The sequence below is a fragment of the Geomonas diazotrophica genome, from assembly GCF_018919385.1.
Lineage (GTDB): Bacteria > Desulfobacterota > Desulfuromonadia > Geobacterales > Geobacteraceae > Geomonas > Geomonas diazotrophica.
Map to the genome: position 1 here is coordinate 1 of NZ_JAHLMF010000023.1, position 42,659 is coordinate 42,659.

Here is a 42,659-nt window from a genome sequence, read left to right on the forward strand (position 1 = left end):
TGGCCTATCTTCGCAATAGAGGACACGTTAGAAACCCTTATGCTGCCATCTTCAACTCCTGCTGCTCGAACTCTTCTGGGGAGCAATAGCCAATGGCAGAGTGTAGCCTCTTGCGATTGTAAAAACCTTCGATGTAACAAAAGATCCGGCTTTGCGCCTCCTGCCGGGTTTTGAAGGAGCAGTGGTAAACCAGCTCTCTCTTTAGTGTCGAGAAGAATGTCTCCGTCACAGCGTTATCGTAGCAGCATCCGGTGCCGCTCATACTTTGCATGCCGCCAGCTTTGCTGATCGTGGTACCGAAGCGCTTACTGCAGTACTGCGAACCGCGATCGCTGTGGAAGATGAAGCCTGCTCCTGGCCGCCGCTTAACCGCTGCATTGGCAAAAGCCGTTACAACAAGGTCGTCTGTCATTCGGTCGCTCATGCTCCAGCCAACGATTCGGCGGGAGAACAGATCCAGCACGATTGCCAGGTACAACCAGCCCTGAGCAGTCTCGATATACGTTATGTCACCAGTCCAGACCCGATTAGGGGCTGGAGCCGAGAAGTCCCGCTGTAAAAGGTTTGGCGCCACAGGCCGTTTGTGATCCGAGTTCGTGGTGACTTTGAATCGCCGCTTAGTCTTCACTCGCAGATCATTTTCACGCATCAGGCGCCAGACGCGGTTCTTTCCGACGTACTGTTGTTGCTTTCGCAGCTCTTTGACTACTCGTACTGCACCGTACGTCTTGTCGCTGTCATGAAAGGCTTTTTTGATAGCTGGCAGCAGTGCCTGGTCTTCACGCTGCCGCTTGGTTACCCGGCCGGCTGCGTGGGCGTAATACCAACTCCGAGTCACTCCAAGAACTCGGCACATCTCCTGAACTCCGAATTCGGAGCGGTGCTCGGTTATGAACCCGAATATCGATTCGGATCCGTCGAGAAGATGGCCACTGCTTTTTTTAGGATTTCACGCTCGCGGAGTAGCCTCTCGTTCTCTTTACGCAGGTGCTTCAGCTCGGCTTCAACTGATGCATGGTGAACTTTTACAGGATCTTGTTGGTCCCGATGTTTCTGGACCCACCCTTTGAGTACCCCATGGGTGATCCCTAGGCTGCTCTCTACCTCACGGATGGTTCGGCCTTCATCAATGACTAACTTGATCGCTTCTTGCTTGAACTCTGAATCGTACTTGCGATTCGATCTCATGACACACCCTCCTGGCTCGTTAGGATATATGGTGTGTCCTCAAAAGTGAAGATAGCTCAGACATTGCAGCCGCAAGTGACTCCCTCACCCGGCCTTTGGCCACCCTCTCCCGGAAGGAGAGGGGAGAGGGGAGAGGGGAGAGGGACGGGGGGGGAGGGTTGGAGGGTTAAGCCAGCTCGAAGTTGTTCTGGTAGGCGGCCAGCGTGTTGATCATCAGCGCGGCCACGGTCATGCGGCCGACGCCGCCCGGAACCGGGGTGATCCACTCGCACTTGGGGGCGACCGCGTCGAAAGCCACGTCGCCGACGATCTTGCCGCTTTCCAGGCGGTTGATGCCGACGTCGATCAGGGTGACGCCGTCCCTCACCATGTCAGGGGTTATGAACCCGGGGATCCCGACGGCGACGATGACGATGTCGGCTCGGCGGGTTTCCTCGAGCAGCAGCTCGCGCGGCGTTTCGATGTGGGTGAGCGTAACCGTGGCGTTTCCGATGTCGAAGTCGTTGGAGAGCATGATGGAGATGGGCTTGCCGACGATGTTGGAACGCCCGATGACGACGCAGTGCCTCCCTGCTACCGGCACCTGGTAGAACTGCAGCAGCTTGCAGATGCCGTAGGCGGTCGCCGGACGGAACGCCTTCTGCCCCAGGGTCATCCGCCCGAAGTTGGTGGGGTGGAAACCGTCGATGTCCTTCTCCGGCGAGATCGCGTTGATGACACGCTGGGCGTTGATCTGCTTGGGGAGCGGCAGCTGCACGATGACGCCGTCGGTAGAATTGTCCTCATTGATCTCTGCGATCAAGGCGAGAAGCTCCTTCTCCGAGACCGTTTCGGGGAGGCGGATCAGGTTGCTGTCGAAGCCCGAAAGCGAGCATGTGGTGATCTTCGATTTTACGTAGGACTCGCTGGGGGCATGGTTGCCGACGAGGATCACGGTCATGTGCGGTTTCCTGAGACCCGCATCTACGTGGCGCGCAACCTGCTTGGCGATCCCTGCAATCAGGCTGTCGGCGCATTTCTTGCCATCTAATAGGTTCATGCTGGTTCCTCTGAAGTTTGCCTCGGCGCAGGAGAGAGGAGGGTGTGCCGATCAACGAGTAGTAGCATAAAAAAAGTCACGGCTCAACAGCTAGTTAGCGTGAACCGGTATACGCTAAGGTGGCTTCGGTGGCTGGGGCGGGAGATCATGTCCGGGCTTTTCAGCGCAGGCTGTCGAGCTGTCAGTATACGGCTTAATCTGCCCCCGCTATGCCGTAAACCGGCGCCATTTCAGGCGCTTGCCTGATTTGTAAAATTAATGAACTTTAAATGTTAAACAGGAAGTATACCATTACTAAACTTTTTGTTGACAAAATCCGGGCAACGCAATACATTGCCAAAATACAAAAGGTTTACTGTTACTAAACCGGGGAGGACACTTGAAAATCGGTGAGAGGTTGAAGAGGCTCAGGATGGCCAATTCGCTGACTCAGGAAGAGCTGGCCAGCCGCGCCGATCTGACCAAGGGCTTCATTTCGCAGCTGGAGAACGATGCGACGTCACCGTCCATCGCGACGCTGAAGGACATCGTCGACGTCCTCGGCATCAGCATGCAGGAGTTCTTCAGCGAGGAAGTCGACCAGGACATCGTCTTCGGTAAAGATGCCCGGGTGCAGGCGACGGACGACGGCGACAACGTCAAGGTGGAACTCCTGGTGCCGGGCGCGCAGAACCGTGAGATGGACCCGGTGCTGGTGACGCTCGATCCCGGCGGCGAGATGGACGAACAGCCCATCCACGAGGGCGAGGAGTTCGGTTTCGTCATCTCCGGGAAGGTGCAGTTACGGTTGGATGACAAGCTGTACACGGTGGACAAGGGGGAATGCTTCTACTTCTCCTCGGACCGCAAACATGCAGTCAAGAATGTAGGAAAGAGCGCGGCGAAGCTGCTCTGGGTTGTGACACCCCCAACGTTTTACTATTGATAAGAAGGAGAGCTAGTCAAATGAGCAAAGTATTGATTATCGGGGCAGGCGGCGTAGGCGGGGTTGTTACCCATAAGTGTGCCCAGGCAACCGGCGTGATCACCGCCATTACCCTCGCTTCCCGCACCGAATCCAAGTGCCGCGCCATCGCGGACCAGATAGAGTTCCCGATCGGTACCGCCCAGGTGGACGCCGACAACGTGCCGGAGCTGATCGAGCTGATCAAGCGCGAGCAGCCCAAGCTCGTCATCAACGTGGCGCTGCCGTACCAGGACCTGACCATCATGGACGCCTGCCTGGCCACCGGCGTGGACTACCTGGATACCGCCAACTACGAGCCGCTGGACACCGCAAAGTTCGAATACAGCTGGCAGTGGGCCTACCAGGAGCGCTTCAAGGAGAAGGGGCTCATGGCCCTGCTCGGCTCCGGCTTCGACCCGGGCGTCACCAACGTCTACACCGCCCTCGCGGCCAAGAAGTACCTGGACGAGGTGCACGAGATCGACATCATCGACGCCAACGCGGGCAACCACGGCCAGCCCTTCGCCACCAACTTCAACCCGGAGATCAACATCCGCGAGGTGACCGCTGCCTGCCGTCACTGGGAGAACGGCGACTGGGTCGAGACCTCGCCGCTGGCAACCAAGCGCGTCTTCGACTTCCCGGACGGTATCGGCCCGATGAACATCTACCGCATGTACCACGAGGAGATGGAGTCGCTGGTGAAGCATATCCCGACCATCAAGAAGGCGCAGTTCTGGATGACTTTCTCGGATAACTACTTGAAGCACCTCGAAGTGCTGCAGAACGTAGGCATGACCCGCATCGACGAAGTGGAGTTCAACGGCCAGAAGATCGTTCCGCTGCAGTTCCTGAAGGCGGTACTGCCTGATCCCGGCAGCCTCGGTCCGCTCACCAAGGGGCGCACCTGCATCGGCGTCATCGCCCGCGGCATCAAGGACGGCAAGCGCAAGCAGGTCTACATCTACAACATCTGCGACCACGAGGCGTGCTACCGCGAGGTGAAGAGCCAGGCCATCAGCTACACCACCGGCGTGCCCGCGGTCGTGGGCGCCGTCATGATGCTTACCGGCAAGTGGCGCGGCGAAGGCGTGTTCAACATGGAGCAGTTCGATCCGGAGCCGTTCATCGAGAAACTGGGCCCCATGGGCCTCCCCACCGTGGTAGTCGACGGTGGCGACTGGGCGGAACTGTAAGTGACCAGACTGCACGTGCAAGAGATGACGCGGCTCGCCCCGTCCCCGGCCTTCGTGGTCGACCTGGGGCGGCTGCGCCACAATTTGGCCATACTTGACGAGGTGCAAAAGCGCAGCGGCGCCAAGATCCTTTTGGCACTGAAGGCGTTCTCCATGTGGAGCGTCTTCCCGATCATCGCGCAGACGCTGCACGGGATCTGCGCCAGCTCCCCCTGGGAGGCGCGCCTTGGTCGCGAGGAATTCGGCGGCGAGGTGCACAGCTTCTCCGCGGCCTTCAAGGAAAACGACGTGGCGGAGCTCCTCACCACCTCGAACCACCTGGTGTTTAACTCCTTCAACCAGTTGGAGCGCTTCCGCCCCATGTGGGAGAAGTACGCCGGCCGCGTCTCCATCGGCCTCCGGGTGAATCCGGGGCACTCCGAGGGGCACACGCCGATCTACGACCCCGCGGCCCCCAAGTCGCGCCTGGGCATCCTGCGCTCCGAGTTCGAGGGCAAATCGCTCGCCGGCGTGGAGGGACTGCACTTCCACACCCTGTGCGAGCAGCTTTTCGAGCCCCTGGAGCGGACCTCCAAGGTGTTCGAGGAGACGTTCGGAGAGTTCCTGCCCCAGATGAAATGGCTGAACCTTGGGGGAGGGCACCACATCACCCGCGAGGGGTACGACATCGACGCCCTGGTCGAGCTGGTGCGCTACTACCGGGAGAAGTACGACCTCGAGGTCTACCTGGAGCCGGGCGAGGCGATCGCCATCGGCACCGGCATCCTGGTCTCCGAGGTGCTCGACGTGGTGCACAACGAGGCGGACATCGCCATCCTGGACGTCTCGGCCACCTGCCACATGCCCGACATCCTGGAGATGCCCTACCGTCCCGAGATCCAGGACGGCTTCCTCCCGGGAGAGAAGGGGCACGACTACCGGCTGGGCGGCCCCTCCTGCCTTGCGGGCGACGTCATCGGCGACTGGTCCTTCGACCATGAGCTGGTGCCGGGGGAGAAACTGGCGTTTCTGGACATGTCGCACTACACCATGGTCAAGACGACCACCTTCAACGGCATCCAGTTGCCGCACATCTGTACCTACGAACCCGAGACCGGTGAACTGCGCGTCGTGCGCAGCTTCGGCTATGAAGATTTCAAGAACCGTTTGTCGTGATGACTGTCAACATCCCACTTTGCTGAACATGGTGAACTGAAAATGGCTAAATGGACCATCAACGATTCCTCCAAGATCTACAACATCGATAACTGGGGCGCCGAACTCTTCTCGGTCAACAAGAAGGGTAACGTCTGCGTGCACCCGACCCCCAATTCAAAATACTCGATAGATCTCAAGGTGCTGGTCGACGACCTGATCAAGAGAAAGATCAAGCCGCCGATCCTTCTGCGTTTCATGAACATCCTGGAGGGGCGTATCGCCTCGATCAGCCGCGTCTTCAAGAACGCGATTCACGACAACAACTACCCGGCCAAGTACCAGACCTTCTACCCGATCAAGGTGAACCAGCAGCGCCAGGTGGTCGAGGCTATCGCCAACTTCGGCAAGAAGTACAACATCGGCCTCGAGGTCGGCTCCAAGCCCGAGCTGGTGGCGGCCATCTCCATGGTGACCGGCAGCAACCTCCCCATCATCTGCAACGGCTACAAGGACACCGAGTTCATCGAAACCGTGCTCTTCGCAACCCGCGTCGGCTACGACATCACCATCGTGGTGGAGAAGCTCTTCGAACTTGAGAAGATCGTCGAGGTGGCCAAGCGCACCGGGATTACCCCGAAACTCGGCATCCGCGTGAAGCTCTCCTCCAAGGGGATCGGCAAGTGGTCCACCTCCGGGGGCGAGGACGCCAAGTTCGGCCTGCGCATCTCGGAGATCATCGCCGCCATCGACATGCTCCGCGAAAACGGCATGCTGAACACGGTGAAGCTGCTGCACTTCCACGTGGGGAGCCAGATCACCAAGATCGATAAGATCAAGAACGCCCTGATCGAGGGGACCAGGATCTATGCCGAGATGAGGAAGCTCGGCGTCGACCTCGAGTTCCTGGACATCGGCGGCGGCCTCGGCGTCGACTACGACGGCTCCAAGTCGAGTTACTTCTCCAGCGTCAACTACTCGCTCGAGGAGTACGCCAACGACGTCATCTACCAGGTGAAGAACATCTGCGACGACGCCGGCGTCCCGTGCCCGAACATCATCTCCGAGTCCGGCCGCGCCACGGTCGCGCATTACTCGGTACTGATCACCGACGTCTTGAACAACAACACCCAGACGCTCATGCCGGACTTCGAGTTCATCCTCACCGAGACGGAGAAGCTCTCCCCGACGGTCAAGAAGCTCGTGGACATCTACAAGAGCATCGACAAGCACTCCCTGCGCGAGGACTACCACGACACCATCCAGCTGATCCAGGAGTCGGTGAGCCTCTTCAACCTGGGCTACCTGAACATGGCCGAGCGCGCCAACGCGGAGTGGATCTACTCGAAGATCATCAGGAAGATCAACTCCATCGTGGATAAGATGAAGCCGATCCCGGACGAGCTGCAGAACTTCCAGCTGAGCCTCCGGCAGACCTACTTCGCCAACTTCTCGCTGTTCCAGTCAATCCCGGACTCCTGGGCCATCGACCAGCTCTTCCCTATCGTCCCGATCCAGCGCCTGGACGAGAAGCCGGACGTGCTGGCCTCCATCGCCGACATCACCTGCGACTCCGACGGCGAGATCACCAGCTTCGTGGGGGAGAACGGCAGGACCAAGGCGCTGCCGCTGCACAAGATCAAGGGGGACGAGCAGTACTACATCGGCTTCTTCCTGATCGGCGCCTACCAGGAGATCCTGGGCGACATGCACAACCTCTTCGGCGACACCAACGCGGTGCACATAACCTTCAACAAGAAGACCAACTACAAGATCGATACGGTGATCACCGGCGATGCCACCTGGGAGAGCCTGAAGTACGTGCAGTACGACGCCCAGGAGATACTGAAGCGCGTCAGGAACAACCTGGAGAAGGATGTCTCGCTGCAGAAGGTGTCCATCGAGGAGAGCAGCCACTTCCTGGAGCTGCTGGACAAGACGCTGCAGTCCTACACCTACCTCGGCGAGTAACCTCACTCTTTTTTAAAGTTCTTTTTTTTGCTGTCGATACAGTACAGGGGAAAGCCAAGCGGTTTTCCCCTGTTGCTGTTTCAGCAATGCCGTTTGTCTTGTACGTTGGTTTCGAAAAGCGGCTTATAATTTGGACTTTCTCAGTAGCCTGTGTTAAACTTTGCTGCCGATAGGGTCAGGTAGCGCCTCGTTTCAAAGAAACATCGCGGCATCCATCTCGAGGTGTGGAGGACGTAATGCTTATTCAGGTGAGCTACGACGACAACAAGTATGACTACGTCAAAGACTTCATGCTGGACAAACTGATCCAGTCCGGCACGATCTCCAGTTTCAGGCGCAGGTCGGGCTGGGTCCGTGTCGGTGTCGATCCGGTTCGCACCCCGCGTCGCGAGCCGTACAACGGTGTCGAGAGAAGGGGCGCCAACGCCTGATCCGACCCTGGCCTCCTGCTCCGGCGGGAGGTTTGCCGCCGCCTGACCACACCATCTTCACCGGTTCCCCTCACCGCATCCTTCCGAACCCCCTCCTACTCCTGACGCGGCTGCCGCCGTCTTCCGAGCACGCAAAGCGCCATTCTTATTGTCGACAAACAGGACCCTAATGGTATCATTGTCGTGTTGCGTGACATCACAGCGTCGTCTGGCTTCGCCAAGCGACACAGAGGAGGGTAACGATGATCAGATTAACAGCGGCCCGGGTCGCCGGTTTGTTCACGGCAGCGTTTTTGTTTGCAGCACCTGTGCTCGCCTCGGCTGCCACCTGGAACATAGACCCCGATCACAGCAGCATAGGTTTCAAGGTCCGGCACCTGATGGTCTCCAACGTCAAGGGAGTATTCGGGAAGGTTTCGGGTGTGGTCAACATCGATGACCGCGACCTCACCAGGTCCTCGGTCACGGCGACCATCGATACGACATCCATCGATACCGGTGTCGCCAAGCGAGATGCCCATCTCAAAAGTCCGGACTTTCTGGATGTGGCCAAGTATCCAACCATGACCTTCGTCTCCACGGGGCTGACCAGGGGGAGCGGCGGCAGCTTCAAAGTCCTGGGCAACCTCACCCTGCACGGGGTGACCAGGCCGGTGGTACTCGACGTGGAGGGGCTTTCACCCGAGGTCAAGGACCCGATGGGGACCATCCGGCGCGGCGCCGCGGCCAGCACTGCCATCAACAGGAAGGATTTCGGTCTGACCTGGAACAAGATGCTGGAAGCGGGCGGTGTCGCGGTCGGCGACGAGGTAACGATCAGCATCGAGGTCGAGATGACCAAGGCCAGATGATCACCGAGTGTCTTTGAGCTGGAACAGGGGGGGCGTTCTCCAGGTGGAGGACGCCCTCTTCGTTTGAAAGGTTGAACAGCTCCCCGGCGGCCGCATGTGGCGGTTATACACCCCCTGAAGAAGCGATAATTCCTGTATTATCAGATTGTTGTCTTTGAGGGGGAAGGCGCGGGGCTGGAAACGGGGTGCCGGGGTGTATGAAAAAAACATACTATCGTGACGGCCCTTCGTTGCGACCTGTATGGTCCATCTTTAAAAACAGCTTTTATTTCAGGTTGTTGCGCGGTAATTGGGGTGCTGGTCGATATCTGGCACGCTTGATGCTCTTCATGAGTCCAGCAGGCTAACGACCGATCCTAAAAGGAGGATGTCATGAAAGCGAGAGCACCTATTACCTCGATCATCGCAACAGTCGCATCGGCAACATCGGCTTTTGCAGCCAACGGTGCGCAGGCGGACGAGCCTGGCATCCTTGTCTGGGCTTTCATGGGCTTTGCCGCCGTCATCGTGGCGGGACAGATGGTTCCCGCGGCCATGCTGGTCATCGGCGCGGTGAAGGCGCTGTTGAGCAAACCGGAGGCTGCCAAGTTGAAGGCGTAACAAGGATGGTGTAGTCCGCTGTAACGAGAAAAGCCGCTCTTTCGAGCGGCTTTTCCATTTTCACCTGTGTGCGCCGAACGTTACCCCTTGAGCCGGTCGGCGAGCAGTTCGGCCGTGTGCTTCACCCGTACCGGGGCGCCGTCCTGGTCAAACCCGCCGCTGATCTGCAGCACGCAGCCGGGGCAGTCCATCGCCACGAGGGAGGCGCCGGTATCCTTGATGTTCTTCAGTTTTCTCTTCAGGATGGGAGCCGAGATCTCGGGGAGCTTCATGGAGTAGGATCCCCCCATGCCGCAGCACATGTCACACTCGAACATCTCCTCCAGCTCATACCCCGCCTGCTGCAGCAGTTCGCGCGGCTGTTCCGACACCTTCAGCGTCCTCTTCAGGTGGCAGGAGTCGTGGTAGGTGATCTTGCCCAACTGTTCCCCTTCCTGGAAGCTCAGGCGACCCTCGTCCACCAGGCGCTTCACCAGCGTCGAGAGGTCGACGGTCTTCTCCGCCAGTTTCCTCGCCTTGTCCAGCCACTCGGTCCGCCCGACCGCCTCGAGCGTCTTGGCGAATTCGTGGGCGAGCGCAACGGTACAGGTTGGGCAGGCGGACACCACGTACTGTGCGTCCTGTTGCAAGAGTGCCTCGATGTTGTCGGCTGCGTTCTGGGCGGCCACCTCGTAGGCGCCGCTGTAGAGGGCAGGCGCACCGCAGCAGGTCTGCTCCTCGGGGAAGGCCACCTCGATCCCCGCCTTGTTGAGCAGCTTCACGAGGGCGACCCCTGTTTCGGGGTAGGCGAAGTCGATCAGGCACCCGGCGTAGAAGACCGCCTTTTCCTTCCCCTTGGGCTGCTCGATCCCCGCGTAGATGTCGCGGAAAGGCTTATCGGCTATGGCCGGGAGGCTGCGCCCGTCGGTGAGATCAGAAAGAAAGAGCGGCAGGTGGCGGATGAACTTCCCTGAGGTGAACGGCTTGCCGACGACCGAGGCGGCGCGGAGCATGCCGTGGAAGAGCTTCCTGTTGTTCACCACGCTGAAGATGGCCTTCTGCACCAGCGGCTGCCCCTTTTCCAGCACCAGACGGCGCCGGATCTCCATGATCATCTCGGGAATGTCCAGCTTGCCGGGGCAGACCTGGGTGCAGTTGCCGCACTGGATGCACAGACCCTGGATATCCTCGGACTTCTTCAGCTCGTCGAACCAGGCGGTGAGGATGGTGCCGATGCCGCCGGTGTAGACCTTCCCGAAGACGTGCCCCCCCACCAGGCGGAAGATGGGACAGACGTTCAGGCAGGAGCCGCAGCGGATGCACTGCAGGGCCTGCTTGAACTTCGGGTCCTTGGCCATCTCGCTGCGCTGGTTGTCCATCAGGATGATGTGCAGCTCCTTCATGGAGCCGTCGTCGTTGGGGGTAGGGCCCGTGATGATGGAGACGTAGCTGGTGAGGAGCTGCGCGGTGGCGCTCCTGGGGAGCGCGTCCAGGATGGGGACCACGGTCTCGAACTTCTCCACCAGTTTCTCGACGCCGATCAGTGCCACGTGGACGCGGGGGAGGGTGGTCACGAGGCGCGCGTTACCCTCATTGGTCACCAGCACGATGCTGCCGGTTTCGGCGACGGCGATGTTGGCCCCGGAGATCCCCATGTCGGCGGCCAGGAACTTGGGGCGCAGCTCGTTTCTGGCCACCTTCACCAGGCGCGGGATGTCGGTGTCGAGGCGCTCGTTCACTTCCTTGCTGAAGATGTCGGCGACCTCCTCCTTGGTCATGTGGATGGCGGGCATCACCATGTGGGACGGGGTCTGGCCGGCGAGCTGGATGATCCATTCCCCGAGGTCGGTCTCCGCAACCGAGATCCCTTCCTTCAGCAGGGCCTGGTTCAGGTGGATCTCCTCGGTGGCCATCGACTTCGACTTCACCACGTTGTTCACGCCGTTGTCGCGCGCCACCTTGAGGATGTACTGTTTCACCTCTTCGGGGTCGCGGGTGCGGAACACCTTGGCCCCGAGGGCCTCGGCATTCTTTCGGAAGGTCTCCGCCACCTCGTCCAGATGGCAGGCCGCGGCGGACTTCGCCTCGGCGATGCGGCCGCGCAGCTCCTCGAAGTCGATCCCCTCGTAGGCCTTGGTGCGGTTCACCTTGTAGGCTTCGGAGAACTTGCCGAGCGCGCCGGTAAGGTTGGCGTCGTTCAGCGCCCGGTTGATGGATGCCTTGAATTCCTGTTTCATTTCTTCTCCCCTCCCAGCTCGTCAACGAACAGTACGATCAGCCGCTCCGGCCCGTGCACGCCGATGGTCAGTACGCGCTCGATGTCGGCGGTGCGGCTGGGGCCGGTGATGAAGGCAATGTAGCGGCTGTTCTTGGGGGTGATCCGGGTGAAGAGGGCGCCCTTGTCGGCCACGATGTTGCCTGAAGGTACGAGCGCGATGTGGATCGCGGTAAGTGCCGAGGCGAGGCGCTGGTCCGGCGCAGCCTGGTCCTGCACCAGGGAGCCGGTGTCGGCCACCGCGAAGGACATGTCGCTGATGCCGACCTTGGCCTGTGCCGCGCGCTCCCTGGTCACCTCAAAGCCGAGCCCCGGAACCCCGGCGAGAGGCCCCTGGCCTACCGCATCCAGAAACGGCCCCTTGGCCCAGACCGCGTAGCTGCCGGGACGTTCGCAGACCCCTTCCTGCTTCAAGAAGGAGAGGACGAATTCTACAGCGTCACTGCAGGTGGCGACGCGATGCACTTCCGCCCCGACCCCGACTGCCCTGGCCTTGAATTGCTCGTACATGCTGTTCTTCCTCCATCGTTTGGGTCTTTACCGCTGCGCACATTGCGGCCCGTTTTGCATCGGCCGTTTTTGACGAGGGTAAAGCTGTTTTAAATTCCCCGGAACCTGCTACTCATTCCTCTCATACGTTCGTTCGGCGAGTGGCAGGCAGGGTATATGATAAAAGAGATATTACCATATGGCCAAATAATTCTAGTCGAAAAACTCGCATGAGTAAAGCTATTTATATAGCGTATGCAAAATAACTTGACACCGTTTTGAAAAGGTGGTTAATTGGCCTTACCAAAATGTATAACCTAGTTTGATTGCCCAGTTCTCCGATGTGCCAGCAGTGGGCGTCAGTTAAGTGCAGGTTCGGTCCGAGCCTTTCATTCAATTCATTGTAGATAGTCATTTCTTTTGCCGCCCATACCAGCATCACGAACCAAAGGAGAACTACAGTCATGCCATGGATTCAGAGCTACACCCCCGTTGCGGGAAGCCTCGCGATGTCCGCGCTGGTTGCCGCCATCCCCCTCGTCGTCATCTTCGTCTGTCTGGCCGTGTTCAAGATGAAGGCCCACAAGGCAGGCCCCCTGGCCGTCGCCTCCGCCCTCGCGATCGCAATCTTCGTATGGCAGATGCCGGCGAAACTGGCCGGACTCGCCACACTGCACGGCGCCGCATTCGGTCTCTTCCCCGTCTTCTATATCGTGGTCACCACCATCCTCCTCTACAACATCACGGTCAAGGGGGGACAGTTCGAGATCATCCGCGCCTCGCTGGCGGGACTGACCGGTGACCGCCGCCTGCAGGCACTATTGATCGCCTTCTGTTTCGGCGCCTTCATCGAGGGGGCCGCGGGCTTCGGCACCCCGGTTGCGATCGCGGGCGCTACCCTGGTCGGCCTCGGTTTTCGTCCCTTCTACGCGGCCGGCGTCTGTCTGATCGCCAACACCGCTCCGGTGGCCTTCGGCGCGATCGGCATCCCCGTCGTAGCCCTTGCCGGTGTCATGGGGTACGACGACGCCGGGCTCATGAAGCTCTCCACCATGGTGGGGCGCCAGCTCCCCTTCATCTCCATCTTCATCCCGTTCTACGTCATCATGATCATGGCAGGCTGGAAAAAGACCATCGAGGTGCTGCCGGCGATCGTCGTCTGCGGCGTCACCTTCGCCCTGGCCCAGTGGGGCACCGCGAGCTACCTCGGTCCTTACCTCCCCGATGTGACCGCTTCGCTGCTCACCCTGGCCGCCCTGGTCACACTGCTCAAGTTCTGGCAGCCGGCGACGGTCTGGACTTTCGACCACGAGCCGGAGTTCAGCGGCAAGGAGAGCCACGACTACACCGGAGCCGAAGTGTTCCGTGCCTGGGCTCCCTACCTCGTTCTCACCATCATGGTCCTCGTTTGGGGTATTCCTTCCGTGAAGACCTCTCTCGACAAGAGCAAGCTCGTGATTCCCGTCGCCGGCTTGGATAACGCCATCGTGAAGAAAGTTTCCAAGCCCGAAGACGGCGCCAAGAAGGTCGCCGCGGTCAAGGCCGAAGCGGCCAAACAGGCCGCGCTTCTCTCCCCGGCGGATCCCAAGCAGGGGACCCTGGCCGCCGGCCTCACCGAACTGCAGGCGCTCGAGGATAAGGTGCTGGTTGTCGAGCAGAGCCTCCCGGCCGGCAAGCCGGTGGTCACCGCCGAGCGGCTGGCCGCCTACGACGCGGTAGACAAGAAGCAGAAGGATCTGCAAAAGATCCAGAAGGAACTGGTGGAAGCGAAGGCCGTGGACAAGGCGCAGTTCAAGGCGCTGGACAAGGCCCTCACCGACCAGCTCCCGGCCAAGGTGCCCGCCAAGTTCACCTTCAACTTCATGTCCGCAGCCGGCACCGCCATCCTGATCGCGGCCATCATCTCCGCTCTCATCTGCGGCGTGGGCGTCGGCCAGTTCTTCCAGGTGCTGGGTAAGACCCTGTACGACATGCGCTGGCCCGCGGTCACCGTCGCCTCCGTGGTCGGTCTCGCCTTCGTAATGAACGCATCGGGCATGACCACCAGCATGGGGATATCCTTCACCAAGGCGGGCGCCATGTTCCCGTTCCTCTCCCCGTTCCTGGGCATGCTGGGCGTTTTCCTGACCGGTTCCGACACCTCCAGTAACGTCCTCTTCGGCGGCCTGCAGAAGGTGACCGCGGAGCAGCTCGGCATGAACCCGCTCCTGACCGGTGCCGCCAACACAAGCGGCGGCGTCATGGGCAAGATGATCTCCCCGCAATCCATCGCCGTAGCTTGCGCCGCCACCGGCCTCGTCGGCGAGGAAGGGAACCTGTTCCGCTTCACCTTAAAGCACGCCCTGTTCCTCACCACCATGATGGGCATCATCGTGGCGCTGCAGGCCTACGTCTTCCCCTGGATGATCCCCTGACAGACGGCAGCAATCCCCGGGAGGGTGCACCTCCCGGGGATATTCCTGCGCCCAGGGGGGCGGCTGGAACCGGTCCTTGCACGTGCAACTCCCCGCTTCCGATTCCCGGCGCCGGGACCACCTGAAAACCGCGAAGGGCCCATGGCATGGCGACAAACCTCATCAAGATAACCTGGCAGACCGTACTCCTTTGGCTGGTGTTTCGCCTGGGGGGGTACCTGGTTGGCGCCCTGCATCTCTCCCTCCCCGGCAACGTGGCCGGGATGCTGCTCATGTTCGCCCTGCTGACGAGCGGCCTGGTGAAACCGGCCTTGATCGAGGCGGCGAGCGGTTTTCTTCTTAAGCACTTCGCCTTCTTCTTCATCCCGATCTCGGTGGGGCTCATGTCCTTCGGTCCCCTGGTGCGCCAAAGCGGTCTGGCGCTGCTGGCCATCCTGCTGGTGAGCGCGCTGGCAGGTGCCGCGGTGACAGGGGTGTCGGTGCAAATGCTGCAACGCAGGAGGGAGCCGTGAAACTGCTCCTCTTCACCCTTTTCGTGCTGCTCACCCTGGGGACCTACCTGGCCACCCGCTGGCTCTTCCTCACCTACCGGAACCCGCTGTTGAACCCGGTCTTTCTGAGCACGGTGGCCATCATTGCGCTGCTGCAGGCGACCGGACTCACGCTGGAGGATTACCGACCCGCGAAGGACGCCATGACCTTCCTGCTGGGGCCGGCCACGGTGGCGCTGGCGCTGCCGCTCTACCACAACCGCCAGGTGCTGAAGAAGTACGCGCTTCCGGTCCTCTCCGGTGTCGCCGCCGGCTCCCTTACCACCATGGCGGCGGCGCTCGTTGGCGGACGGTTGCTGCACCTCGATGACGGCGTGCTCCTCTCGCTGGGACCCAAGTCGGTAACGGTGCCGATCGCGGTGGAAATCTCCCGCCTCACCGGAGGCGACGCGAGTCTCACCGCCGCCTTCGTGGTGGCCACCGGGATGATCGGTTCCATCGCGGGGCCCCTCCTGCTCACCCTGTGCCGGGTGCAGAGCCCGGTTGCGCGCGGGCTTGCCCTGGGGACCGTGTCGCACGGGCAGGGGACCGCGGTGGCGCTGCTGGAAAACGAGACCGCCGGCGCCATGGGCGGGGTCGCCATGGCCATCGCGGCGGTGTTCACCGCGCTGGTGGCCCCTTACTATCTGCCTCTTTTCCTGCGCTAGCGGCGACAGCGGCTAACGGTTCAACCTCACATGAAAGAAAGGAAGAAACGCCATGGAACATAGCTTCATAAAGGCCCTCAGCGAGATAGTGGGGGCGCAGTACACCCTTTCGGATCCGGAATCCCTCGCCTGCTACGGCTACGACTCGACCCCCGAGCTGCAGAGCCGCCCCGGGGTGGTCGTGCTTCCGGGTACTTCCGAGGAGATAGCCAAGGTGATGGCACTTTGTGACGGCGCCGGCGTGCGTGTCACCCCGCGCGGCTCAGGGACGAACCTCTCGGGCGGGTCCATCTCCTTCGACTCCGGCGTCGTGCTGCAGACCAGCAGGATGAACCGGATCATCGAGATCGACGAGGAAAACCTCACCGCCACCGTCGAGACCGGCGTGATCACCTCCACCCTGCACCGTGAGGTTGAGGCGAAGGGGCTCTTCTATCCTCCCGACCCCGGTAGCATGAACATCTCCACCATGGGGGGGAACGTCGCCGAGAACTCCGGGGGGCTGAGGGGGCTCAAGTACGGGGTCACCGACGACTACGTCATGGGGCTGAAGACCATTCTCGCCGACGGCGAGGTGCTGAAGACCGGCGGCAAGGTGGTAAAGGACGTGGCGGGGTACAACCTGAACCAGCTCCTCGTCTCCTCGGAAGGGACCCTCGGCGTCTTCTCCGAGATCACCGTGAAGCTGATCCCGAAGCCGCAGACCAAGAAGACCATGCTGGTGCATTTCCCGCAACTCGAGCAGGCAGCGCTCACCGTCTCGCACATCATCGCGGCGCGCATCATCCCGGCCACCCTGGAGTTCCTGGACCGCACCACCATCAAGTGCGTCGAGGAGTACGCCCACGTCGGGCTCCCCCTGGACGTGGACGCCGTGCTCCTCATCGAGGTGGACGGGCACCCCGCCCAGGTCGAGGAGGATGCCGCCGGCATCCGTGACATCTGCGAGCGGCACCACTGCTCCTTCTTCCAGACCGCGGCCACCCCCGAGGAGGCGCTGAAGCTCGCCACCGCGCGCCGCGTCGCGCTCTCCGCCCTGGCCCGGGTCCGTCCCACCACCATCCTTGAGGACGCCACCGTGCCGAGGAGCTGCATCGCCCCCATGGTGAAGCTGATCCAGGACACGGCGAAGAAGTACGACCTCCTGATCGGCACCTTCGGTCATGCCGGCGACGGCAACCTGCACCCCACCTGTCTCACCGACGAGAGAAACCCCGACGAGATCGCCCGCGCCCACAGGGCCTTCGGGGAGATCTTCGAGGCGACCATCGCCATGGGGGGGACCATCACCGGTGAGCACGGCGTGGGCGTGGCCAAGAAGAAGTATCTCCCCAAGCTGGTCGGAGAATCCGGCCTCAAGGTGATGCGCGGCATCAAGGGGGCCTTCGACCCCCGGGGCATCCTCAATCCGGGGAAAATATTTTAAACAGGTTGAGGTTAAGGTTGAGGTTGAGCAAAGACCTTCGGGCCTACCGCCTTCGGCATTGCCTCTCCTTGACCTCAACCTCAACCTTAACCCGAGGTTCTCATGGATTACGTCAAACTGATCAACTGCATGCGCTGCGGCATGTGTCTGCCGCACTGCCCGACCTACAAGGAGTCCTTCCTGGAAACCGCCTCGCCGCGCGGCCGTGTGGCGCTGGTGCGCAAGTTCCAGGAGGGGGAACTGGTGGAGAGCGAGAAATTCCTGGAATACGTCTCCCTCTGCCTGGACTGCCAGGCCTGCGCCTCCGCCTGTCCCTGCGGCGTCAACGCGGGGGAGCTGGTGGCCGAGTTCCGCTGCGAGAGAAAGCAGGAAAAGGGGCTCTCCGTCATGGAGGATCTGGTCCTGAGAAAGCTGGTGCCGCACCCGGACCGCCTGGAGGCGGCGACGGCGCCGCTTAGGGTTTACCAGCGCACCGGGCTGCAGAAGGTGGTCCGTTCGCTGGGGCTTTTGAAGGTGTTCCCTGCGGCGCTGGGGAGGATGGAGGGGCTGCTGCCGAAGCTCCCCGATGCCCCGCTGCGCCAGACCATCAGCGAGGTCACCCCGGCCGTCGGCGAGCAGAAGGGGACGGTGGGCTTTTTCCTCGGGTGCGTCATGAGCCTCATCTTCAGCGAGGCGAGCCTTGCCACCGTCGAACTCCTCACCTCCCTGGGGTACAAGGTCGTCACGCCGAAGGAGCAGAAGTGCTGCGGCGCTCCCAACATGCTCGGGCACGACCTGGCGGGGCTCCAGGAGGCGGCGCGCTTCAACACCGACCTGTTCCAGTCCCACGAGCTCGACTTCGTGGTGACCGACTGCGGCGGCTGCGGCGCCGAACTGAAGAAGTACGGCCACCACCTGGACGGCGAAGCTGCCGCCACCGCCTTCAGCACCAAGGTGCGTGACATCTCCGAGATTCTGGCCACCGAGGCCGGGGCGCTGAAAGAGAAGCTGAAACCCCTGCCGCTCAAGGTGACCTACCACGACCCGTGCCACATCGCCCACTGCCAGGGGATCCGCAGCCAGCCCCGCGCCCTGATCAACCTGATCCCCGGCATCGACTTCCGAGAGCTCCCCGAGGCGGATGCCTGCTGCGGGTCGGCCGGCACCTACAACATCGAGAAGCCGGAGATGTCGGACCGGGTGCTGTCGCGCAAGGTGCAGAACATCCAGAAGACCGGAGCCGACTACCTAATCACCAGCAACCCCGGCTGCCTTTTGCAGTTGAAAAAGGCGCTCGCCGAGGCCACCCCGCCGGTCAAGGTGATCCACCTGACCGAGCTGTTGCAGATGAGCCTCAACGGTTGAAAGGGAGGGGCACGGCCGGCCGGGAAAAGGTCGACATGTGCGCCAAAATGACGCTGTCGGCTCGGCCAGAGCCTAAAAATTTTGTTGCCTTAGCCACTCTAATGTAGTATCGGTGCCTCATGAAATTTACGCCGATTAAACCCAAAAAGGTGTCGACGCAGATCGCGGAGCAGATCCGCAGCTCGATTTTGGCGGGCGAATTCAACCCGGGCGAAAAGCTCCCTCCAGAGCGCGAGTTGGCCGAGCTGTTCGGCGTTTCCCGCCCCTCGGTGCGCGAAGCGCTCAACATCCTCACCTCGTCCGGACTCGTTGAGACCTACCAGGGGGGAGGGACGCTGGTCCGCTCCCTGGTCGAGAACTCGGCCGCCATGCCGCTCACCGAGTTGATCCGCATCGACGGCGACCGGGCCCTCGACGTCATCGAGGTCCGCAAGGGGATGGAGTCCTGGACCGCGTGGTACGCGGCCACCCGCGCGCTACCCGAGGATATCCGGCGTATCGAGGCGGTGATCGAGGGGATGAGGAAGAACCTCGAGGATTTGAAGCACTCCGAGGACTTCGACGCCCACTTCCACATGCTGGTGGCCCGCGCCACCCACAACGTGGTCTGGTCGCACATGATGCAGAGCATCTTCGAGGCGATGCAGGAGTTCCAGCGCGATGTCTGGCGCGCGGTCTATCTCACCGAGGAGGACCAGCAGCTGCTCTTCAACCACCACCTGAAGGTCTACGAGATGATCCGCGACCGCAACCCCGACGGCGCCCGCGACGCCATGCTGGAGCACCTGGACTTCGCGCAGAAGCGCTGCTCCGCCTACGTTTCCATGCGCGGCTCCGAGTAGAATAGGCAGCCAAAGCCACCCAAAGGCCCGGTAGATCACTCTGCCGGGCCTTTTCTGCCTCCGGGGGACGCCTCGCCCGGCCTGCGTCGCGGACTGGTTCCCTCCCGTCCTGCCGCGGAAGGGGGGGAGCTTTTTGGTTGAAGCAAAATTTGTTTTTCGGTATAGTTACGCGATTTATTTCCCTGCAGATAAAACCAAGGAGGGTTTACATGATAGATTTTCTGGGCGATTGGAAGAGAACCAGTTATTGCGGCGAGTTGAGGGCCGAGCACATCGGTCAGGATGTGGTCCTGATGGGGTGGGTCTCCAAGCGGCGCGACCATGGCGGGCTCATCTTCGTTGACCTGCGCGACAGGGACGGCATCGCCCAGGTGGTTTTCGACCCGGAGAGAAACGCCGACGCGCACGCAAAGGCCGAGAGCGCCAGAAACGAGTTCGTCCTTGCCATCAAGGGGACCGTCGCGGCCCGCCCGGAAGGGACCGTGAACCCGAAGATGAAGACCGGTGAGATCGAGGTGCTGGTCAAGGAGTGCAAGCTCCTGAACCCCTCGAAGGCGCTCCCCTTCACCTTGGACGGCTTCGTCGACGTCAGCGAGAACATCCGCCTGAAGTACCGCTACCTCGACCTCAGGACCGGCCAGTTGCAGCAGAACCTGATCCTGCGCTCCAAGGTGGCCCAGCTCACCCGCTCCTACCTGACCGACAACGGCTTCCTCGAGCTGGAGACCCCATTCCTCACCAAATCCACCCCCGAAGGGGCCCGCGACTTCCTGGTCCCCTCGCGCATCAACAAGGGCGAGTTCTACGCCCTGCCGCAGTCCCCGCAGCTCTTCAAGCAGATCCTCATGGTGTCCGGCTTCGACCGCTACTTCCAGATCGTGCGCTGCTTCCGCGACGAGGACCTGCGCGCCGACCGCCAGCCCGAGTTCACCCAGATCGACTGCGAGATGTCCTTCATCGACCGCGAGGACATCATCACGGTGATGGAAGGGCTCATGGCCCGCATCTTTACCGAGGCGCGCGGCGTGAAGGTCGAGCTCCCCATCCAGAGGATGACCTACCAGGAGGCGATTCGCCGCTTCGGCGTTGACAACCCGGACCTGCGCTTTGGCCTGGAACTGGTCGAGCTCTCCGACATCGTCAAGGAATCCGGCTTCAAGGTCTTCGCCGACGTGGTGAAAGGCGGCGGTATCGTCAAGGGTATCAACGTGAAGGGCGCCGGCGCCATGAGCCGCAAGGAGATCGACGATCTCACCGAGTTCGCCAAGATCTACGGCGCCAAGGGTCTCGCCTACGTGAAGATGACTTCGGAAGGGTGGCAGTCCCCGATCGCCAAGTTCTTCACCGCCGAAGAGATCGCCACCATGGACAAGGCGTTCGACGCCAAGGAAGGGGACCTGCTCCTGTTCGTGGCCGACAAGCCGAAGGTCGTCAACGACTCCCTCGGCAAGCTCAGGAACCACCTGGCCGCCAAGATGGGGCTCACCGACCCCAACGAGTACCGCTTCGTCTGGATCACCGACTTCCCGCTGCTCGAGTGGGACGAGGAGGAGAAACGCTGGGCCGCGGTGCACCATCCGTTCACCGCGCCGATGGACGAGGACCTGCAGTACGTGGAGAGCGACCCCGGCCGCTGCCGCGCCAAGGCCTACGACCTGGTCCTGAACGGCAACGAGATCGGCGGCGGCTCCATCAGGATCCACCAGGAGGAGGTGCAGTCCCTGATGTTCAAGATGTTGGGGCTCTCCGAGGAGAACGCGCGCAGCAAGTTCGGCTTCCTGCTGGACGCCCTGGAGTACGGCACCCCGCCGCACGGCGGCATCGCCTTCGGCCTGGACCGCCTGATGATGCTGATCACCGGCTCCGACTCGATCCGCGACGTCATCGCCTTCCCCAAAACCCAGAAGGGGGCCTGCCTCATGTCAGAGGCTCCCTCCGGCGTCGACACCCTGCAGCTGCGCGACCTGGGCATCCGTCTCGCCGCGAAGCAGTAAGGCGTCACCTCATTGAGGCTTTTCGCCCGTTTCATAATCCTGCTGCTCACTCTCTCAGCGGCGGCCTGCGCAACGCAGCCGCCGCGTTTTCGCGATGAAGCCGCCGCCAAGCTGGACCAGCTGAAACTCGAAGGCGGGGAGCGGCTGCGCCCGGCCGAGTACGCGAGCGTGCTGCAGGCGTTCCTCAAGGGGGACGCCTACCTCATGGAGAGCGAGCAGGAGGAAGCAGACCGCTACTTCCAGATGACGATTCTGAAGGGGGATCTCCTGGCGCAGGAGGTGGCCGCCGAAAAGGCCCGCCGGTTCGCCGAGGCGGCGCGCCTGGCCGAGGAGCGCAGACGGGCCGAGCTGGCGCGGCTGGCCCGCCTGGAGGAGGAGCGCCTGGCCAAGGCGCTGGCCGCCGAGAAGGCGCAGCGCGAAGCCGCCGAGGCGGAGCGGCGCAAGGTCCGGCCGGTTGTGAAGGAGCCCGTCCAGGTCGCTTCATGGACCGTACGCAGGGGCGAGTCCCTGCCGCTGATCGCCTCGCGTCCCGAGGTCTACGGGGATCGCAACCTCTGGCCCCTGATCTACCGCGCCAACCGGGACCAGATCCGCGACCCCAAGCACATCTGGCCGGGCCAGGTGCTGCGCGTTCCCAGGAACGTCGGGCGCGACGACTTCGCCGAGGCCCGGCGCTACGCCCAGGAACACCCTCTGCACTGAGCCGCGCCATTTCGTTAGACAGTATTTTTGAACGCTATTTTGTCGAAACTGCGCCGTCTCCTTCTTTCAGCGGGAAGGAGAGGGCGGGGCGCCTTTCGGCAAAAGGCGCCGCCGTCTTCGCCGCGGTGGCATCCCCCTTTTCCTTTTTACCAATGGTTTTACGCCACTGCGCGTTTTAGCTCGCTTTTTCCCCGTCCCGTCCCCGCGCCTCCCCCGGCGGACCCCCTTTCTGCACCGCCGCGCGCCCTTTTAAATCCTCTCCAACTTCAACCAGATTTTCCCTTGACAGTGAAAAACGTTTTGTATACTGTATACAAAATTTGAAATCCAAGAATATCCTGCTAACATCCCATAATCCTTTATATATTTCGAGAGTCGCCGCGAAGACCCCTCCCGGGGGATGGGCGGCAGGTTGTTGACGGGCTCCCGCAGGCTAATAAAACACCATGTCGGGCGATGGCAGCGTGGCTTTGCCCACCATTTTGTATTTTGTGCACTTCGCATAAAAACCAAGGAGAGATCATGACAACACAGACTAAGATCGTTTGGACCAAGATCGACGAGGCCCCCGCACTGGCAACCTACTCCCTGCTCCCCATCGTCAACGCCTTCACCAAGGCCGCCGGCGTCGAGGTCGAAACCAGGGACATCTCCCTGGCCGGCAGGATCATCGCCAACTTCCCCGAGAACCTGACCCCCGAGCAGAGGATCGCCGACGAGCTGGCCTACCTGGGCGAACTGACCCAGAAGCTGGAAGCCAACATCATCAAGCTCCCCAACGTCTCCGCCTCCATCCCGCAGCTCAAGGCCGCCATCGCCGAACTGCAGAGCCAGGGATACAACATCCCGAACTACCCGGAAGAGCCCAAGACCGACGAGGAGAAGGCGCTGGCCGCCCGTTTCGCCAAGGTGCTCGGCTCCGCCGTCAACCCAGTGCTGAGGGAAGGTAACTCCGACCGCCGCGTCGCCAAGGCCGTCAAGGAATACGCCAAGAAGCACCCGCACAAGATGGGCGCCTGGTCCTCCGACTCCAAGAGCCACGTCTCCAACATGAGCGCTGGCGACTTCTATCACAGCGAGAAGTCGGTGACCCTGAAAGAGGCCACCACCGCCAAGATCGAGTTCGTCGACAATCTCGGCAATGTGACCGTGCTCAAGGAGAAGCTCCCGCTGCAGGCTGGTGAGGTGCTGGACGGCTCCTTCATGAACGTGCGTGCCCTCAGGAAATTCATCCAGGAGCAGATCGACGACGCCAAGGCCAAAGGGATCCTCTTCTCCGTGCACCTGAAGGCCACCATGATGAAGATCTCCGACCCGGTCATCTTCGGGCACTTCGTCACGGTCTACTTCAAGGACCTCTTTGAGAAGCACGAGGCGACCTTCAAGGAAATCGGCGTCAACGCCGACTTGGGCCTTGGTGATCTCTACAAGAAACTCGAGAAACTCCCGGCCGCCAAGAAGGCCGAGATCGAGGCTGATATCCAGGCCACCTACGCCAAGCAGCCGCCGCTGGCCATGGTCGATTCCGACAAAGGGATCACCAACCTGCACGCCTCCAACGACATCATCATCGACGCCTCCATGCCGGTCGTCATCCGTGATTCCGGCAAGATGTGGGGCCCGGACGGCAAGCTCGCCGACGTGAAGTGCACCATCCCGGACACCAGCTACTCCGAGTGGTACCAGGAATGCATCGATTTCTGTAAGAAAAACGGCCAGTTCGACCCGACCACCATGGGCGCTACCTCCAACGTCGGCCTCATGGCTCAGAAGGCCGAGGAGTACGGCTCCCACGACAAGACCTTCGTCGCGCCGCTCAACGGCACCATGCGTGTAGTCGACGCCGCCGGCGAAGTGCTGATCCAGCACCAGGTCGAGCAGGGCGACATCTGGCGCGGCTGCCAGGCGAAGGATCTCCCGATCCGCGACTGGGTCAAGCTTGCCGTCAGCCGCGCCCGCGCGACCGGCGCCCCGGCCGTCTTCTGGCTCGACAAGAACCGCGCCCACGACGCGCAGATGATCGAGAAGGTGAACACCTACCTCAAAGACCACGACACCACCGGGCTTGAGCTGCACATCATGTCCCCGGTCGAGGCGATGAAGTTCACCCTCCCCAGGGCCAAGGCCGGCAAGGACACCATCACCGTGACCGGCAACGCCCTCAGGGACTACCTGACCGACCTGTTCCCGATCCTCGAGCTCGGGACCTCCGCGAAGATGCTCTCCATCGTTCCGCTTCTGGCGGGCGGCGGCCTCTTCGAAACCGGTGCGGGCGGTTCCGCTCCGAAGCACGTGCAGCAGTTCCAGCAGGAAGGTTACCTGCGCTGGGATTCCCTGGGCGAGTTCCTGGCACTGGCCGTCTCCCTCGAGCACCTGGCCGCCACCTTCAAGAACGAGAAGGCAGCACTCCTCGCCGAGACCCTCGACGTCGCCAACACCAAGTTCCTGGATCAGAACAAGAACCCGGCGCGTAAGGTAGGCCAGATCGACAACCGCGGCAGCCACTTCTACCTCGCCATGTACTGGGCAGAGGCCATCGCCGCCCAGACCAAGGACGCCGACCTCGCCGCCAAGTTCGCCAAGGTCGCCAAGGCACTGCAGGAAAACGAAGAGAAGATCAACGCGGAACTCATCGGCGCACAGGGCAAGCCGGTCGACATGGGCGGCTACTACCACCCGGACGACAAGAAGACCGAAGCGGCTATGCGTCCGAGCGCAACCCTGAACGCAATCATTGACTCGATCGTCTAAGAAGCGTAAACAGTAGTTTTCCGTGTACGACAGACATCACATTTAATTAACGGAGGAACAAAGACATGGCACGTAAGAAAATCGCACTTATCGGTGGTGGTCAGATTGGCGGCGTACTTGCTCAGCTTGCAGCTCTGCGCGAACTGGGTGACGTGGTGATGTTCGACATCGTGGAAGGCCTGCCGCAGGGCAAAATGCTGGACATCGCCGAGGTAGGTTCGGTTGACGGCTTCGACTGCTGCCTGAAAGGGACCAACAGCTACGAGGACATCCAGGGCGCCGACGTGGTCATCGTTACCGCAGGTCTGCCGCGCAAACCGGGCATGAGCCGTGACGACCTGATCGAGGTCAACTCCAAGATCATGACCTCCGTTGCCGAGGGGATCAAGGCCCACGCGCCGAACTCCTTCGTCATCGTCATCTCCAACCCGCTCGACGCAATGGTCACCCTGTGCCAGAAGATCACCGGCTTCCCCTACAACCGCGTCATCGGCCAGGCCGGCGTCCTCGACTCCGCCCGCTTCAAGACCTTCATCGCCTGGGAACTGGGCGTCTCCGTGAAGGACGTCAACGCAATGACCCTGGGCGGCCACGGCGACGACATGGTGCCGCTGGTGCGCTACGCCTCCGTGAACGGCATCCCGGTCATGGAACTGCTCGAGAAGAAATACAAGGACAAGGCTAAGGCCAAGGAAGTCATGGACGCCATGGTCAAGAGGACCCGCGGTGCAGGCGGCGAGGTTGTCGCCCTCTTGAAAACCGGTTCCGCTTTCTACTCCCCGGCTTCCTCCGCCATCTGCATGGCAGAGTCCATCCTCAAGGACCAGAAGCGCGTTCTCCCGACCTGCGCATACCTGAACGGCGAGTTCGGCGTGAAAGGCTTCTACGTCGGCGTTCCCTGCGTCCTTGGCGAGAACGGCGTCGAGGCGATCCTCGAGTTCGAGCTGGATGCCGAAGAGCAGGCCATGATGGACAAGTCGGTTGCCGCCGTTAAGGAACTCGTTGGTTCCATGAAGTAAGAGGCAGCTTACGTGGTACTACCAGGGGGTAGGGAGGTTTCCCCTCTCTACCCCCTTTTTACGAAAGCATGCAGTTTGGGCCAAAATCCGAGCACTTGCATTTTGTAAACACTATGTGTTATATACCCACAATTTGCACAGCCTGCGAAGGCAATTTGTCAAAGGAGCTACGTTGATGGAGAAAACACCGGCGAACATCGAGATCATCGAGAAGTACTGCAAGGGGTGCCACATCTGTGTGGAATTCTGCCCCACCAAGGTCTTGGAAATGAAGGGTTTTGTGGCAAGCGTCAAGAACCTTGAGGCATGCATCAAGTGCATGCAGTGCGAGCTTAGATGCCCTGACTTTGCAATCAAAGTATCGTAAACAATTTTAGGAGGTAAGAAAGTGGCTAAAAAAGTTGCATTCCTTCAGGGGAACGAAGCTGCCGCACAGGGGGCACTCTACGCCGGGTGCACGTTCTTCGGCGGTTATCCGATTACACCTTCCACCGAGGTGGCAGAGGTTATGTCTGTCGAGCTTCCGAAGATCGGCGGCAAATTCATCCAGATGGAAGACGAGATCGGTGCCATGGCTTCCGTCATCGGCGCTTCCTTGACCGGCGCTAAAGTACTGACCGCGACCTCGGGCCCGGGCCTCTCCCTCAAGCAGGAGCTGATCGGCTACGCCTGCATCGCCGAAACCCCGTGCGTCATCGTTAACGTCATGAGGGGCGGCCCCTCCACCGGTATGCCCACCGGTCCTTCCCAGTCCGACGTCATGTGCGCCAAATGGGGTACCCACGGTGACCACCCGGCCATCTGCCTGACCCCGGCCTCCGTGCAGGAGCTCTTCGAAGAAACCGTACGCGCCTTCAACCTGGCCGAGAAATACCGCACCCCGGTTATGGTCATGCCGGACGAGATCGTAGCCCACATGCGTGAGCGCATCGTGTTCCCCGATCCGGGCGAGCTGGAAGTCATCAACAGGACCGCTCCGAGCGTCCCGCCGGCAGAGTACAAGCCGTACGACACCAGCTTCGGCGACGTGCCGCCGCTGGCAGCTTTCGGCAGCGGCTACCGCTTCCACGTGACCGGCCTCAACAAGGGGCAGGACGGCTTCCCGACCACCAAGGCCGCCTGGGTTCAGGCCGAGGAAGAGCGCCAGGTGCGCAAGGTCGACGCCAACATCGACGACATCGTCCAGTTTGAAGAGTACGAACTTGCCGACGCCGAAGTCGCCATCGTTGCCTACGGCTCTACCTCCCGCTCCGCCCGTTTCGCAGTGAACGAGGCCAGGAAGCAGGGGATCAAGGCCGGCCTGTTCAGGATCAAGACCTTCTGGCCGTTCCCGGAGAAGCAGATCGCCGCTCTCGCCGGCAAGGTGAAGGCGTTCATCACTCCGGAGATGAACCTCGGCATGTGCACCGGTGAAGTGAAGCGCTGCGCAGAAGGCAAAGCAGCGGTCCACGGCATCTTCCGCGTTGACGGCGAGCCGATCAACCCGGGGCAGATCCTCGAAAAGATCAAGGAGGTTAAGTAACATGTCTTTTGATTACGATAAGTACATCCGTCCCGGCAAGCTGCCGCACATCTGGTGCCCGGGCTGCGGTCACGGCATTGTCATGAAGGGCCTGATCCGCGCGATCGACACCCTTGGTCTTCAGAAGGACAACACCGCCATCGTTTCCGGCATCGGCTGCGCATCGCGTCTCCCGGGCTACATGGATTTTTGCACCCTGCACACCGCGCATGGCCGCGCCGCCGCTTTCGCAACCGGCGTCAAGATGGCCAAGCCGGAGATGAACGTCATCCTGGTGGGCGGCGACGGCGACGGTACCGCGATCGGCGGCAACCACTTCATCCACGCCTGCCGTCGTAACATCGACATGACCTACATCATCATGAACAACAACATCTACGGCATGACCGGCGGCCAGTTCTCCCCCTGCACCCCGACTGGCGCCAAGGCGTCCACCACCGTGTACGGCAACCCGGACCCGGCGTTCGACGTCGCCAAGCTCGCCATCGGCGCAGGCGCCACCTTCGTCGCTCGCGGCACCGCGTACCACGCGACCCAGATCGACAAGCTGATCGCGGAAGCCATCCAGCACAAGGGCTTCTCCGTCGTCGAGATCCTGGACGACTGCCCGACCACCTACGGTCGCCGCAACAAGTTCAAGTCGGTCATCGAGATGATGAACCGCCTGAAGGACATCGCCGTTCCGGTCAAGGCCGCCGAGAAGATGACTGCCGAGCAGCTCGAAGGCAAGATCCTCACCGGCGTTCTGTACAAGGAAGAGCGTCCGAACTACACCGACGAATACGCGAAGGTCATTGAGCGCGCCAAGAAATAACAAAGGAGGAGAACCTCAGATGTCTCAGAGATATGAAATCAGATTTTCCGGGGCTGGTGGGCAGGGTCTCATCCTCGCCGGCGTAATCATGGCAGAAGCCGCTTCCATCTACGACGGCAAGCAGGCAGTTCAGTCCCAGAGCTACGGCCCCGAGGCAAGGGGTGGTGCATCCAAGTCGGAGGTCATCGTTTCCGACACCATGATCGACTACCCGAAAGCCACCGTGGTCGACGCGCTGCTCGCACTGACCCAGGAAGCGGCCGACAAGTACTCCCACGACCTGAAGGAAGGGGGCGTTCTGCTGATCGACTCCGACCTGGTGAAGAACATCCCCAAAGGGAACTTCAACACCGTTGCATTCCCGATCATCAACACCGCCAAGAACGAAGTCGGCCGTGAGATCGTGGCCAACATCGTGGCGCTGGGCGCCATGGTGGCACTGACCGGTGTGGTCACCAAGGAAGGCGCCGAGAAGGCAGTTCTGGCCCGCGTGCCGGAGGCTTTCATGGAGCTGAACAAGAAGGCGTTCCAGATGGGCTACGAGAAGGCCATGGCAGCACGCGCCTAATCGTCCTGACTTCCAGTCACACAGGAAAGGCCCGGCCTCACAGCCGGGCCTTTTTTTATTCAAAAAACAAACACCAAATGCCTTAACGCAAAGTCGCAAAGCTAAGATAGAAGCCTGATACTCTTTGGTCTGCGTCTATTTTTACCGTCCAACTCTTAGGGCCTTTGCTGGGTGGCGACTTTGGGTTAAGTTTATTAAGCCGTTGAAGTTTCCTTGCCATCAGCTATAAACATGAGACTACTCATAACCGCGGCCAAAAAGGAAGAATGCATGCCCCAGGAACTGTGTCACCTTGCCCTCAGACAGACTCTGGATCTCATCGGACTGACCGACGAGGCGCTGAAGGACCTGACCCGCCGCAAGTTCAACAGTGACGAACTGCATCACGAAGTGCTCGGGAAACTGCTTGGCGGCAACGGCCGTCGCGGCCCCCACGGCATACTTATAGCCAACGAAGGACCGGGGGCGGTCTGCTGCAACGGCCGCGTCTTCCACTTGCAGCACGGCGAACTGCTGGAGCGCTCCGACCAGATCACCATCGAACCCGGCTCCACCTACGCGAGCAGCCTGCTCATGGTCGAAGGGGGGAGCGAGGCGGTGGCGCTCAACTGGTCCGACAGCTGCGCCAGCATCGAGGAGTTCCAGACCTTCTTCCACCCCCAGGTGGTGGCGGCCATGGGAGAGCCCATCCTCAATTTTGTGAGCTGCCGCATCAGTGGCGATGTCCGCGGCGTGATCGAAGCTTTCAACTACGCGGGGCATGTGACGGAGTACGACGCCGACGTGCTCAGAAGCGCCGCCGTGATGATCGGTTCGCTGCTCACCGTCTCCAACGGCATGCGCGAGACCGAACATGCCTTCCACTACACCATCCACGCGCTGGCACGGGCCTGTGAGGCCGCCGAGCCGGATACCGGGCGCCACATCGTGCGGGTCAACCGCTATGCCGGGGCGCTCGCGGCCAACATGGGGTTCAATACCGAGTTCGTGGACGACATCTCCTTGTCTGCGCAGATGCACGACGTGGGGAAGATCCGCATCCCGACCGAGATCCTGCTGAAAGAGGGGAGGCTGACCCCGAGAGAAATGAAGCTGGTGCGCCAGCATCCTGCATACGGCTCCGAGATCATAGGGGACTCCCCCAGGCTTAGGATCGCCAGGGAAATCGCCATCTCGCACCACGAGAACTGGGACGGCACCGGCTATCCCAAGCGGCTCAAGGGAGAGAGGATCCCGATCTCCGGGCGCATCGTGAAGGTGGCCGACGTCTACGATGCGCTGCGCTCCCGGCGCAGCTACAAGGGTGCCATGAGCCACCAGGAAACCCTGGACGTGTTCAGAAACGGTGACGACCGGATCAACCCCGCCGCCCATTTCGATCCCGCCGTCCTGGCTGCCTTCTTCAGGATCGAGCACATGTTCGAGATGATCTACGACAGCTCCGTGCTCAAGCTGGGCCTCGACCGCGCCGTTGACCCGGCGAAAATAAAATAAGGATTTGCGGCAAGGAGCCGCGAGGGGGGGCAGCGAGAGTGTAGCGTTCCGCAACCTTCTCTTGGTGGGGAGATGCCTGGAATGAGGAGGCTTGGAGGGGGAGGGTGAGGGGAAGGTTTTACGCTCCGGTGCCTCTGAGCAAACGCTCCACCCGGTGCTGCATGATGATCTGCTGCAGCTTCTCGGGCGGTACCTCCTTGTTGTTCAGCAGGTCTGGGTCTATTCCCAGCTGCGCCGCGTTCAACTTCGCCACTTCCAGCGCGTCCTCCCATCCCGGCATGGATGCATGAAAGTCCGCCGCCACCTGCAACGGCAGGAAATCCTGGATCCCTCCTTTGATGGCATCGAGCGCCAGCCTGATCTTGGTTGAATACCGCAGTTCCACCCACCGGTTGGCGTTGTTGTGCAGCCTGTTGGTTGCCTGCAGCGCGCGTTGCAGCGCGACCGGCAGACGCAGCCTCTTGCAAAAGGCTGGGACCTGCTCCGCCCCCAAAGCGTCGTGCCCGTGGTGCTTGGGATGGAGATCCTGCGGCGTGTAGAGCTTCCCCAGGTCGTGGAAGAGGGCGCAGAAACGGCCGGTCGGGTCCGGCGTAAGTTGCGCCATCCGTTCCAGTACCTGCAGGGAATGCGTGAACAGGTCCCCCTCCGGGTGGTGCTGCGGCGGGCCGGCAGGAATATCCGCCATCCGGAAGATCTCGGGGAGGAAGTTGGCGCCGATGCCGAACTCCAGCATGCGGCGGAAGAAGCGGGCGGGATCGTCCTTCCCAATCGCCTTCAGCATCTCCTGGGAAAACCGCTCCACCGGAATCCGCTGCAGGTCCTTTGTCCAGTCCCGGCTTTTCAAAATCGTTTCAGCCTCAGCATCGAGCCGCCACCCCTCGCACTCGAAGCGGAAGGCACGCAGGATGCGCAGGGGGTCATCGGTGAGGCTGGTGGGACTGCAGCAATGCAGAACGCGCCGTTCAAGGTCAGGCTTCCCGCCCAGGGGATCGTTGAGCCGGCCGTCCAGGGACATCGCCATGGCGTTCACGGTGAAGTCGCGGCGGGAGAGGTCGTCGGGGAGGGCGTTCAGCGAGGGGAGCCAGGTCACCTCGATTTTGCCGAAGGGTTCTTTGAAACGGAAGTAGATGTTGGGGGTGCTTTTAGACTCCACCAAGCGGAAGCCCAAGGCGGTGAGTTCGGCGACCGGGACCGCGGCGGCAAGGTCCACGTCCTGGCACTCGACCCCGAGCAAGACGTCCCGCACCATCCCACCGACCAGGCAGATCGAAGAGTGCAGGCGTTCAGGGAAAAACCTTTTCAGTTGCGAGATCATCTGGTCCAAGAAAGCCTCGGTTCCCTCCCTCTCCCTCCGGGAGAGGGGCGGGGTGAGGGCGTTGCCGCGAAGGAGGGACTTGGCAGCGCCAGCGCCCTCACCCGGCCTTCGGCCACCCTCTCCCAGGGGGAGAGGGGATGATGGCAGTTTCGTTTGCGCCTTTGCTGCATTGCGTGAGCGTGAGGCTTTGTCTCCGCCTTTACGCCTTTTCCAGCAGTGCTACATCCTCGACATGCACCGTCTGCGGGAACATGTCCACCGGCTGTACCTCCAGGGTCTTGTACCCGAGCCGGGACAGGATATCCAGGTCGCGCGCCAGCGTTTCCGGCGAGCAGGAGACGTAGATGATGCGGGCCGGCTTGATCGCCGCCACGCTTTTCAGCACCTTCTCGCCGCACCCTTTCCTAGGCGGGTTCAAGACGATCAGGTCGGCGCCCCCTTCCTGTCCGATCTCGTCGATGAGATGCACGGCGTCGCCTGCCTCGAAGCTGCAGTTGTCGGCGCGGTTCATGGCCGCGTTGGCGGTGGCGTCCGCGACCGCCGCATCCACGACTTCGATGCCCACGACTTCGCGCGCCTTGTCCGCGAGGAACAGCGAGATGCCGCCGATGCCGCAGTAGAGGTCGATCACCCGCTCCTTGCCGGTCAGGCGGGCGAACTCGCGCACCTTCTCGTAGATGATGCGGGCCGCGCCGCTGTTCACCTGGAAGAAGGAGTGCGGCGACAGGTTGAAACTCTTGTCTCCGATGTAGGCCTTCAGCGTCTGCGCCTTGGTAATGGAGCGGTCCTTGTGGCCGAAGATCACGTTGCCGGTCGAGGTGTTGATATTCTGCGCCACCACGGCGACTTCAGGCACCGCCTGCTGGATGAACTTGGCCAGGTGGTGCATCTCGTTGTATCCCTCGTCGGTGGTCACGAAGACTACCATGACCTTGTTGCTCTGCTCGGCGACGCGCACCACTAGGTACCGCAGTAGCCCCATCTCGCTCTTGGGGTTGTAGATCTGCACCTTACCTTTCTTGATCCCCGCCTTGGCAGCCTTGACCACCTTGTTGATCAACGGGTGGTGCAGGTTGCAGTCGGCGATCTCCAGCACGTCGTGGCTGTTGCGTCGGTAAATGCCGATCACCGGATCGTTGTTCTTTCCCGCAACTACCAGCTTGGCGGTGTTGCGGTAGCCGAGCTCACTGGGGGAGGCTATGGTATCGTGGATCACCGCGTCGGAAAGCGACGGGAACTTCCGGATCTGCCTGGTGACCAGTCCCTTCTTCCAGGTAAGCTGGGCCGGGTAGCGCATCTGCATCAGGCCGCAGCCGTCGCAGGCCCTGCCCATTTTGCAGGCGGGGGAGGGGTTGCGGTCCGGAGAGGCTTTGATGGTCTTGATGATGTTGGCGAAGGATTCCCTGCGCCCTACGTAGGTGATCTTCGCCACCAGCGCTTCACCGGGGAGACCGCCCGCCACCAGAACTCGCGTCCCTTCGTGGTTGGCGACGCCGAACCCCTCGTCGTTGGTGGAGGTGATGTGGAGCTCCAGCACCTGGCCGCTTCTCAGGGCGGGCTTCCGCTCCTCGCGCTCAGGACGTGCCCCCTTGTCGACCCGGGCCGGCTTGGCGGCCGCTTTGCTTTCAGGAGCCCGGGGAGCTTTGAAATATTCAGGATCGCGCTGGTCGCGCGGTTTTGCAGGGGCTGGGCGCGTTTTTTTGCCGGTAGAGGATGCAGCAGAGGGACCTGCAGGCTTTGTCTTGGAGGGATGGGCTCCGGCCGTAGTTGCGGTGTTTCCAGGGGTGGAGTTGCGAGCTGCAAGGGATTGCCCAGGCTTTCCAGCTCCTGAGGGATGCTTTACTCTATCTCTTTTGGGTGCGTCGCTTTTATTTTTCATCCCTCTTGTTTAAAGGGAAACGGCATTCCTGTCAACCGCCGAATTGTCACAGGAAATTCATTGCAGGCTGACTTTAAGCCGCTAGACTGGACCCTGTAATCCCTTACGGCAGGTATTGGGAATACAGGGTACGAGGATGGACTGCCAGGCAAAGATAGATTGGAGGTGACCATGGGTGGGGTGAGGACGATTTTCCTTTGGTTTATTTCGCTGACAACCTTCGTTGCGGTATCGGTGCAGGCCGAGGAGGTGCGGCTTAAACTGAGCAGCCCCGCTTTCAAGCATGCCGGCAAGATCCCATCTCTTTACAGTTGCGACGGCTCCGATACCAGCCCGCCGCTCGCCATCGCCGGTATCCCCAAAGAAGCAAAGTCGCTCGCCTTGGTCATGGACGATCCCGATGCGCCTGCCGGCACCTGGGTGCACTGGGTGCTCTGGAACATCGAGCCGACGACCAGGGAGATCGTGCAGGGGAGGGTGCCGCACGGCGCGGAGCAGGGGGTGAACAGCTGGCGGCGCAAAAGCTACGGCGGCCCCTGTCCCCCCTCAGGCCAGCACCGCTATTATTTCCGCCTCTACGCACTCTCCGAGCGCCTGGACCTCCCCTCCAACAGCACGAGGCTGGAACTCGACCGCGCCATGCGCGGCAAGATCCTGGCGCAGGCCGAGTTGCTCGGGGTGTTTGCGCACCGCTGATGCCCTAGTAGGCGAAACAATCGCAGCCGAGATCCCAGAAGCGCCGCTGTCGCGGCAGCCAGATGCGCGTGTGGCGGTGCGCCGGTTCAGCCTGTTTCTGCGCCGGAAGGGACGCCGTCGCCCCCTCGCGGTGATAGCCGCCGTAACGCCCCACCGGCGACCAGTCCGGGCTCACCGGCAGTGGCGGCACCAGGTTGCCGAACTCCTCGCCGCCGTACACCACTTTCCCCCCGACCACGGTCAGCACCGACTCGATCCCTTTGATCTCCTTCTCCGGGACCTCGAAGTAGTCCGCGGAAAGGACCGCGAGGTCCGCCAAGGCCCCCGGGGACAGGGTCCCTTTTTTCCCTTCCTCACCGGAAAACCAGCTGCTCCCCTCGGTGTACAGCCTGAGCGCCTCCGTGCGGCTTAAGCGGTTTGCCTCGGGATAGAGCAGGGTCCCGCCGATGGTGCGTCCGCTCACCAGCCAGTACAGCGACAGCCACGGGTTGTAGCTTGCCACCCGCGTCGCGTCAGTGCCGGCGCCTACCGGGATGTCCAGCGCCATCATGCTGCGCACCGGCGGGGTGTGCGAGGTATCCCCCTCTCCGTAGCGGTCGAGGAAATATTCGCCTTGGAAGGCCATCCGGTTCTGAATGGCGATGCCTCCTCCCAGCTCTTTGACCCGCTCCAGGTTCCCTGCCGTGATGGTCTCGGCGTGGTCGAAGAACCAGCGCAGCCCGTTGAAGGGGATCTCCCTGTTCACCGCCTCGAACACGTCCAGAAAGCGCGTGATCGACTCGTTGTAGGTCGCGTGCAGCCGGAAAGGCCAGCGCCTTTCAGCCAGAAGACGCACCACCGCGGCAAGCTCCTCCTCCATCGTGGGAGACAAGTCCGGGCGCGGCTCCAGGAAATCCTCGAAGTCCGCGGCCGAGAACACCAGCATCTCGCCGGCGCCGTTCATGCGGAAGAAGTCGTCCCCCTGTCCCGGCTCGGTCATCGTTACCCACTGTGAGAAGTCGCCCAGCTCACCCTTGGGATGCTGTGTGAACAGGTTGTAGGCGATGCGCAACGGTAGTTCGCCGCCCTTGGCCAGTTCACCGATGACACGGTAGTCGTCGGGGTAGTTCTGGAAGCCGCCGCCGGCATCGATGGCGCTGGTGAGCCCCAGCCGGTTCAGTTCCCTCAGGAAGTGGCGCGTCGAGTTCACCTGGTCCTCGAAATTAAGCTTGGGGCCCTTGGCGAGGCTCGCGTAGAGCAGCATGGCGTTGGGCTTCGCGATCAGGAGCCCGGTCGGGTTGCCGTTTCTGTCCCGCTCGATCATCCCCCCCGGCGGGTCGGGCGTATCCTTGCCGTACCCCAACGCGTGCAGCGCCGCCCGGTTCACCAGGGCGCGGTCGTACAGGTGCAGGACGAAGACCGGCGTGTCCGGCGCCGCGAGGTTCAGCTCCTCAAGGGTCGGCATTCGCCGCTCGGCGAACTGGAACTCGGTCCAGCCGCCGATTACCCGCACCCACTGCGGCGGCGGGGTGCGCCTTGCCTGCTCCTTGAGCATCTCCAAGGCCAGCGCCAGCGACGGGACCCCGTCCCAGCGCAGTTCCATGTTGAAGTTCAGTCCCCCCCGGATCACGTGTATGTGCGAGTCGTTCAGCCCCGGGATCACCCGACGCCCCTTGGCGTCGATCAACTGAGTGTGGTCGTCCCCCGTGGCGACCAGTTCTTCGCCGCCCAGAGCCTTCACCTTGCCGTCGCTCATCGCAATGGCCGAAGCCTCAGGGATGTGCGGGTCCAGCGTGCTGAGCCTGCCGTTATATATAATCAGGTCTGGTCCCTTCATACCTTGCCTCCTCAAAGAGAAGCAGGCAGGGACTGAGCCCCTGCCTGCCGGAAGTACAGCCCTTTTACCTTATTCCACTGGTGCGCGTTTCCTGCCCCCGCGCGGCACCACCGTCTCTGTTTCGTCAATATGCTCAGTCCACTCTCCATCTTCCTCCGGGAGAGGGGCGGGGGGAGGGGTGCCACGAAGCGACAGAAGCGGAGCATGCACCTCCCTCACCCGGCCTTCGGCCACCCTCTCCCGAAGGGCGAGGGGACAAGGGGGGCTACTTCGGCAAAACGGTGCGGCTGGCCGGCGCGCCGTGCACCATGGTATAGGCGTACTCGACCCCCTGCCCGTAGGCCCCGCAATGTTCCTTCACCACTGCGATCACCTCGTCATAGGTTTCCTTGCGAGCCCACGTCCTCTGGTACTCGAGCAGTACCTGCAGCGAGGTCATCGGCACCGCTCCGGCCTGCTCGATGCGCCGCATGGCCGCGTTGTGTGCCGTTACGCTGGTGCCTCCTGAAGCGTCCTCCACCGCGTAGACCTCGTAGCCCGCCTTCATGGCATCGAGGGTTGGGAAGGCGAGGCAGACCTCGGTCCAAAGGGCCGCCATGATCAGCTTGTTGCGCCCGGTCGCCTGCACAGCTTCCACGAACTTCGGGTCGTCCCACGAGTTCATGGAGTTTCGCTCGATGATGTCGTTGTCCGGGAAGATGTCCAGGAGTTGGGGCCACATGTTGCCGGAGAAGCTCTTGGTCTCGACGGTGGTGAGGATGGTGGGGATGCGGAAGATTCTGGCGGCTTTGGCCAGCAGCATTACGTTGTTGAAAAGGGTTTGCCTGTCTATGCTTGAGACTCCGAAAGTCATCTGAGGCTGGAAATCGATGAAGATGACCGTGCTGTTGGTTGGATTCAGCAGATCCAATTTGCTCATGACAGCTACCTCCTGTGTCTATTGTCTGCAATAGGGACAGTATAGTCCTCTAGCTAATTAGTGGCGCAGGAATTTATCGGCGGCCGCTGCCGTCCGCGGTGACGACGAGGGGTGATCCTCCTTGCTTTTCCCCATAGATTTAGCTAGTATGTCCCGCTATGAAAAAACTCACCCGGCAGATAAAGATAGGGAACGTGCCGATCGGTGGTGGCGCTCCCTGTTCCGTGCAGTCCATGTGTTCCACCGACACGAGAAACGTCGCCGCGACCCTCGACCAGATCGGTCGACTTGCCGAGGCAGGCTGCGAGATCGTGCGTTGCGCGGTACCCGACATGGATGCCGCCCAGGCCCTGGCCGCCATCAAGGCGGGCAGTCCCATGCCGCTCATCGCCGACATCCACTTCGACTATAAGCTCGCCCTCAAGGCGCTGGAATCCGGCGTGGACGGGCTGCGTCTCAACCCCGGCAACATCGGCGAGCGCTGGAAGGTTGCCGAGGTGGTCAAGGCTGCCGCCGAGCGGCAGATCCCGATCCGGATCGGTGTGAACGGCGGCTCTCTGGAGAAGGAGCTCCTGGTCAAGTACGGGCATCCGACCCCGGAGGCGATGGTCGAGTCGGCCCTGGGGCACGTGCGGATCCTGGAAGAGCTCAACTACCGCGAGATCAAGATATCCATAAAGGTCTCCGACGTATTGCGGACGCTGGAAGCTTACCGGCTCCTCTCCGAGGCGGTCGACTACCCGCTGCACATCGGCGTCACCGAGGCCGGTACCATCTTCTCCGGTACCATCAAGTCTTCCGTTGGCCTGGGCATCCTGCTGCACCAGGGGATCGGCGATACCATGCGCGTATCGCTCACCGGCGACCCGGTGCACGAGGTGCGCGTCGCCTATGACATCTTGAAGTCGCTGGGGCTCAGGCAGCGCGGCATCAACTTCGTCTCCTGCCCGACTTGCGGCAGGTGCCAGATCGATCTCATCCCCGTTGCCGAGGAGGTCGAGCGCCGCCTGGCGCACCTGGACAAGAACATCACGGTTGCGGTCATGGGGTGCTCCGTGAACGGACCCGGCGAGGCGCGCGAAGCCGACTTCGGCATCGCCGGCGGCAGGGGGGAGGGGCTTCTCTTCAAGCACGGCGAGATCCTGCGCAAAGTCCCCCAGGATCAGCTCGCGGATGCGCTCATTGAGGAAGTGCTGAAACCTTAAAACCATTGGCCGGGAAAAAATCTCAGGAACTCTGAGAGAGTCAAAAGAGCTTGAGGTAAAACCCCTTCCGTCTTTTGCTTTTCTCCGAAGTTCTCAGATTTTCTCCGTGGCTGACGGTTCTGCTTTTTGCTTTTTAAATTCACTCAGAGGTAAACCTAATGCGTTATTCCCAGTATTTCATCCCCACCGTCAAGGAAACCCCCTCTGACGCGGAGGTCATCTCCCACAAGCTGATGCTGCGCGCCGGCATGATCAGGAAACTTGCCGCCGGCATCTACAACTACCTGCCGCTGGGGCTGCGCTCCATCCGCAAGGTGGAGCAGATCGTCCGCGAGGAGATGAACAGGGCAGGGGCCATCGAGCTCCTGATGCCCGCCGTGCAGCCGGCAGAACTCTGGAAGGAATCGGGGCGCTGGGAGTTCTACGGCAAGGAGCTTCTGCGCTTCAAGGACAGAAAGGACGCCGAGTTCTGCATGGGGCCGACCCATGAGGAGGTCATCACCGACCTGATCCGCAAGGAGATCCGCAGCTACCGTCAGATGCCGATCAACCTGTACCAGATCCAGGGCAAATTCCGCGACGAGATCCGCCCGCGCTTCGGCCTCATGCGCGGCCGCGAGTTCATCATGAAGGACGCCTACTCCTTCGACGTGAACGAGGCCGGTGCCGACGTCTCCTACGAGAAGATGTACAAGGCCTACCGCCGCATCTTCGAGCGCTGCGGCCTGAAATTCCGCGCCGTCGAGGCCGATACCGGCAGCATCGGGGGGAACTACTCCCACGAGTTCATGGTGCTGGCCGACTCCGGCGAGGATGCCATCGTCTCCTGCTCCTGCTGCGAGTACGCGGCCAACATGGAGAAGGCGGAAACCAGGAGGAGCGAGGCGGTGGAACACGCCGACCCGCGCCCGATGGAACACGTCGCCACCCCCGGCCAGAAGAGCATTGAAGACGTCTCCGCGTTCCTGGGCGTGAACAGCACCCAGGTGGTGAAGACCCTGGTGCTGGTTGCCGACGGCGAGCCGGTCGTGGCACTTGTGCGCGGCGACTACGATCTCAACGAGATCAAGCTGAAGAACCACCTGGGTGCCGCCGAGCTCGAGATGGCCGAGGACGACGTGGTTCTCAAGGTGACCGGCGCACCCACCGGCTACGCGGGCCCGGTCGGCTTGGCCGGTAAGGTGAAGGTCGTCGCCGACCTCTCGCTGCAGGGGATGCACAACTTCGTCACCGGCGCCAACGCCGCCGATACCCATCTGAAGAACGTCAACATCGGGCGCGACTTCAACGTCGACGGGTACGTCGACATCAGGAACGTGGTCATCGGCGATCCCTGCCCGCGCTGCGACAGCGGCAAGCTGGAGATCTGGCGCGGCATCGAAGTCGGCCACGTCTTCAAGCTGGGGACCAAGTACTCCAAGGCGCTGAACGCGAGCTTCCTCGACGCCAACGGCAAAGAGCAGATCATCTTCATGGGATGCTACGGCATCGGCATCGGGCGTACCGTGGCCGCCTGCATCGAGCAGAACCACGACGAGAACGGCATCATCTTCCCGATCCCCATCGCGCCGTTCCACTGCATCGTATCCGCGCTTTCCGCAAAAGATGACGAAGTGAAGGCCGCCTCCGAGCAGATCTACAACGAGCTTCTGGAAGCGGGCGTGGAAGTGCTGCTCGACGACCGCGACGAGCGTCCGGGCTTCAAGTTCAAGGACGCCGACCTGATCGGCATTCCGCTGAGGATCGTGGTCGGCGCCAAGACCCTGGCAGAAGGCAAAGTTGAGCTGAAGGAGAGAAGGGGTGGCGAGGTGGAGATCCTGCCCATCGCCGAAGCCGTAGCCAAGGTGAAAGCCGCCGTCAAAGAGGCACTGCAGGCATAAACCCTGATTTTAAGGATTTGACTATGACTAGAGAAGAAGCAATCAAGAAGATCATTTTCGCCATGGACGTGAAGGAATTCAGCGACGTCCAGTACTGGGCCGAGCTCCTTTCCCAGCATGTCGGCATGTTCAAGGTCGGCAAGCAGCTCTACACCGCCTGCGGCCCCGCCGCGGTGCGCATGATCCAGAAGTGCGGCGGCGAGGTGTTCCTCGACCTGAAATATCACGACATCCCGAACACCGTCGCCATGGCCGCCCTCGAGGCCGCCAACCTCGGCGTCCAGCTCTGCGACCTGCACGCCATGGGTGGCTACGAGATGATGAACAAGACCATGGAGACACTGGACAAGAACTTCAGCGGCTGCGCCGCGCGTCCCAAGGTCCTCGCAATCACCGTGCTCACCTCCTCCAACGAAGAGACCCTGCGTGGCATCGGCATCGACCTCCCGGTCCCCGAGATGGTGGTGAAGCTCGCCAAGCTCGCCAAGAGCGCCGGCGTCGACGGTGTAGTCGCCTCCCCGCAGGAAGTGGGCCTGATCAGGGAAGCCTGCGGCAAGGACTTCCTGGTGGTCACCCCCGGCGTCCGTCCGAGCTTCGCCTCCGCCGACGACCAGAAACGCATCATGACCCCGGCCGAAGCCGTCAAGGCAGGCTCCGACTACCTGGTCATCGGTCGTCCCATCGCCGCGGCCCAGAGCCCCGCCGAAGCCGCCCAGAAGATCGTCGACGAAATAGTCGCCGGCTAACCACCGACGGGCGAGGTTCACCTGTAGGGGCGAATAATCATTCGCCCCCCTTACGCATTGCGCTGATACATTGCATCATCGAGGGAGCTTCCCGTGAGCAGAAAACTCACGTCCGGAAGCTCCACCTTTTTGAGGACACATATGTCAAAAGAAGAAATCATCTACGGCCTGAACCCGGCAATGGAAGCTCTCAGGGGCTCGCGGAAGATATTCGAGCTCTTCGTCGCCGGCAGCAGCGCCGACAAACGCCTGGAGAAGCTCTTAAAGCTGGCCGCCGAGAAGAAGGTCCCTGTGCGGCAGCGCGAGAAGGGCGACCTGAGCCGCCTGTGCGGCACCGAGCACCACCAGGGCGTCGCCCTGAAGGTCGAGCCCTTCCCCTACGCCGATCTCGACGACGTGCTGGAAGGACTGCACGGGACGCGCGATGGCCTGATCCTGGTTCTCGACAGCGTGCAGGACCCGCACAACCTGGGCGCCCTGATTCGGAGCGCCGCCTGCGCCGGCGCCAACGCCGTAGTCATCCCCAAGGACCGCGCCGCAGGCGTCACCGCCGTAGTCGAGAAGTCATCCGCCGGCGCGACCGAGACAGTCGCCGTGGCACAGGTGACCAACATCTCGCAGGCGCTTGAGAGTCTGAAGAAAGCCGGTTTCTGGATCTACGGAGCCGACGGCTCCGCGAAGCACACCCTCTACCAGCAAGACTTCACCGGTCCGGTGGCCCTCGTCATAGGTGGGGAGGGGGAGGGGATCCGCCCGCTGGTGAGGAAGGGGTGTGACGAAGTGGTCAGCATCCCGCTGCAGGGAGGAGTGAACTCGTTGAATGCCTCCGTAGCCGGAGGGATTTTTCTCTTTGAAGTCGTGCGTCAAAGGCTTTGCGGCAAGAAATAAGCAAACAGGAATGAATCTCCTTCATCCCTGTTGATTTTGTCCAAATGTTTACATTGACTTGGTTCGGCCGGTGTAGTATAAAGGTCGAGTTGTTCATGACGCGGGGTGGAGCAGTCTGGTAGCTCGTCGGGCTCATAACCCGAAGGTCACAGGTTCAAATCCTGTCCCCGCAACCAAAAGAAAATCAGGGACTTGCACATCGTTGCAAGTCCCTTTTTTCATGCCTGTACCCTTTTTTGTACCCCGTCCGCGGGAAAGGGGTTTCTGGCCTGCACAATAGGACTTGCGGAGGATTTTTTTATGGCAAGTCTGAAGAAGCGGGGCAGGGCCTACTACGCCCAGTATTACGACAACGGCAAACAGAAGAGGGTGAACCTGCACACGGAGTCCCTCCAGGTGGCGAAGGAGAAACTGCGCCAGATCGAGTCGGCTCAGTTCCGCGAAGAGGAGATTCCCCTTACCACCAAAACCCCCATCGGCGACATCCTCGAGAAGTACATCAAGTACAAAAGCGGGCACAGCAGGGACAAGAACATCCCTAAGATAAACACCTACCTGCGCGGTGCCTTCGGTCCGGTATGCGAAGCGTTGCAGGTTCGCAACCAGGCCATCGCGCAAAAGGCCGTGAAGCGTCCGAGTGCCGGCTCTGCCTCTATCATCTCCATCTCCCACATCGAGCATCTCAGCGCCGAAGTCCTGTCCACATTTCTTTCCGAGCTCATCAAGGACAAGCGCGTCTCTCCGAGAACGGCCAACCACTATCGTCAGACCATAGTCACTTTGTGCAACTGGGCTCAGCGGGAAGGTGGGGTGCGCTTTCCTGGCGGGAAAAACCCGGTAGCTGACGTCAAGTGCTACAAGGTTGTGGATCGGCTTCGAATTTTAACCCAGTATCGGCGTCCAAGGGTGACCCACCCCCTGTGAAATATTGAGGCTTTACAGATTGAGGGGGTGGGTCTCAAGATGCCGATGGTGGGTTAAAGTTGGGTGCCGATCGACAAAGAGCTGCGAAAGCAACAACAGTACGTCGGAAAGAACCGCGTCTGGCGCCTGATGCGTGAAAATGATCTGCGAGTGAAGACTAAGCGGCGATTCAAAGTCACCACGAACTCGGATCACAAACGGCCT

General features: G+C 61.3%; 38 protein-coding genes and 1 tRNA gene. 30 read left to right on the forward strand and 9 right to left on the reverse strand.

Features of this window, described 5'->3' with window-relative positions; all coding sequences use genetic code 11:
• Nucleotides 1-37: 37 nt before the first annotated feature.
• The 3 genes from KOM00_RS19200 to KOM00_RS19210 all read right to left on the reverse strand — a co-directional run bounded on the left by KOM00_RS19200 (nucleotide 38) and on the right by KOM00_RS19210 (nucleotide 2,227).
• Entirely contained in the window at nucleotides 38-904 is an 867-nt protein-coding gene (locus KOM00_RS19200; protein WP_216500667.1) for an IS3 family transposase, read from the reverse strand.
• On the reverse strand, nucleotides 889-1,188 hold the full coding sequence (locus tag KOM00_RS19205; RefSeq protein ID WP_216500633.1) for a transposase: 300 nt from the start codon (nucleotides 1,186-1,188) through the stop codon (nucleotides 889-891). Before KOM00_RS19205 ends, KOM00_RS19200 begins: the two co-directional genes overlap by 16 nt.
• 166 nt (nucleotides 1,189-1,354) lie before the next feature.
• Nucleotides 1,355-2,227 carry a bifunctional 5,10-methylenetetrahydrofolate dehydrogenase/5,10-methenyltetrahydrofolate cyclohydrolase gene (locus KOM00_RS19210; protein ID WP_216500634.1) on the reverse strand — a complete coding sequence of 291 codons (873 nt, stop codon included), beginning with the start codon at nucleotides 2,225-2,227 and terminating at the stop codon, nucleotides 1,355-1,357.
• Nucleotides 2,228-2,606: 379 nt separating this feature from the next.
• On the opposite strand from KOM00_RS19210, the gene KOM00_RS19215 reads away from it, so the two are divergent.
• The 7 genes from KOM00_RS19215 to KOM00_RS19245 all read left to right on the forward strand — a co-directional run bounded on the left by KOM00_RS19215 (nucleotide 2,607) and on the right by KOM00_RS19245 (nucleotide 9,356).
• The gene (locus KOM00_RS19215) at nucleotides 2,607-3,152 is read left to right on the forward strand and encodes a helix-turn-helix domain-containing protein (protein WP_183348805.1); all 546 of its coding nucleotides are present in this window, start codon (nucleotides 2,607-2,609) and stop codon (nucleotides 3,150-3,152) included.
• Nucleotides 3,153-3,172: 20 nt separating this feature from the next.
• A complete protein-coding gene (locus KOM00_RS19220; RefSeq protein WP_216500635.1) occupies nucleotides 3,173-4,369 on the forward strand; it encodes a saccharopine dehydrogenase family protein in 1,197 nt (398 codons plus the stop codon).
• Nucleotides 4,370-4,393: 24 nt separating this feature from the next.
• Nucleotides 4,394-5,524, forward strand: coding sequence for a carboxynorspermidine decarboxylase (nspC, locus tag KOM00_RS19225; RefSeq protein ID WP_236027090.1), 1,131 nt, complete (start codon nucleotides 4,394-4,396; stop codon nucleotides 5,522-5,524).
• A gap of 42 nt (nucleotides 5,525-5,566) precedes the next feature.
• Complete coding sequence (speA, locus tag KOM00_RS19230; RefSeq protein ID WP_216500637.1) at nucleotides 5,567-7,474, forward strand: biosynthetic arginine decarboxylase; 1,908 nt, start codon at nucleotides 5,567-5,569, stop codon at nucleotides 7,472-7,474.
• A gap of 236 nt (nucleotides 7,475-7,710) precedes the next feature.
• Entirely contained in the window at nucleotides 7,711-7,905 is a 195-nt protein-coding gene (locus KOM00_RS19235) for a GSU3473 family protein (protein WP_216500638.1), read from the forward strand.
• A gap of 242 nt (nucleotides 7,906-8,147) precedes the next feature.
• Nucleotides 8,148-8,756, forward strand: a complete 609-nt coding sequence (locus KOM00_RS19240) for a YceI family protein (protein ID WP_216500639.1) — start codon at nucleotides 8,148-8,150, stop codon at nucleotides 8,754-8,756.
• 372 nt (nucleotides 8,757-9,128) lie between these two features.
• Nucleotides 9,129-9,356 (forward strand): hypothetical protein, encoded by a 228-nt coding sequence (locus tag KOM00_RS19245; protein ID WP_216500640.1) that lies wholly within the window; start codon nucleotides 9,129-9,131, stop codon nucleotides 9,354-9,356.
• Between the two features lie 80 nt (nucleotides 9,357-9,436).
• On the opposite strand, the gene ldhH is transcribed toward KOM00_RS19245, so the two are convergent.
• The gene (gene ldhH / locus KOM00_RS19250; RefSeq protein ID WP_216500641.1) at nucleotides 9,437-11,572 is read right to left on the reverse strand and encodes an L-lactate dehydrogenase (quinone) large subunit LdhH; all 2,136 of its coding nucleotides are present in this window, start codon (nucleotides 11,570-11,572) and stop codon (nucleotides 9,437-9,439) included.
• Nucleotides 11,569-12,120, reverse strand: coding sequence for a LutC/YkgG family protein (locus KOM00_RS19255; protein WP_216500642.1), 552 nt, complete (start codon nucleotides 12,118-12,120; stop codon nucleotides 11,569-11,571). The genes ldhH and KOM00_RS19255 overlap by 4 nt, the downstream gene beginning before the upstream one ends.
• Nucleotides 12,121-12,563: 443 nt before the next feature.
• On the opposite strand from KOM00_RS19255, the gene KOM00_RS19260 reads away from it, so the two are divergent.
• The 15 genes from KOM00_RS19260 to KOM00_RS19330 all read left to right on the forward strand — a co-directional run bounded on the left by KOM00_RS19260 (nucleotide 12,564) and on the right by KOM00_RS19330 (nucleotide 30,187).
• Nucleotides 12,564-14,513 (forward strand): L-lactate permease, encoded by a 1,950-nt coding sequence (locus KOM00_RS19260; protein WP_216500643.1) that lies wholly within the window; start codon nucleotides 12,564-12,566, stop codon nucleotides 14,511-14,513.
• Between the two features lie 146 nt (nucleotides 14,514-14,659).
• On the forward strand, nucleotides 14,660-15,025 hold the full coding sequence (locus KOM00_RS19265) for a CidA/LrgA family protein (RefSeq protein WP_216500644.1): 366 nt from the start codon (nucleotides 14,660-14,662) through the stop codon (nucleotides 15,023-15,025).
• Nucleotides 15,022-15,711 carry an LrgB family protein gene (locus KOM00_RS19270; RefSeq protein ID WP_216500645.1) on the forward strand — a complete coding sequence of 230 codons (690 nt, stop codon included), beginning with the start codon at nucleotides 15,022-15,024 and terminating at the stop codon, nucleotides 15,709-15,711. Before KOM00_RS19265 ends, KOM00_RS19270 begins: the two co-directional genes overlap by 4 nt.
• 52 nt (nucleotides 15,712-15,763) lie before the next feature.
• Nucleotides 15,764-17,137, forward strand: coding sequence for an FAD-binding oxidoreductase (locus tag KOM00_RS19275; protein WP_216500646.1), 1,374 nt, complete (start codon nucleotides 15,764-15,766; stop codon nucleotides 17,135-17,137).
• Between the two features lie 102 nt (nucleotides 17,138-17,239).
• Nucleotides 17,240-18,481 carry a (Fe-S)-binding protein gene (locus KOM00_RS19280; protein WP_216500647.1) on the forward strand — a complete coding sequence of 414 codons (1,242 nt, stop codon included), beginning with the start codon at nucleotides 17,240-17,242 and terminating at the stop codon, nucleotides 18,479-18,481.
• 119 nt (nucleotides 18,482-18,600) lie between these two features.
• A complete protein-coding gene (locus KOM00_RS19285) occupies nucleotides 18,601-19,323 on the forward strand; it encodes a FadR/GntR family transcriptional regulator (RefSeq protein ID WP_216500648.1) in 723 nt (240 codons plus the stop codon).
• A 209-nt stretch (nucleotides 19,324-19,532) separates the two neighbouring features.
• The gene (gene aspS, locus KOM00_RS19290) at nucleotides 19,533-21,317 is read left to right on the forward strand and encodes an aspartate--tRNA ligase (RefSeq protein WP_216500649.1); all 1,785 of its coding nucleotides are present in this window, start codon (nucleotides 19,533-19,535) and stop codon (nucleotides 21,315-21,317) included.
• 12 nt (nucleotides 21,318-21,329) lie between these two features.
• Nucleotides 21,330-22,019 carry a LysM peptidoglycan-binding domain-containing protein gene (locus tag KOM00_RS19295; protein WP_216500650.1) on the forward strand — a complete coding sequence of 230 codons (690 nt, stop codon included), beginning with the start codon at nucleotides 21,330-21,332 and terminating at the stop codon, nucleotides 22,017-22,019.
• Nucleotides 22,020-22,541: 522 nt separating this feature from the next.
• A complete protein-coding gene (locus KOM00_RS19300; RefSeq protein ID WP_216500651.1) occupies nucleotides 22,542-24,770 on the forward strand; it encodes an NADP-dependent isocitrate dehydrogenase in 2,229 nt (742 codons plus the stop codon).
• 65 nt (nucleotides 24,771-24,835) lie between these two features.
• Nucleotides 24,836-25,789, forward strand: coding sequence for a malate dehydrogenase (gene mdh, locus KOM00_RS19305; RefSeq protein WP_216500652.1), 954 nt, complete (start codon nucleotides 24,836-24,838; stop codon nucleotides 25,787-25,789).
• 175 nt (nucleotides 25,790-25,964) lie between these two features.
• Complete coding sequence (locus KOM00_RS19310) at nucleotides 25,965-26,156, forward strand: 4Fe-4S binding protein (RefSeq protein WP_129126504.1); 192 nt, start codon at nucleotides 25,965-25,967, stop codon at nucleotides 26,154-26,156.
• A gap of 21 nt (nucleotides 26,157-26,177) precedes the next feature.
• The gene (locus tag KOM00_RS19315) at nucleotides 26,178-27,311 is read left to right on the forward strand and encodes a 2-oxoacid:acceptor oxidoreductase subunit alpha (protein ID WP_216500653.1); all 1,134 of its coding nucleotides are present in this window, start codon (nucleotides 26,178-26,180) and stop codon (nucleotides 27,309-27,311) included.
• A gap of 1 nt (nucleotide 27,312) precedes the next feature.
• A complete protein-coding gene (locus KOM00_RS19320) occupies nucleotides 27,313-28,125 on the forward strand; it encodes a 2-oxoacid:ferredoxin oxidoreductase subunit beta (protein WP_216500654.1) in 813 nt (270 codons plus the stop codon).
• Between the two features lie 19 nt (nucleotides 28,126-28,144).
• Nucleotides 28,145-28,693, forward strand: coding sequence for a 2-oxoacid:acceptor oxidoreductase family protein (locus tag KOM00_RS19325; protein ID WP_216500655.1), 549 nt, complete (start codon nucleotides 28,145-28,147; stop codon nucleotides 28,691-28,693).
• A 270-nt stretch (nucleotides 28,694-28,963) separates the two neighbouring features.
• Nucleotides 28,964-30,187, forward strand: coding sequence for an HD-GYP domain-containing protein (locus tag KOM00_RS19330; protein WP_216500656.1), 1,224 nt, complete (start codon nucleotides 28,964-28,966; stop codon nucleotides 30,185-30,187).
• A gap of 118 nt (nucleotides 30,188-30,305) precedes the next feature.
• On the opposite strand, the gene KOM00_RS19335 is transcribed toward KOM00_RS19330, so the two are convergent.
• Entirely contained in the window at nucleotides 30,306-31,502 is a 1,197-nt protein-coding gene (locus KOM00_RS19335) for an HD domain-containing protein (protein WP_328758845.1), read from the reverse strand.
• Between the two features lie 199 nt (nucleotides 31,503-31,701).
• Nucleotides 31,702-33,039 (reverse strand): 23S rRNA (uracil(1939)-C(5))-methyltransferase RlmD, encoded by a 1,338-nt coding sequence (rlmD, locus tag KOM00_RS19340; protein ID WP_216500658.1) that lies wholly within the window; start codon nucleotides 33,037-33,039, stop codon nucleotides 31,702-31,704.
• 513 nt (nucleotides 33,040-33,552) lie between these two features.
• Between rlmD and KOM00_RS19345 the strand changes: the two genes are divergently transcribed.
• On the forward strand, nucleotides 33,553-34,077 hold the full coding sequence (locus tag KOM00_RS19345; RefSeq protein WP_216500659.1) for a YbhB/YbcL family Raf kinase inhibitor-like protein: 525 nt from the start codon (nucleotides 33,553-33,555) through the stop codon (nucleotides 34,075-34,077).
• A 4-nt stretch (nucleotides 34,078-34,081) separates the two neighbouring features.
• On the opposite strand, the gene KOM00_RS19350 is transcribed toward KOM00_RS19345, so the two are convergent.
• Nucleotides 34,082-35,893 (reverse strand): amidohydrolase, encoded by a 1,812-nt coding sequence (locus KOM00_RS19350; protein ID WP_216500660.1) that lies wholly within the window; start codon nucleotides 35,891-35,893, stop codon nucleotides 34,082-34,084.
• A 265-nt stretch (nucleotides 35,894-36,158) separates the two neighbouring features.
• The gene (locus KOM00_RS19355; RefSeq protein ID WP_216500661.1) at nucleotides 36,159-36,812 is read right to left on the reverse strand and encodes a hydrolase; all 654 of its coding nucleotides are present in this window, start codon (nucleotides 36,810-36,812) and stop codon (nucleotides 36,159-36,161) included.
• Between the two features lie 158 nt (nucleotides 36,813-36,970).
• Here KOM00_RS19355 and ispG point away from each other — a divergent pair, with 158 nt between their 5' ends.
• The 7 genes from ispG to KOM00_RS21100 form a co-directional block, all read left to right on the forward strand.
• Entirely contained in the window at nucleotides 36,971-38,017 is a 1,047-nt protein-coding gene (gene ispG, locus KOM00_RS19360) for a flavodoxin-dependent (E)-4-hydroxy-3-methylbut-2-enyl-diphosphate synthase (RefSeq protein WP_216500662.1), read from the forward strand.
• Nucleotides 38,018-38,175: 158 nt separating this feature from the next.
• On the forward strand, nucleotides 38,176-39,897 hold the full coding sequence (locus KOM00_RS19365) for a proline--tRNA ligase (protein ID WP_216500663.1): 1,722 nt from the start codon (nucleotides 38,176-38,178) through the stop codon (nucleotides 39,895-39,897).
• A gap of 23 nt (nucleotides 39,898-39,920) precedes the next feature.
• Complete coding sequence (pyrF, locus tag KOM00_RS19370; protein ID WP_216500664.1) at nucleotides 39,921-40,643, forward strand: orotidine-5'-phosphate decarboxylase; 723 nt, start codon at nucleotides 39,921-39,923, stop codon at nucleotides 40,641-40,643.
• Nucleotides 40,644-40,784: 141 nt separating this feature from the next.
• Nucleotides 40,785-41,531: a 23S rRNA (guanosine(2251)-2'-O)-methyltransferase RlmB gene (gene rlmB, locus KOM00_RS19375; protein WP_216500665.1), complete on the forward strand. Its 747-nt coding sequence runs from the start codon at nucleotides 40,785-40,787 to the stop codon at nucleotides 41,529-41,531.
• 99 nt (nucleotides 41,532-41,630) lie between these two features.
• A tRNA-Met gene (locus KOM00_RS19380) sits at nucleotides 41,631-41,707 on the forward strand.
• Between the two features lie 124 nt (nucleotides 41,708-41,831).
• Nucleotides 41,832-42,455, forward strand: a complete 624-nt coding sequence (locus KOM00_RS19385) for a hypothetical protein (protein WP_216500666.1) — start codon at nucleotides 41,832-41,834, stop codon at nucleotides 42,453-42,455.
• 63 nt (nucleotides 42,456-42,518) lie between these two features.
• The coding region (locus KOM00_RS21100; protein ID WP_216500668.1) for an IS3 family transposase at nucleotides 42,519-42,659 on the forward strand (141 nt) is incomplete at its 3' end.

Excerpts from the sequence above, each read along its gene's own strand:
- KOM00_RS19205 (WP_216500633.1), bottom strand. The coding sequence starts at position 1,188 with ATGAGATCGAATCGCAAGTACGATTCAGAGTTCAAGCAAGAAGCGATC.
- KOM00_RS19210 (WP_216500634.1), bottom strand. The coding sequence starts at position 2,227 with ATGAACCTATTAGATGGCAAGAAATGCGCCGACAGCCTGATTGCAGGG.
- KOM00_RS19220 (WP_216500635.1), top strand. The coding sequence starts at position 3,173 with ATGAGCAAAGTATTGATTATCGGGGCAGGCGGCGTAGGCGGGGTTGTT.
- nspC (WP_236027090.1), top strand. The coding sequence starts at position 4,394 with ATGACGCGGCTCGCCCCGTCCCCGGCCTTCGTGGTCGACCTGGGGCGG.
- speA (WP_216500637.1), top strand. The coding sequence starts at position 5,567 with ATGGCTAAATGGACCATCAACGATTCCTCCAAGATCTACAACATCGAT.
- KOM00_RS19235 (WP_216500638.1), top strand. The coding sequence starts at position 7,711 with ATGCTTATTCAGGTGAGCTACGACGACAACAAGTATGACTACGTCAAA.
- KOM00_RS19240 (WP_216500639.1), top strand. The coding sequence starts at position 8,148 with ATGATCAGATTAACAGCGGCCCGGGTCGCCGGTTTGTTCACGGCAGCG.
- KOM00_RS19245 (WP_216500640.1), top strand. The coding sequence starts at position 9,129 with ATGAAAGCGAGAGCACCTATTACCTCGATCATCGCAACAGTCGCATCG.
- ldhH (WP_216500641.1), bottom strand. The coding sequence starts at position 11,572 with ATGAAACAGGAATTCAAGGCATCCATCAACCGGGCGCTGAACGACGCC.
- KOM00_RS19255 (WP_216500642.1), bottom strand. The coding sequence starts at position 12,120 with ATGTACGAGCAATTCAAGGCCAGGGCAGTCGGGGTCGGGGCGGAAGTG.
- KOM00_RS19260 (WP_216500643.1), top strand. The coding sequence starts at position 12,564 with ATGCCATGGATTCAGAGCTACACCCCCGTTGCGGGAAGCCTCGCGATG.
- KOM00_RS19265 (WP_216500644.1), top strand. The coding sequence starts at position 14,660 with ATGGCGACAAACCTCATCAAGATAACCTGGCAGACCGTACTCCTTTGG.
- KOM00_RS19275 (WP_216500646.1), top strand. The coding sequence starts at position 15,764 with ATGGAACATAGCTTCATAAAGGCCCTCAGCGAGATAGTGGGGGCGCAG.
- KOM00_RS19280 (WP_216500647.1), top strand. The coding sequence starts at position 17,240 with ATGGATTACGTCAAACTGATCAACTGCATGCGCTGCGGCATGTGTCTG.
- KOM00_RS19285 (WP_216500648.1), top strand. The coding sequence starts at position 18,601 with ATGAAATTTACGCCGATTAAACCCAAAAAGGTGTCGACGCAGATCGCG.
- aspS (WP_216500649.1), top strand. The coding sequence starts at position 19,533 with ATGATAGATTTTCTGGGCGATTGGAAGAGAACCAGTTATTGCGGCGAG.
- KOM00_RS19300 (WP_216500651.1), top strand. The coding sequence starts at position 22,542 with ATGACAACACAGACTAAGATCGTTTGGACCAAGATCGACGAGGCCCCC.
- mdh (WP_216500652.1), top strand. The coding sequence starts at position 24,836 with ATGGCACGTAAGAAAATCGCACTTATCGGTGGTGGTCAGATTGGCGGC.
- KOM00_RS19310 (WP_129126504.1), top strand. The coding sequence starts at position 25,965 with ATGGAGAAAACACCGGCGAACATCGAGATCATCGAGAAGTACTGCAAG.
- KOM00_RS19320 (WP_216500654.1), top strand. The coding sequence starts at position 27,313 with ATGTCTTTTGATTACGATAAGTACATCCGTCCCGGCAAGCTGCCGCAC.
- KOM00_RS19325 (WP_216500655.1), top strand. The coding sequence starts at position 28,145 with ATGTCTCAGAGATATGAAATCAGATTTTCCGGGGCTGGTGGGCAGGGT.
- KOM00_RS19330 (WP_216500656.1), top strand. The coding sequence starts at position 28,964 with ATGCCCCAGGAACTGTGTCACCTTGCCCTCAGACAGACTCTGGATCTC.
- KOM00_RS19335 (WP_328758845.1), bottom strand. The coding sequence starts at position 31,502 with ATGATCTCGCAACTGAAAAGGTTTTTCCCTGAACGCCTGCACTCTTCG.
- KOM00_RS19345 (WP_216500659.1), top strand. The coding sequence starts at position 33,553 with ATGGGTGGGGTGAGGACGATTTTCCTTTGGTTTATTTCGCTGACAACC.
- KOM00_RS19350 (WP_216500660.1), bottom strand. The coding sequence starts at position 35,893 with ATGAAGGGACCAGACCTGATTATATATAACGGCAGGCTCAGCACGCTG.
- KOM00_RS19355 (WP_216500661.1), bottom strand. The coding sequence starts at position 36,812 with ATGAGCAAATTGGATCTGCTGAATCCAACCAACAGCACGGTCATCTTC.
- ispG (WP_216500662.1), top strand. The coding sequence starts at position 36,971 with ATGAAAAAACTCACCCGGCAGATAAAGATAGGGAACGTGCCGATCGGT.
- KOM00_RS19365 (WP_216500663.1), top strand. The coding sequence starts at position 38,176 with ATGCGTTATTCCCAGTATTTCATCCCCACCGTCAAGGAAACCCCCTCT.
- pyrF (WP_216500664.1), top strand. The coding sequence starts at position 39,921 with ATGACTAGAGAAGAAGCAATCAAGAAGATCATTTTCGCCATGGACGTG.
- rlmB (WP_216500665.1), top strand. The coding sequence starts at position 40,785 with ATGTCAAAAGAAGAAATCATCTACGGCCTGAACCCGGCAATGGAAGCT.
- KOM00_RS19385 (WP_216500666.1), top strand. The coding sequence starts at position 41,832 with ATGGCAAGTCTGAAGAAGCGGGGCAGGGCCTACTACGCCCAGTATTAC.